This window comes from Pseudomonas sp. HP_12 (assembly GCF_055283955.1).
This window is the reverse complement of the sequence record NZ_JBTOQG010000034.1, coordinates 115,343-171,016: the sequence shown is the minus strand read 5'-3', so window position 1 is coordinate 171,016 and position 55,674 is coordinate 115,343. Positions and strand designations below refer to the sequence as shown.

Annotated in this window: 59 protein-coding genes and 1 tRNA gene (2 of these 60 only partly in view); 14 read left to right on the top strand and 46 right to left on the bottom strand. The window is 59.9% G+C overall.

Annotation, left to right across the window (positions count from 1 at the left end; all coding sequences use genetic code 11):
- Positions 1-428: the 5' portion of a sugar ABC transporter ATPase gene (locus ACYASU_RS19390; protein WP_172610854.1), read on the bottom strand. The gene continues 121 nt to the left of window position 1, outside the view; the window shows 428 of its 549 coding nt (coding positions 1-428); it begins with the start codon at positions 426-428; its stop codon lies off the left edge, out of view.
- A 135-nt stretch (positions 429-563) separates the two neighbouring features.
- Between ACYASU_RS19390 and xseA the strand changes: the two genes are divergently transcribed.
- Both xseA and ACYASU_RS19380 read left to right on the top strand, forming a co-directional pair.
- Entirely contained in the window at positions 564-1,943 is a 1,380-nt protein-coding gene (gene xseA, locus ACYASU_RS19385) for an exodeoxyribonuclease VII large subunit (RefSeq protein ID WP_463583736.1), read from the top strand.
- Between the two features lie 48 nt (positions 1,944-1,991).
- Positions 1,992-2,789 carry a peptidoglycan DD-metalloendopeptidase family protein gene (locus ACYASU_RS19380; protein WP_463583817.1) on the top strand — a complete coding sequence of 266 codons (798 nt, stop codon included), beginning with the start codon at positions 1,992-1,994 and terminating at the stop codon, positions 2,787-2,789.
- 83 nt (positions 2,790-2,872) lie between these two features.
- On the opposite strand, the gene ACYASU_RS19375 is transcribed toward ACYASU_RS19380, so the two are convergent.
- Positions 2,873-3,193, bottom strand: coding sequence for a peptide ABC transporter substrate-binding protein (locus ACYASU_RS19375; protein ID WP_192170750.1), 321 nt, complete (start codon positions 3,191-3,193; stop codon positions 2,873-2,875).
- A 382-nt stretch (positions 3,194-3,575) separates the two neighbouring features.
- On the opposite strand from ACYASU_RS19375, the gene leuA reads away from it, so the two are divergent.
- Positions 3,576-5,258 carry a 2-isopropylmalate synthase gene (leuA, locus tag ACYASU_RS19370; RefSeq protein ID WP_282370285.1) on the top strand — a complete coding sequence of 561 codons (1,683 nt, stop codon included), beginning with the start codon at positions 3,576-3,578 and terminating at the stop codon, positions 5,256-5,258.
- Between the two features lie 81 nt (positions 5,259-5,339).
- Here the strand turns inward: leuA and ACYASU_RS19365 are convergent, their stop codons facing one another.
- The 23 genes from ACYASU_RS19365 to trmJ form a co-directional block, all read right to left on the bottom strand.
- The gene (locus ACYASU_RS19365) at positions 5,340-5,747 is read right to left on the bottom strand and encodes a hypothetical protein (RefSeq protein WP_463583735.1); all 408 of its coding nucleotides are present in this window, start codon (positions 5,745-5,747) and stop codon (positions 5,340-5,342) included.
- A gap of 126 nt (positions 5,748-5,873) precedes the next feature.
- Positions 5,874-6,314 carry a hypothetical protein gene (locus ACYASU_RS19360; RefSeq protein ID WP_463583734.1) on the bottom strand — a complete coding sequence of 147 codons (441 nt, stop codon included), beginning with the start codon at positions 6,312-6,314 and terminating at the stop codon, positions 5,874-5,876.
- 58 nt (positions 6,315-6,372) lie between these two features.
- The gene (locus tag ACYASU_RS19355) at positions 6,373-7,164 is read right to left on the bottom strand and encodes an amidohydrolase (protein ID WP_463583733.1); all 792 of its coding nucleotides are present in this window, start codon (positions 7,162-7,164) and stop codon (positions 6,373-6,375) included.
- On the bottom strand, positions 7,152-8,300 hold the full coding sequence (locus tag ACYASU_RS19350; protein ID WP_463583732.1) for a pyridoxal phosphate-dependent aminotransferase: 1,149 nt from the start codon (positions 8,298-8,300) through the stop codon (positions 7,152-7,154). Before ACYASU_RS19350 ends, ACYASU_RS19355 begins: the two co-directional genes overlap by 13 nt.
- Before the next feature lie 119 nt (positions 8,301-8,419).
- Positions 8,420-9,892, bottom strand: a complete 1,473-nt coding sequence (gene der / locus ACYASU_RS19345) for a ribosome biogenesis GTPase Der (protein ID WP_065990003.1) — start codon at positions 9,890-9,892, stop codon at positions 8,420-8,422.
- Between the two features lie 149 nt (positions 9,893-10,041).
- Positions 10,042-11,193, bottom strand: a complete 1,152-nt coding sequence (gene bamB / locus ACYASU_RS19340; RefSeq protein WP_065990004.1) for an outer membrane protein assembly factor BamB — start codon at positions 11,191-11,193, stop codon at positions 10,042-10,044.
- Positions 11,186-11,827 (bottom strand): tetratricopeptide repeat protein, encoded by a 642-nt coding sequence (locus ACYASU_RS19335; RefSeq protein ID WP_463583731.1) that lies wholly within the window; start codon positions 11,825-11,827, stop codon positions 11,186-11,188. The genes bamB and ACYASU_RS19335 overlap by 8 nt, the downstream gene beginning before the upstream one ends.
- A gap of 38 nt (positions 11,828-11,865) precedes the next feature.
- Positions 11,866-13,155: a histidine--tRNA ligase gene (gene hisS, locus ACYASU_RS19330; RefSeq protein ID WP_463583730.1), complete on the bottom strand. Its 1,290-nt coding sequence runs from the start codon at positions 13,153-13,155 to the stop codon at positions 11,866-11,868.
- A 21-nt stretch (positions 13,156-13,176) separates the two neighbouring features.
- On the bottom strand, positions 13,177-14,286 hold the full coding sequence (gene ispG, locus ACYASU_RS19325; protein WP_065990008.1) for a flavodoxin-dependent (E)-4-hydroxy-3-methylbut-2-enyl-diphosphate synthase: 1,110 nt from the start codon (positions 14,284-14,286) through the stop codon (positions 13,177-13,179).
- A gap of 3 nt (positions 14,287-14,289) precedes the next feature.
- Positions 14,290-15,324: a RodZ domain-containing protein gene (locus tag ACYASU_RS19320; protein ID WP_423571733.1), complete on the bottom strand. Its 1,035-nt coding sequence runs from the start codon at positions 15,322-15,324 to the stop codon at positions 14,290-14,292.
- Positions 15,324-16,082: a type IV pilus biogenesis/stability protein PilW gene (pilW, locus tag ACYASU_RS19315; RefSeq protein WP_192170741.1), complete on the bottom strand. Its 759-nt coding sequence runs from the start codon at positions 16,080-16,082 to the stop codon at positions 15,324-15,326. The genes ACYASU_RS19320 and pilW overlap by 1 nt, the downstream gene beginning before the upstream one ends.
- A gap of 26 nt (positions 16,083-16,108) precedes the next feature.
- The gene (gene rlmN, locus ACYASU_RS19310; protein WP_463583729.1) at positions 16,109-17,257 is read right to left on the bottom strand and encodes a dual-specificity RNA methyltransferase RlmN; all 1,149 of its coding nucleotides are present in this window, start codon (positions 17,255-17,257) and stop codon (positions 16,109-16,111) included.
- Between the two features lie 27 nt (positions 17,258-17,284).
- A complete protein-coding gene (gene ndk, locus ACYASU_RS19305; RefSeq protein ID WP_007916882.1) occupies positions 17,285-17,710 on the bottom strand; it encodes a nucleoside-diphosphate kinase in 426 nt (141 codons plus the stop codon).
- Positions 17,711-17,800: 90 nt separating this feature from the next.
- Entirely contained in the window at positions 17,801-18,001 is a 201-nt protein-coding gene (gene iscX / locus ACYASU_RS19300; protein ID WP_074886338.1) for a Fe-S cluster assembly protein IscX, read from the bottom strand.
- A 13-nt stretch (positions 18,002-18,014) separates the two neighbouring features.
- Positions 18,015-18,356, bottom strand: a complete 342-nt coding sequence (gene fdx / locus ACYASU_RS19295; RefSeq protein ID WP_192170739.1) for an ISC system 2Fe-2S type ferredoxin — start codon at positions 18,354-18,356, stop codon at positions 18,015-18,017.
- A gap of 3 nt (positions 18,357-18,359) precedes the next feature.
- Positions 18,360-20,222, bottom strand: coding sequence for a Fe-S protein assembly chaperone HscA (hscA, locus tag ACYASU_RS19290; protein WP_463583728.1), 1,863 nt, complete (start codon positions 20,220-20,222; stop codon positions 18,360-18,362).
- Positions 20,223-20,270: 48 nt separating this feature from the next.
- On the bottom strand, positions 20,271-20,789 hold the full coding sequence (hscB, locus tag ACYASU_RS19285; protein WP_463583727.1) for a co-chaperone HscB: 519 nt from the start codon (positions 20,787-20,789) through the stop codon (positions 20,271-20,273).
- A gap of 8 nt (positions 20,790-20,797) precedes the next feature.
- Positions 20,798-21,121, bottom strand: a complete 324-nt coding sequence (gene iscA / locus ACYASU_RS19280; RefSeq protein ID WP_065990022.1) for an iron-sulfur cluster assembly protein IscA — start codon at positions 21,119-21,121, stop codon at positions 20,798-20,800.
- A 51-nt stretch (positions 21,122-21,172) separates the two neighbouring features.
- The gene (iscU, locus tag ACYASU_RS19275; protein ID WP_062383507.1) at positions 21,173-21,559 is read right to left on the bottom strand and encodes a Fe-S cluster assembly scaffold IscU; all 387 of its coding nucleotides are present in this window, start codon (positions 21,557-21,559) and stop codon (positions 21,173-21,175) included.
- Positions 21,560-21,648: 89 nt separating this feature from the next.
- Positions 21,649-22,863 carry an IscS subfamily cysteine desulfurase gene (locus ACYASU_RS19270; RefSeq protein ID WP_463583726.1) on the bottom strand — a complete coding sequence of 405 codons (1,215 nt, stop codon included), beginning with the start codon at positions 22,861-22,863 and terminating at the stop codon, positions 21,649-21,651.
- 44 nt (positions 22,864-22,907) lie between these two features.
- Positions 22,908-23,399 carry a Fe-S cluster assembly transcriptional regulator IscR gene (gene iscR, locus ACYASU_RS19265; RefSeq protein WP_172610826.1) on the bottom strand — a complete coding sequence of 164 codons (492 nt, stop codon included), beginning with the start codon at positions 23,397-23,399 and terminating at the stop codon, positions 22,908-22,910.
- Between the two features lie 168 nt (positions 23,400-23,567).
- Positions 23,568-24,350, bottom strand: a complete 783-nt coding sequence (gene cysE / locus ACYASU_RS19260) for a serine O-acetyltransferase (RefSeq protein ID WP_463583725.1) — start codon at positions 24,348-24,350, stop codon at positions 23,568-23,570.
- Entirely contained in the window at positions 24,350-25,123 is a 774-nt protein-coding gene (trmJ, locus tag ACYASU_RS19255; protein WP_122623401.1) for a tRNA (cytosine(32)/uridine(32)-2'-O)-methyltransferase TrmJ, read from the bottom strand. The genes cysE and trmJ overlap by 1 nt, the downstream gene beginning before the upstream one ends.
- Before the next feature lie 235 nt (positions 25,124-25,358).
- Between trmJ and suhB the strand changes: the two genes are divergently transcribed.
- Positions 25,359-26,174 (top strand): type III secretion system regulator SuhB, encoded by an 816-nt coding sequence (gene suhB, locus ACYASU_RS19250; protein WP_074886357.1) that lies wholly within the window; start codon positions 25,359-25,361, stop codon positions 26,172-26,174.
- A gap of 117 nt (positions 26,175-26,291) precedes the next feature.
- On the opposite strand, the gene ACYASU_RS19245 is transcribed toward suhB, so the two are convergent.
- From ACYASU_RS19245 to queA, 6 genes are all read right to left on the bottom strand, one after another.
- Positions 26,292-26,837 (bottom strand): glycine zipper 2TM domain-containing protein, encoded by a 546-nt coding sequence (locus ACYASU_RS19245; protein WP_133776208.1) that lies wholly within the window; start codon positions 26,835-26,837, stop codon positions 26,292-26,294.
- A gap of 118 nt (positions 26,838-26,955) precedes the next feature.
- The gene (secF, locus tag ACYASU_RS19240; protein ID WP_346630033.1) at positions 26,956-27,867 is read right to left on the bottom strand and encodes a protein translocase subunit SecF; all 912 of its coding nucleotides are present in this window, start codon (positions 27,865-27,867) and stop codon (positions 26,956-26,958) included.
- A 9-nt stretch (positions 27,868-27,876) separates the two neighbouring features.
- A complete protein-coding gene (gene secD, locus ACYASU_RS19235; protein ID WP_463583724.1) occupies positions 27,877-29,745 on the bottom strand; it encodes a protein translocase subunit SecD in 1,869 nt (622 codons plus the stop codon).
- Between the two features lie 62 nt (positions 29,746-29,807).
- Complete coding sequence (gene yajC, locus ACYASU_RS19230) at positions 29,808-30,146, bottom strand: preprotein translocase subunit YajC (protein ID WP_037012510.1); 339 nt, start codon at positions 30,144-30,146, stop codon at positions 29,808-29,810.
- A gap of 53 nt (positions 30,147-30,199) precedes the next feature.
- On the bottom strand, positions 30,200-31,315 hold the full coding sequence (tgt, locus tag ACYASU_RS19225) for a tRNA guanosine(34) transglycosylase Tgt (RefSeq protein ID WP_192171046.1): 1,116 nt from the start codon (positions 31,313-31,315) through the stop codon (positions 30,200-30,202).
- 14 nt (positions 31,316-31,329) lie between these two features.
- Positions 31,330-32,409 carry a tRNA preQ1(34) S-adenosylmethionine ribosyltransferase-isomerase QueA gene (gene queA, locus ACYASU_RS19220; RefSeq protein ID WP_463583723.1) on the bottom strand — a complete coding sequence of 360 codons (1,080 nt, stop codon included), beginning with the start codon at positions 32,407-32,409 and terminating at the stop codon, positions 31,330-31,332.
- Positions 32,410-32,517: 108 nt separating this feature from the next.
- Here queA and ACYASU_RS19215 point away from each other — a divergent pair.
- Positions 32,518-32,602 (top strand) — tRNA-Leu (locus tag ACYASU_RS19215).
- A gap of 287 nt (positions 32,603-32,889) precedes the next feature.
- Here ACYASU_RS19215 and ACYASU_RS19210 read toward each other — a convergent pair.
- On the bottom strand, positions 32,890-33,633 hold the full coding sequence (locus tag ACYASU_RS19210) for an SDR family oxidoreductase (RefSeq protein WP_463583722.1): 744 nt from the start codon (positions 33,631-33,633) through the stop codon (positions 32,890-32,892).
- Positions 33,634-33,769: 136 nt separating this feature from the next.
- On the opposite strand from ACYASU_RS19210, the gene ACYASU_RS19205 reads away from it, so the two are divergent.
- From ACYASU_RS19205 to ACYASU_RS19190, 4 genes are all read left to right on the top strand, one after another.
- Positions 33,770-34,657 (top strand): LysR family transcriptional regulator, encoded by an 888-nt coding sequence (locus ACYASU_RS19205; protein ID WP_282370381.1) that lies wholly within the window; start codon positions 33,770-33,772, stop codon positions 34,655-34,657.
- Between the two features lie 144 nt (positions 34,658-34,801).
- Positions 34,802-35,425, top strand: coding sequence for a DedA family protein (locus ACYASU_RS19200; RefSeq protein ID WP_463583721.1), 624 nt, complete (start codon positions 34,802-34,804; stop codon positions 35,423-35,425).
- Between the two features lie 58 nt (positions 35,426-35,483).
- Complete coding sequence (locus tag ACYASU_RS19195) at positions 35,484-36,278, top strand: transporter substrate-binding domain-containing protein (RefSeq protein ID WP_463583816.1); 795 nt, start codon at positions 35,484-35,486, stop codon at positions 36,276-36,278.
- Positions 36,279-36,327: 49 nt separating this feature from the next.
- Positions 36,328-37,314, top strand: coding sequence for an ATPase (locus ACYASU_RS19190; RefSeq protein WP_463583720.1), 987 nt, complete (start codon positions 36,328-36,330; stop codon positions 37,312-37,314).
- A 79-nt stretch (positions 37,315-37,393) separates the two neighbouring features.
- Here the strand turns inward: ACYASU_RS19190 and cyoE are convergent, their stop codons facing one another.
- From cyoE to hmpA, 7 genes are all read right to left on the bottom strand, one after another.
- Positions 37,394-38,284, bottom strand: a complete 891-nt coding sequence (cyoE, locus tag ACYASU_RS19185; RefSeq protein WP_074886382.1) for a heme o synthase — start codon at positions 38,282-38,284, stop codon at positions 37,394-37,396.
- Between the two features lie 10 nt (positions 38,285-38,294).
- Positions 38,295-38,642 carry a cytochrome o ubiquinol oxidase subunit IV gene (cyoD, locus tag ACYASU_RS19180; RefSeq protein ID WP_192170724.1) on the bottom strand — a complete coding sequence of 116 codons (348 nt, stop codon included), beginning with the start codon at positions 38,640-38,642 and terminating at the stop codon, positions 38,295-38,297.
- Positions 38,643-39,275 carry a cytochrome o ubiquinol oxidase subunit III gene (locus ACYASU_RS19175; RefSeq protein ID WP_074886388.1) on the bottom strand — a complete coding sequence of 211 codons (633 nt, stop codon included), beginning with the start codon at positions 39,273-39,275 and terminating at the stop codon, positions 38,643-38,645.
- A 3-nt stretch (positions 39,276-39,278) separates the two neighbouring features.
- The gene (gene cyoB, locus ACYASU_RS19170; protein WP_192170723.1) at positions 39,279-41,297 is read right to left on the bottom strand and encodes a cytochrome o ubiquinol oxidase subunit I; all 2,019 of its coding nucleotides are present in this window, start codon (positions 41,295-41,297) and stop codon (positions 39,279-39,281) included.
- Positions 41,298-41,300: 3 nt separating this feature from the next.
- Positions 41,301-42,236 carry a ubiquinol oxidase subunit II gene (cyoA, locus tag ACYASU_RS19165; protein WP_192170722.1) on the bottom strand — a complete coding sequence of 312 codons (936 nt, stop codon included), beginning with the start codon at positions 42,234-42,236 and terminating at the stop codon, positions 41,301-41,303.
- A gap of 469 nt (positions 42,237-42,705) precedes the next feature.
- Positions 42,706-43,215: a disulfide bond formation protein B gene (locus ACYASU_RS19160; RefSeq protein WP_192170721.1), complete on the bottom strand. Its 510-nt coding sequence runs from the start codon at positions 43,213-43,215 to the stop codon at positions 42,706-42,708.
- 334 nt (positions 43,216-43,549) lie between these two features.
- Positions 43,550-44,731, bottom strand: a complete 1,182-nt coding sequence (gene hmpA / locus ACYASU_RS19155; RefSeq protein ID WP_463583719.1) for an NO-inducible flavohemoprotein — start codon at positions 44,729-44,731, stop codon at positions 43,550-43,552.
- Between the two features lie 288 nt (positions 44,732-45,019).
- On the opposite strand from hmpA, the gene ACYASU_RS19150 reads away from it, so the two are divergent.
- Genes ACYASU_RS19150 through ACYASU_RS19135 form a run of 4 tightly spaced genes read left to right on the top strand, consistent with a single transcriptional unit; the run spans position 45,020 to position 47,759 of the window.
- Positions 45,020-45,916, top strand: a complete 897-nt coding sequence (locus ACYASU_RS19150; RefSeq protein ID WP_192170719.1) for a chemotaxis protein CheV — start codon at positions 45,020-45,022, stop codon at positions 45,914-45,916.
- Between the two features lie 41 nt (positions 45,917-45,957).
- A complete protein-coding gene (locus ACYASU_RS19145) occupies positions 45,958-46,419 on the top strand; it encodes a GNAT family N-acetyltransferase (RefSeq protein ID WP_463583718.1) in 462 nt (153 codons plus the stop codon).
- 49 nt (positions 46,420-46,468) lie between these two features.
- A complete protein-coding gene (locus tag ACYASU_RS19140; RefSeq protein ID WP_163023052.1) occupies positions 46,469-46,795 on the top strand; it encodes a hypothetical protein in 327 nt (108 codons plus the stop codon).
- Between the two features lies 1 nt (position 46,796).
- Positions 46,797-47,759 carry a GlxA family transcriptional regulator gene (locus ACYASU_RS19135; protein ID WP_346625604.1) on the top strand — a complete coding sequence of 321 codons (963 nt, stop codon included), beginning with the start codon at positions 46,797-46,799 and terminating at the stop codon, positions 47,757-47,759.
- A 52-nt stretch (positions 47,760-47,811) separates the two neighbouring features.
- Here the strand turns inward: ACYASU_RS19135 and ACYASU_RS19130 are convergent, their stop codons facing one another.
- The 7 genes from ACYASU_RS19130 to ACYASU_RS19100 form a co-directional block, all read right to left on the bottom strand.
- Positions 47,812-48,054, bottom strand: a complete 243-nt coding sequence (locus ACYASU_RS19130) for a hypothetical protein (protein ID WP_192170716.1) — start codon at positions 48,052-48,054, stop codon at positions 47,812-47,814.
- A 110-nt stretch (positions 48,055-48,164) separates the two neighbouring features.
- A complete protein-coding gene (locus ACYASU_RS19125) occupies positions 48,165-49,157 on the bottom strand; it encodes a fimbrial protein (protein WP_192170715.1) in 993 nt (330 codons plus the stop codon).
- 1 nt (position 49,158) lies between these two features.
- Positions 49,159-49,947, bottom strand: coding sequence for a fimbrial biogenesis chaperone (locus tag ACYASU_RS19120; RefSeq protein WP_463583717.1), 789 nt, complete (start codon positions 49,945-49,947; stop codon positions 49,159-49,161).
- On the bottom strand, positions 49,944-52,364 hold the full coding sequence (locus ACYASU_RS19115) for a fimbria/pilus outer membrane usher protein (RefSeq protein WP_463583716.1): 2,421 nt from the start codon (positions 52,362-52,364) through the stop codon (positions 49,944-49,946). The genes ACYASU_RS19120 and ACYASU_RS19115 overlap by 4 nt, the downstream gene beginning before the upstream one ends.
- A gap of 286 nt (positions 52,365-52,650) precedes the next feature.
- Positions 52,651-53,394: a fimbrial biogenesis chaperone gene (locus ACYASU_RS19110; RefSeq protein ID WP_463583715.1), complete on the bottom strand. Its 744-nt coding sequence runs from the start codon at positions 53,392-53,394 to the stop codon at positions 52,651-52,653.
- Between the two features lie 73 nt (positions 53,395-53,467).
- Positions 53,468-54,052 (bottom strand): fimbrial protein, encoded by a 585-nt coding sequence (locus ACYASU_RS19105; RefSeq protein WP_282370418.1) that lies wholly within the window; start codon positions 54,050-54,052, stop codon positions 53,468-53,470.
- A 342-nt stretch (positions 54,053-54,394) separates the two neighbouring features.
- Complete coding sequence (locus ACYASU_RS19100) at positions 54,395-54,724, bottom strand: hypothetical protein (RefSeq protein ID WP_463583714.1); 330 nt, start codon at positions 54,722-54,724, stop codon at positions 54,395-54,397.
- Between the two features lie 296 nt (positions 54,725-55,020).
- On the opposite strand from ACYASU_RS19100, the gene ACYASU_RS19095 reads away from it, so the two are divergent.
- A protein-coding gene (locus tag ACYASU_RS19095; RefSeq protein WP_463583713.1) for an efflux RND transporter periplasmic adaptor subunit crosses the window boundary here: on the top strand, positions 55,021-55,674 show its 5' portion. The gene runs 507 nt beyond the window's last position; the window shows 654 of its 1,161 coding nt (coding positions 1-654); its start codon is at positions 55,021-55,023; the stop codon falls past the right edge of the window.

Here is a 55,674-nt window from a genome sequence, read left to right as displayed (position 1 = left end):
CCGCACGGCTCCAGAAACAGGAATCCGTTGATGTCATCTTCATGACGGCATTCGGGGCACATGAAGTTGTCGGTGTGGCCCGGCATCCAGTCTTCCAGGCTGTCGAACAGGGCTTCGCCGATCTCGCGCCGGCATTCAGGGCAACCGGCCTCCTCCTTGAAGCCCTGCTGCGGCGTATAGATGCAGCGCTTGAGGACGATTTCCAGACCGTTGACCGGCTGACCGAACGGCAAGGCGTCAGGGTTTTCAACGAAGCGTCGCGCGCCGGGCGCAATCGCGTAAGCCATGCGATTGAAGCTGCGGCCGCAGGTGGTCAGTGATTCTTCGACGACGTTCAGCTTCACCAGCCAGCGCAGGATCGCCCGCGCCTTCGCTTCGTGCGCAGGAAAGCTGGAGATTTGCGGGACGATGATGCTTTGGGTGTCCATGAAGGGCCTGTCTGACGAGTAATCGGGGGCGGCAGCTTAATCGCGCTGTCGGTGACGTCAAGTACGGCCGTCGGGTCGCACGCCGTCGGCGATCTCATCTGGTGACCCGTGCCCCAATGCCTTTATGATGCCGCCATGATCAAAGACCCCTTCGCAAGACTCGGCCTTGACCGGGACGTCCTCACTGTCAGCCAGCTCAACGGCCGCGCACGCGTGCTGCTGGAGGATGTGTTCTCCAGCATCTGGGTCGAGGGCGAGATTTCCAACCTCTCGCGTCCCGCCTTAGGGCACGTTTACTTCACGCTGAAGGACTCCGGCGCCCAGGTGCGTTGCGCGTTGTTTCGCAGCAACGCGGCGCGGGTACGTCAGGCGTTGAAGGACGGCCTGGCGGTCAAGGTACGCGGCAAGGTCTCGCTGTTTGAAGGTCGCGGCGACTATCAGCTGATTCTCGACACCGTCGAGCCTGCTGGCGACGGCGCGCTGCGTCTGGCCTTCGATGCGTTGAAGGAAAAGCTCAGCGCCGAAGGCATGTTCAGCGCCGAGCGCAAGGTCGCCCTGCCGCTGCACCCCAAGCGGATCGGCATCATCAGTTCCCCGACCGGCGCGGTGATTCGCGACATCATCAGCGTGTTTCGTCGTCGCGCGCCCCAGGTTGAACTCACCCTGATCCCCACTGCCGTGCAGGGCCGCGAAGCCATTGGCCAGATTGTCCGCGCGTTGAAGCTCGCCGACGGCCGAGGCTTCGATGCGTTGATCCTCGCCCGGGGCGGCGGTTCGCTGGAGGACCTCTGGTGCTTCAACGAGGAAGCCGTCGCCCGCGCCATCGATGCGTGCGTGACGCCGATCGTCAGCGCCGTCGGCCACGAAACCGACGTGTCGATCAGTGACTTCGTCGCCGACGTGCGCGCGCCGACGCCCTCCGCCGCCGCTGAATTGCTGGCGCCGGATTCAAGCGATCTGCACCGTCGGGTCGACAGCCTGGAGCGCCGACTGATCAGCCGCATGCAGGACCGGTTGATGCGCGAGCAATTGCGACTGGACGGGATTTCCCGCCGCTTGCGTCACCCCGGTGAACGGTTACGCCAGCGCGCCCAGCGCCTCGACGATCTGGACATGCGCATGCGCCGGGCCTTCGAGCAGCAGATGCACAAGCGCCAAGTGCGCATGAGCCATCTGGAAAGTCGCCTGGCCGCGCAACATCCGGGACGCACGCTGATGTTTCTGCGGCAGCGCCTGGCGGTATTGGCCGAGCGGCTGCCCCGTGCGATCAAGGAGAACCTCAAGAGCCGTCGCTTGCAGCTGCAAAGTCAGGTGCAGACGCTCAACGTGGTCAGCCCGCTGGCGACCCTTGGCCGTGGTTACAGTATTTTGCTGGATGAACGCGGCAGGGCCGTTCGCGCTGCCGAGCAAACGCATCAGGGTCAGCGCCTGACGGCAAAACTGGCAGACGGCGAGCTGCAAGTGCGTGTTGAAGACAATCATCTAACGCCTGTCACCCTTTCACTTCTGGATTGATCAATGCCTTCTTTTCTAACCCGTTCGTTGGCAACTGCTGCATTGGTCATGTGTGCTGCCCTGCCCGCCTACGCTGACAGCTACATTTCCCGCCTGCTCAACAAGCCCGTGCCCGGCGGCGTGGCGGTGGTCGATCTGGGCCCTGCGGCACAAGCGCCCAAAGCAACCTGGCAGGGCAAACCCGTGCTGGTGGTCAAGGATCAGGACGCGCGCTGGCTGGCCATCGTCGGCATTCCGCTGAGCGTCAAGCCAGGCACTGCGCAGCAGGTCAGCAGCGGCGGCCGCAACCTGCCTTTCGTGGTGGGCAACAAGAAGTACCCGGAGCAGCGCATCACGCTGAAGAATCAGCGTCAGGTTAATCCGAACCCGGACGACCTCAAGCGCATCGAGCAGGAACTCGACGTGCAGATTCGCGCTTACCGCACGTTCAGTCCCGTGACACCGAGCAACCTGTTGCTGGACAAGCCGGTGGACGGGCCGCTCTCCAGCAAATTCGGCGTGCGGCGCTTCTTCAACGGCGAGGAGCGTAACCCTCACGCCGGACTGGACTTCGCGGTCCCTGCGGGCACGCCTATCAAATCGCCAGCGGCCGGCAAAGTGATTCTGATCGGCAACTACTTCTTTAACGGCAACACAGTGTTCGTCGATCACGGTCAGGGCTTTATCAGCATGTTCTGCCATATGTCGAAGATCGACGTGAAGGTTGGCGATGCCGTTCCGCGCGGTGGGGTGGTCGGGCGCGTCGGTTCGACCGGTCGCGCAACGGGGCCGCACATGCACTGGAACGTCAGCCTGAATGACGCGCGGGTAGATCCGGCGATTTTCATTAATGCGTTTCAGCCGTAACACCTTTCGACTGGACTCTTAGCGGCGTGCCATCAAGCACGCAAACCGAACCGCATGCGAACAGGGATGAGGTCAGCTCTGCCTCACCCCTCGCGCCACAGTTTTAGCCGATCCTGGACTTCATCGCTGAACTGCCGCAGCTCCTCATCAGTAATCAGATCCTCCGCGACCAGCGCATAGAGGTGAAAACTGAAATTACTTCTTGAAAAGTTGGTGGAATCGAACACCTTAGCCACAAGTTTATCGCCCTTGTTAGCCACATCCCTGACACCTTGGACGCGATCTCGAGCATCTTTGTCCGTTAGCGCTGTTTTTTTCAGAATGTCCTGCCAGATACGCTCGTAAAGGCGCTCCACGGCTAGAGGTCTTAGTCGGCTGAGAATTTTCCAGTCTGCTTCTTTCATGGGATGGTCCTCTACACGGGTTGTTGTGGTGATCGAGTGTGGGAGTGCAATTGGGAGCTACGCGTTGCGTGGAGTCAACGGCACGAGCAACGGACCAGCGACAAACTGGAGAAAATCGCGACTAAAACCCGGCTAATGCAGTTATGCGAGATTATTCATCAATTTTCCGCAACCGCTTGCCACCTTTCACCTCATTGGTTACGTTTGGCGACATGAAAACCTCTCACACCCTCATTCTGATGCGTCAACATCGCTGCCTCTGCCTCGTCAGTGCACGACTGCAAAGCTGAACTCGGTGCCTCGACGCTCACCCGCAGTGCTACTCTCGCATCAACCGGCTGGCCGCCTTCTTTCGGCCCTGAGTACAACAAGGATTATTCACATGACCATGCTCAAAGATCCCTCGACCAAGTACCGCGCCTTTCCTGTCATCGACCTGCCTGACCGCACTTGGCCTTCCAAGACCATCACTGCGGCACCGATCTGGTGCAGTTCCGACTTGCGTGACGGTAACCAGTCGCTGATCGAGCCCATGGATGCGGTCAAAAAGCTGCGTTTCTGGAAGACCCTCGTTCAAGTCGGCGTGAAGGAAATCGAAGCCTCCTTCCCTTCCGCCTCGCAAACCGATTTCGACTTCGTGCGCACGCTGATCGAAGACGGCCATATCCCGGACGACACCACCATTCAGGTGCTGACTCAGGCCCGCGAAGACCTGATCGCGCGGACGTTCGAGTCCCTGCGCGGGGCGAAAAAAGCCATCGTCCATCTTTACAACGCCACCTGCCCGTCCTTCCGCCGCATCGTCTTCAACCAAGACAAAGCGGGCGTGAAAGCCATCGCCGTGAATGCTGCTCAGCTGTTCGTCAAATACGCCGCCCAGCAGCCAGAAACCCAATGGCAGTTTGAGTACTCGCCTGAGACGTTCAGCGCCACCGAGCTGGAGTTCGCCAAGGAAGTCTGCGACGCCGTCATCGAAGTGTGGAACGCGACGCCGCAGAACAAGGTGATCCTCAATCTGCCAGCCACCGTCGAAGTCGCCACCCCGAACATTTACGCCGACCAGATCGAATGGTTCTGCCGCAACATTTCCCGTCGTGACAGCGTGATCATCAGCCTGCACACCCACAACGACCGAGGCACCGGCGTCGCGGCGACCGAGCTGGGCCTGATGGCGGGCGCGGATCGGGTTGAAGGCTGCCTGTTCGGCAACGGCGAGCGCACCGGCAACGTCGACCTCGTGACCGTCGCGCTGAACATGTACACCCAGGGCCTGAATCCGCAACTGGATTTTTCGGACATCGACGGCGTGCGCAAGGTGGTTGAGGAGTGCAACCAGATTCCGGTGCACCCGCGTCACCCGTACGTCGGCGACCTGGTACACACCGCGTTTTCCGGCTCTCACCAGGACGCGATCCGCAAGGGCTTCACTCAGCAGAAGGAAGGCACGCTGTGGGAAGTGCCGTACCTGCCAATCGACCCGGCCGACATCGGCCGCAGCTACGAGGCGGTTATCCGCGTCAACAGCCAGTCCGGCAAAGGCGGGATTACCTACCTGCTGGAACAGGAATACGGCATCTCCCTGCCGCGTCGCATGCAGATCGAGTTCAGCCAGGTGGTTCAGGGCGAGACCGATCGTCTTGGCCTGGAGATGACCGCGCAGCAGATCTACTCGCTGTTCAAGCGTGAATACCTGCAGGCCAACAAGCCGTATGCACTGGTCAGCCATCGCTTGCAGGAAGAGAACGGCAACAGCGCTGTTGAAGTAGTCGTGACCGGCATGGGCGACAGCGAGAGCAATCTGCGCTGGAAAGGCACCGGCAACGGCGCACTGGAAGCGTTGGTGGCCGGCCTCCCGGTGTCGGCCGAGATCATGGACTACAACGAACACGCCATCGGCGCGGGCACCACGGCCAAAGCCGCTGCCTACATCGAGCTGCGTGTGGATGGCGATCGCGCGGTACACGGCGTTGGCATCGACGAGAACATCACCACGGCCAGCTTCAAGGCACTGTTCAGCGCCCTCAATCGTGGCCTGCTCCAGGCTGATGCGACGAAAGCGGCTTAACGCTTCGGGATAGAAAGCTGCGCCCGATAAAAAATGCCCTGAAGTGCAAACTTCAGGGCCTTTTGTTTGAGCGCTGGATAATCAGGCCGTGGTGTCGACTTTGACTTTCATCAAGTTCAACAGGGACGCCTGCAGTGCGCCCAACTGAGCCATGGTCCCGGAAATCTGCTGCTGAATCGCCATGACCTGCGTGGCCTTCAACTCATCGGGCGTCTTGCTGCCCTGGACAGCGGCTAACTGAGCTTGCTGCTGCTGGAGCATTTTCTGGGTTTGCTCAATCTGCTCCTGCAACTGCTTGATCATCTCCTCCTTCATGCTCGGCGCGTCGCCTGACTCACTGGCGCCTGCCGCTTTGGAGTCGCCATACACATTGCCACGCAGCTCGACGCTGGCGGTCTTGGCATCGCTCTTGGTGGAGTCGTCGGTTTTGACGGCAGCCGTGAACACGCTGGAGTAAGCACCCAACGAACTGGTGTTGATGGTGGTCATGATGAACTCCTTATGAGGTGCACTTTGTATCGGCCAGCGTACAAACATCTGAAGTCCAATTTATTGCAGACGCAAAAACGCCCCACGACCGGGGTCATGGAGCGGTTTTGTCTCTGAATCAGTGAATCAGGCGGTGGTGTTAATGCTGCCGGACTTCTGCAGTTGCAAGAGTGCCGCCTGTTCCGTCGACAGGCTGGCGGTCGTCGACGAGATCTGTCCCTGAATGGCCATCACCCGCGCCGACTTCTCCTCGTCGGTGCCAGAGCTGGCCTGGGCGGCAGCGAGTTGCTGTTGCTGTTCCTGCAAGCGCTTCTGGGTTTCCTTGATCTGCTCTTCCAGCTTCGCGATGGCCTGCTCGCTAGTGCTGGAAGAATCAGATGCCCCACCCGCACCGCCAGCACCGCCAGCGCCACCTGCCGCTGTGGCTGTGGTCGATGCAGACGCCGACGTGGCATCTGTGGTGGTGGAGGCGTCGCTGTCAGCCGCCGTTGTTGTGGGGTCTTTTTTGACCGCAACGGTGAAACTGGTGGAATACGAACTCAATGAGGATGTGCTGATGGTGGTCATACCGATCTCCTGTCTGGGTACAACCGCTATCGACCACCCGTCCGTTAACTCTATGACGTTACTGTATCTCGAATGTATCAGCGTCGAGACAGGCCGGGAATTTCTCGCGGTACGCCGCCAGACTCTGCGCTGACAGGCTGACCTGGAACACGCCATCCGCCTCGCCGATGTTGAGCAGGCTCTCGCCCTGGAAATCCAGCACCTGACTGTCGCCGGTGTAGGCAAAGCCCTTGCCATCGATTCCCACGCGATTCACCGCAGCGACGTAACACAAGTTCTCGATCGCCCGCGCCGGCAGCAGGCGGTTCCAATGCAGACGTCGCGCGCCCGGCCAGTTGGCGGTATAGAGCAACAGATCGGTGTTGTGCGCATCACGGCTCCACACCGGAAAACGCAGGTCGTAGCAGATCAGCGGACGAATTCGCCAGCCGTTGAGTTCGAACTGCACCTGACGCTCGCCCGGGCTGTAGTGCTCGTGCTCGCCGGCCATTCTGAACAGATGGCGCTTGTCGTAATGCAGCAGCTCGCCGTCCGGCCGCGCCCACAGCAGGCGGTTGCGATGGCTGCCGTCCGCGGCGCGAATGATCACGCTGCCGGTCACCACCGCATTCAGTTGCCTGGCCTGGGCCAGTATCCACTGAGCGGTCGGGCCGTCTTCGGGCTCGGCCAGCGTCTCGGATTCCATGGAAAACCCGGTGGTGAACATCTCCGGCAGGATCACCAGATCTGCGCCCCCGGCCTGGGCCAGCAGTTCTTCAAAATGCGCATGGTTCGCCGGGGCGTCGTGCCAGACCAGCGTGGTCTGAACCAGCGCGAGATTCAAATTGGGCAGCGTGGTCAGATCGCGCATAGTTTTTCCGCTGCCAGACGCAGCGTCTCCTCGCGCTTGGGAAAACACAGCCGGATCAGGCGCTGGCCTTCAGGCGGATTCTGATAGAAAACCGAAATGGGAATGCTCGCCACGCCGTGCTCGCGGGTCATCCACAGCGACATGTCCACATCGTTGAGGTCCGGACGGATCTGCGAATAATCAACGAGCTGAAAGTACGTGCCGCTGGCGCGCGTGAAGGTGAAGCGCGAGGCTTCCAGGCGATCGCAGAAATAGTCGCGTTTGGCCTGATAGAACGCCGGCAGTTCGTCGACGTGTTCGGGGTGCGCCGCCATGAAATCGGCCAACGCCCATTGCAACGGCGTGACGCCGCAGAACGCGACAAACTGATGGATCTTGCGTGCTTCGGCGGTCAGCGCAGGCGGCGCAACGAGGTAGCCGGTTTTCCAGCCGGTGACGTGGTAGGTCTTGCCGAACGAACTGACCACAAACGCGCGCTGATAGAGTTCGTCATGGGCCAGTACGCTTGCGTGTTGCAGGCCGTCGAACACCAAGTGTTCATAGACCTCGTCGCTGAGCACATAAATGTCCCGGTCACGGATCAACGCCGCAAGGCGATCCAGCTCATCGCGGGTGATGAGCGCGCCGCTGGGATTGTGCGGCGTGTTGATGACGATCATCCGGGTGCGAGGGCTCAACGCTGCGCCGAGCTTTTCCCAGTCGATGGCGAAGTCGCCGTCTTTGAGCTGCACATGCACGGTGCGCCCGCCGGCCAGTTCCACCGACGGCGCATAACTGTCGTAGCACGGGTCGAAGACGATCACTTCATCGCCGGCGCTCACAACGGTCTGGATCGCGCAGAAGATGGCGTGGGTGGCGCCGGGCGTGATGGTGATTTCGCTGTCGACGCCGACCTGACGGCCGTAGCACCGGTCAATCTTGGCGGCCACTTGCTCGCGCAATGCCGGCAGGCCGGCCATCGGCGCGTATTGGTTGTTGCCGTCCATGACTCGGCGGCAGAGGGCTTCACGCAGTGCGTCAGGCCCATCGAAATCGGGAAAACCCTGAGACAGATTGATCGCCCCGGTTTCGGCGGCAAGCTGAGACATCACAGTAAAAATGGTGGTGCCAACGTTCGGCAGTTTGCTGGTGATCATGGGGGTTTTCCTGCTCCACTCCCGACACCTGAAGGGCTCGGGGACTCGCAGGATAGCCCAGATGTCGCGCACAAAAAAAGGCGCCGCTGGCGCCTTTTCCGAGAAAGACCGTTACACGATCAGCGCTTGTCGCGGCGCTTCTTGTCGGCTTTCTTGTGGTGCGACATCATCCGACGCTTCTTGTTGACCTGGCGGTCGGTCAGCGTGTTCTTGTTGCCTTCGTACGGGTTCTCGCCGCCCTTGAACTCGATGCGGATCGGCGTACCGACCAGCTTGAGCACACGGCGATAGGTGTTCTCAAGGTACCGGACGTACGACTTCGGCACTTTCTCGACCTGGTTACCGTGGATCACGATCAACGGCGGGTTCGCGCCACCCAGGTGGGCATAACGCAGCTTGATGCGGCGGCTGCCGACCATCGGCGGTGCGTGCTCGCTGACCGCGTCTTCCAGAATCTGGGTCAGGCGGCTTGTTGGCCAACGGGTTACAGCGGATTTGAACGAGTTCTGCACCGACTGATACAGGTTACCCACGCCCGTGCCATGCAGCGCCGAGATGAAGTGGATGTCGGCGAAGTCGACGAAGAACAACCGACGCTCCAGCTCGACCTTCACGTAGTCGCGCTCGCTCGGCACCATGCCGTCCCACTTGTTCAGCGCGATGACCAGTGCCCGACCGGACTCAAGGGCAAAGCCCAGCAGGTTGAGGTCGTGGTCGACAACGCCTTCGCGGGCGTCCATCACGAAGATCACCACGTTGGCGTCTTTGATCGCCTGCAGGGTTTTGACCACGGAGAACTTTTCGACTTCTTCGTGGATCTTGCCGCGCTTGCGCACACCGGCGGTGTCGATCAGCGTGTACTTTTCCTCGTTGCGTTCGAACGGGATGTAAATGCTGTCGCGGGTGGTGCCGGGCTCGTCGTAGACGATAACGCGGTCTTCACCGAGCATGCGGTTGACCAGCGTCGACTTGCCGACGTTGGGACGACCGATGATGGCGATCTTGATGCCGTCCTTCTCGCTCGGTCCAGGAATGCGCTTGGCTTCCTGACCTTCGGCGACGACTTCCTCTTCTTCTCCTTCTTCGACTTCGTCAGCGTCTTTCGGGAAATCGCGCAGGGCGATTTCGAGCATCTGCGTGATGCCGCGACCGTGAGCGCCGGCAACCGGAATCGCGTCACCCATACCCAGCGGTGCAAACTCCGCGCGGGCCATGTCAGGGTCGATGTTGTCGACCTTGTTGGCAACGACGTAAGAGGTCTTGTTGCGCTTGCGCAGGTGCTCGCCAATCATCTGGTCGGCGGCAGTAAAGCCTGCTTTGGCGTCAACGAGGAACAAAACGACATCGGCTTCTTCGATGGCCAGCAGCGACTGCTCGGCCATCTTTTCGTCCATGCCGTGTTCATCACCGGAGATACCGCCGGTGTCGATCAGGATGTAGGAGCGCCCTTGCCACTTGGCCTCACCGTATTGGCGATCACGGGTCAGACCGGACAAGTCGCCGACGATGGCGTCGCGAGTCCTGGTCAGGCGGTTGAACAAGGTGGACTTGCCGACGTTCGGTCGACCCACCAGGGCGATTACGGGAACCATGCGGCTCTCCACTTCGTTATTTCAGAAAATACAAAAGCCGCTGCAAGGCAGCGGCCGGAGTTCGGAGCGACACCGAAGCGTCGCAGGCCCCATTAAACCGGGGCCGCCTGGGGAAGCCGAAAAACGACCTCCTCAAGCATAGGCAGCCACTACTTGATCGTCAGGGCTTCCAGCTTGCCGCTGTTGCCAAAGACGTAAATGGTGCTGCCGGAGACCAGCGGGCGTGCACGCAAGCCATCGCTGTCAATCTTTTCACGGGCGACGAAATGGCCATCGACCTGGCTCAGCAGGTGCAGATAACCTTCCATGTCACCGACCGCGACGTAGCTGGAGAACACTTCCGGCGCGCCGAGTTGACGACGGGCCAGCGAGTCGTTGCTCCACAGACCGGTGGAAGAGCGCTCATCGATGCCTTCCACGGTGCCGTTGGCCAGCGAGACGTAAACGCTGCCGAAGCCTTGCGCCACACCCGAATAGCTCGAGGCATCACGCTGCCACAGCACGCGGCCGCTCTGCAGTTCCAGACCGGCTACACGACCCTGGTAGGTTGCGACGTACAGGGTGTTGCCGGACAGCAGCAAGCCACCGTCGATGTCGACCACGCGATCCAGCTCGGAACGACCTGTCGGAACGGCAACGCGCTGCTCCCAGGCCGGGACGCCGTTGTTGATGTCCAGCGCCACAACCTTGCCGGTGGACAAGCCTGCGATGGCCAGCGACGAGGTCGCGATCGGCGCACCGGTGCCACGCAGCGTCAGAACAGCCGGGCTGCTTTCGTAGATCCAGCGCTGATCGCCAGTGATGGCGTCATAACCGATAACCCGGTCATCCTGAGTCTGGGCAACCACGACACTGCCGTTGGTTGCCGGAGCGGACAGCACTTCGCTGGTCGCCTTGGCTTTCCACTTCTGCTCGCCGGTGGCTTCGTCGAGGACGATAACTTCGCCGCGCAACGTGCCGAGCATGACCAGACCGAAACCTACGCCGACGGCGCCGGAGACCGGTTGCTCAAGCTCTTTTTTCCAGACCACGTCGCCGTTGCTGCGATTGATCGCCATGACCAGACCGTTCGCATCGGCAGCGTAGATGTTCTCGCCGTCGATGGCCGGAACCAGCATGTTGTAGATGTCGCCCTGACCGTCACCGACGGAACGGCTCCACAACTTCTGCAGGGTGACTTCCTGTTTGAAGTCGACGAGCTCTGCCGGAGGCAGCTCTTTTTTGCTGTTGCTGCTGCAACCCGCGGCCAGAATGGCCAGAGCCAGCAATGCTGCATGTTTCCAACGAATCACGTCACGCATCCCCTTTCGCCAGATCGTCGAGCTTCATTTGCAGACCGCCAACAGCCGCTTCTTCGGAAAGCGCCGCCTTGGCCTTCTTGTATGCAGCGTAGGCATCATCGGTGCGACCCAGCTGAACCAGCAGGTCACCGCGCAGCTCTTCTCGGCTGGCCGCGAACGACGTGTCGGCCTGACCGTCGAGCAGCTTCAGCGCGTCTTCGGCCTTGTTCTGTGCAGCGAGCACACGAGCCAGACGCTGACGGGCGATTTCACCCAGGGTCGCGTTGGCCGGCTTGTCGGTCAAGGATTTGAGCTCGTTCGCAGCGTCATCCAGCTTGCCGGTGTCCACAGCCACTTTCGCCACGAACAGGCTGCCGTACTGCGCATACGCGGTGCCGCCGAAATCGCTCTTCAGCTTGCCGGCGATCTCGGCCACACGGCCTGCGTCAGCCTGGCCGCTTGGCGTCAGTGCGGTTTCCAGTAATTGCTGATACAGCGCCGAAGCACCTTGCGCCTGGTTGTTCTGATAGCGCTGCCAGCCTTGCCAGCCCAACACCACGATCACCGCCAGCAGGCCGCCGGTCACCAGAGGCTTGCCGTTACGCTGCCACCAGTCCTTTACGGCAACCAGCTCATCATCATCGGTACTCGACACCCCAATACTCCTATTCGCTAAATCGGCTTTTATCTGCTTCAACCCTGCGAAATGCAGGTGGCCAGGTGCTCCGACAGAGCATCCCAGGCAATATTTTGTTGCTCGCCCTGGCCACGCAGCGGCTTGACGCCCACTTCCTTGCGCGCCAGCTCTTCGTCACCAAGGATCAGCGCGTACAACGCGCCGCTCTTGTCGGCCTTCTTGAACTGGCTCTTGAAACTGCCAGCTCCGGCATTGACTTGCAGATGCAGGTTAGGCGCCAGATCACGCAAGTGCTCGGACAGCGTCAGCGCTGCCAGCTCGGCGGCCTCGCCAAAGGCGCAGACGTAAACGTCGACCGTACGGGCGATCTCTTCGGGAATCTGCTCAAGGGTTTCCAGCAGCAGCACCAGACGTTCGATGCCCATGGCAAAGCCCACGCCCGACGTCGGTTTGCCGCCCATCTGCTCAACCAGTCCGTCGTAACGGCCGCCCGCGCAGACAGTGCCCTGAGCGCCGAGCTGGTCAGTGACCCACTCGAATACGGTTTTACTGTAGTAATCCAGGCCGCGAACCAGCTTCGGGTTGATCACGTACGGAATGCCCGCCGCGTCGAGACGCGCCTTCAGGCCTTCGAAGTGAACCCGGGATTCGTCGTCCAAGTAATCTGCCAGCTTCGGTGCATCGACCAGCACAGCCTGGGTTTCAGGGTGTTTGGTATCGAGCACCCGCAGCGGGTTGGTCTTCAGGCGACGCTGGCTGTCTTCGTCCAGTTGCTCGTGACGCGCCGAGAGATACTCGACCAGCGCTTCACGATAACGGCCGCGGGCTTCACTGGTGCCCAGGCTGTTGAGTTCCAGTTTGACGGCATTGCGGATACCCAGCAGGCCCCACAGGCGCCAGGTCAGGACGATCAGCTCGGCGTCGATGTCCGGACCATCAAGGTTGAACACCTCGACACCGATCTGGTGAAACTGACGATAACGGCCTTTCTGCGGACGCTCGTGGCGGAACATCGGGCCGATGTACCAAAGCTTCTGCACCTGACCGCCGCCGGTGATGCCGTGTTCGAGGACCGCACGCACGCAGGCCGCCGTGCCTTCAGGGCGCAGGGTTAAGGAATCGCCATTGCGGTCGGCGAAGGTGTACATCTCTTTTTCGACGATGTCGGTGACTTCGCCGATAGAGCGTTTGAACAGGTCGGTGAACTCGACGATCGGCATGCGGATCTGGCGATAACCGTAGTTATCCAGCAAACGCGATACGGTGCCTTCGAAGTAGCGCCACAGCGGCGTTTGATCCGGCAGGATGTCGTTCATGCCACGAATGGCTTGCAGAGACTTACTCACAAATATTCCTTGGAAACTGGGTTAGCCGCGCGCGATCAGCGCTGCGTCGGCCTCGACCTTTTCGGCCGCTCTCTGGCGGATCAAGCGTTCAAGCTGTTCCACCAGATTGTCATTTGTCAGCTTTTGCGCCGGCTTGCCATCGATGTAGATCAGGTTCGGCGTGCCTCCGGTCAGACCGACGTGGGCTTCTTTCGCCTCGCCGGGACCGTTCACCACGCAACCGATCACCGCAACATCCAGCGGGACCAGCAAATCTTCAAGGCGCCCTTCCAGCTCGTTCATGGTCTTGACCACATCGAAGTTCTGCCGCGAGCAGCTCGGGCAGGCGATGAAGTTGATGCCACGGGAACGCAGACGCAGCGACTTGAGGATGTCGTAACCGACCTTCACTTCTTCAACCGGATCGGCAGCCAGCGAAATCCGAATGGTATCGCCGATCCCTTCGGCCAGCAGCATACCTAGGCCGACGGCCGATTTCACTGTGCCTGAGCGCAAACCGCCCGCTTCAGTGATACCCAGGTGCAACGGCTGGATGATTTGTTTGGCAAGGAGGCGATAAGCCTCGACCGCCATAAACACATCGGAGGCCTTGACGCTGACCTTGAAGTCCTGGAAATCCAGACGGTCCAGATGCTCGACGTGCCGCAGCGCGGACTCGACCAAAGCCGCCGGCGTTGGCTCGCCGTACTTCTTCTGCAGGTCTTTTTCCAGCGAACCGGCGTTGACGCCGATGCGGATCGGAATGCCGCGATCACGGGCCGCTTCAACCACCGCGCGGACGCGGTCTTCGCGGCCGATGTTGCCCGGGTTGATGCGCAGGCAATCGACGCCCAGCTCGGCAACGCGCAGGGCGATTCGATAATCGAAGTGGATGTCCGCGACCAGCGGGACCTTGACCAACTGCTTGATGCGGCCAAAGGCCTCGGCAGCGTCCATGTCCGGCACCGAGACGCGGACGATGTCCACGCCGGCGGCCTCCAGACGGTTGATCTGCGCCACCGTGGCCGCGACGTCATTGGTGTCGCTGTTGGTCATGCTCTGCACTGCGATCGGGGCATCGCCACCGACCGGCACCGAGCCGACCCAGATTTTACGAGATTCGCGACGTTTGATCGGAGATTCGCCGTGCATGACTTATTGCCCTAGCTTCAGGCGAGCAGTTTCGCCACTGGTGAAAGGTGCCACATCAACCGGCTGACCGTTGTAGCTCACTTGCGCGCCGCGAGCGAAGCCCAGGCGCAGGGTCAGCGGCGGCTTGCCATTGACGTCAAGGCTGTCGCCTTTTTTCTTGAGACCGCTCATCAGCACCTTGCCATTGCCGTCGGTGACCTGGGTCCAGCAATCATTCACAAACTGAACCTGCACGCGGCCGGCACCTGCCGGTACTGTCGCGGCGTCAGCGGTTGCGCTCGGGGCGCTGTTGACGGGCGCGGTTGTCGCAGGCGTTGGCGCTACGGTTGTGACCGGCGCGGTTGGCGTCGACGCGGTATGCGCAGGCGTTACCGGAGCGGTGGTAGATGTGCTGTGGGGAACAACAGCGCCTGCAACGGTGCCCGTGCTGCTGGACGCGCTGCTGGATGAAGCAGGCGCTTCAGGCGCGGACGCAGGCTCGGCGTTATTCAACGGCAGCGCGGTCTGACCTTGAGCCACAGCTTGATCTTCCGGCTCGTCGAGCGGATGGATCTGGGTGGTGCCGTCGGCGCTTTCGACCTCGACGTGCTCCATGCCCAGATTGGTCGGCTCCTTGCCGCGCAGGGTGGCTTGATCCTGCCACCACACGAAGCCGCCGCCGATCAACGCGATGAGCAGCAAGAGGCTGACGATGCGCAGGATATTGTGGGACAGGCGCACCGGCTCTTCGATTCGGCCCAGCGCATGAACGCTGCTGCCCTTGCCGTCGGTGCCGGTGTACTGATCAAACGCACTGACCAATGCAGCTTGATCAAGGTCCAGCAGCTTGGCGTAGGCACGGACATAGCCGCGGGCGAAGGTATGACCGGGGAGCTTGTCGAAATCGCCTGCTTCCAGATGAGTCAGGGAAGTCACGGTGAGGTTGAGCCTCAACGCCACATCTGGCAGCGACCAGTTCTTGCTCTCGCGGGCCTGTCGCAATGTTTCGCCTGGGTTCGTGCGAGTGGCTGCTACAACTTCGGGATGCGCCGCTTTCATCATTGCTCCGACAGGTATTGCTGATATTCCGGCGTACCGGGATAGAGTCTTTTTAGAAGCAAGCCGTAACTGGCTGCCTTGTTGCGATCATCAAACACCTTCGCCAGCCGCGTGCCGAGCAAGAGGCTTCGCGCATTCTGCTCGCTCAACTGGCTGAAACGCTCGTAGTAATCGCGCGCCGGCACATAATGCCTGTCTTCGTACGACAACTCAGCCATTTCCAGCAACGCGCGTGGCTGCTGACGATCCAGGCGCAGCGCTTTGTCGAAATGCTCACGGGCGGCGTCGCGATTGCCGAGCATCACAGCCGTCATGCCGAGGTTTTCGAACACCCGGGCGCGCTCGGCGTAGAGGTTATCTTCAGCGGCCTGCTCGAAGCGCTCGTAAGCTTCCTTGTAACGCTTTTGCTGGTAGAGAAAACTGCCGTAATTGTTGAGGATTCGCGCGTCTTTGGAACGTGCCGACAACGCTTTTTCGTAATACTGGTTCGCCAGTTCCGGTTCCATCTCGGCCTGAAACACCAGAGCCAGCGCGGCATTGGCGTCCGCATCGGAGCCGTTTAGCTCGAGCGCCTTTTTCAGAGGCGCCTTGGCTCGTTCCATCTGGCCTTGCTGAAGATAGCCCAACCCCAACTGCACATAAGCTTGACGAGCCTCGTCGCGTCCCTTGCTGGTACTCAGCGGATCGACGTTGCCGGTGGACACACAACCGACCAGCAGCGTGGCAAAACAGAGCAGCAGCGCAACGCGCAGGGACATAGAGATCCTCTCAGTCAAATTCGCATTCAATTGCGAGCGGAAGCGACCTGCACCACGTCGGCATCGGCACTGAGCTCCCGCACGGCAATGTAGCGCTCGCTGCGACGGGTGCGGTCCATGACCTGCCCGACCAACTGGCCGCAGGCAGCATCGATGTCTTCACCGCGCGTAGTACGCACAGTGACGTTGAAGCTGGCTTGATGCAGCAGATCCTGGAAACGACGGATCGCGTTGTTGCTGGGGCGTTCATAGCCCGAATGCGGAAACGGATTGAACGGGATCAGATTGACCTTGCAGGGCGTGTCCTTGAGCAGCTCGATCATCTCGATGGCGTGCTCAGGTTTGTCGTTGATGTCCTTGAGCAGCGTGTACTCGATGGTCAGCACACGCTTTTCGCCCAACGCAGACATGTAGTTGCGGCAGGACTCGAGGAGCATTTTCAGGGGGTACTTTTTATTGATCGGCACCAACTGGTTGCGCAGCGCATCATTGGGCGCGTGCAGCGAAAGGGCCAGCGAGACGTCGATGTGCTTGGACAGCTCATCGATCATCGGCACCACGCCGGAGGTGGACAGCGTCACCCGGCGCTTGGAAATGCCATACCCCAGGTCATCCATCATCAGATGCATGGCGGCAACGACATTGTCGAAGTTCAGCAATGGCTCGCCCATCCCCATCATCACCACGTTGGTGATGGCACGGTCGACGGTAGCCGGGACACTGCCGAAAGATTTGTTGGCAATCCACACCTGACCGATGACTTCGGCGGCGGTGAGGTTGCTGTTGAAGCCTTGTTTGCCGGTAGAGCAGAAACTGCAATCCAGCGCACAACCCGCCTGGGACGAGACACACAGGGTGCCGCGCTTGCCTTGCGGAATGTAAACGGTCTCGACGCAGCTGCCGGACTCGACACGGACGACCCATTTGCGGGTGCCGTCGGTGGAGATGTCCTCGCTGACGACTTCAGGACCGCGAATTTCGGCACGGCTCTGCAGCTTTTCGCGCAGGGCCTTGCCGACGTTTGTCATGGCGTCGAAGTTATCGACGCCAAAGTGGTGAATCCACTTCATGACCTGACCGGCGCGGAAGCGTTTCTCCCCGATAGACTCGAAGAATTTTTCCATTTCCAGCCGGGTCAGACCCAACAGGTTGATTTTGCCAGTTGATTCAGTCATGGATTCACCCTCACTCGCAGCAATAGCTTAGCGAGTGGTTACCTCGGTAGCAGCGAAGAAGTACGAGATTTCACGAGCAGCAGCGGCTTCGGAGTCGGAGCCGTGAACAGCGTTGGCGTCGATGGAATCAGCGAAGTCAGCACGGATGGTGCCGGCAGCGGCTTCTTTAGGGTTGGTAGCGCCCATCAGTTCGCGGTTCAGAGCGATAGCGTTTTCGCCTTCCAGAACCTGCACGACAACCGGGCCGGAGATCATGAATGCAACCAGATCACCGAAGAAACCACGAGCGCTGTGCTCAGCGTAGAAACCTTCTGCTTCGGCTTTGGACAGTTGCTTCAGTTTCGAAGCGACAACGCGCAGACCGGCTTTTTCGAAACGGGTGGTGATCTCGCCGATGACGTTTTTGGCAACAGCATCAGGCTTGATGATCGAGAAAGTACGTTGAACAGCCATGGTGTAACTCCAGAAGCAGTGATTATTGCGAAAAATTAAACCCGCGAATTATACGCGGGCTTGATGTTATTGCCTAACGTGCAAATCTGATCAGTCGATTTCGTCGGCCCAGAGCGTCTGAACCGCCTCGAGCACTTTCTCGCCGACGCGGCCAGAGGTGTCGTCGAAATCCGGCAGTTGCTTGATCATCAGTTGCAGCTTGGTAAACCCTACTGAATACGGGTCAACGCCGGGATGAGCCTCGGCGAGTTCTTCAGCGATGCGTTGTACGTCATTCCAACCGTAACTCATGACAGCTTCTCGATCAGTGCGGCGCTTCGGCAGCGTGGTTAAGCGAATATTTCGGGATCTCGACAGTCAGGTCTTCCGTACCGACCTTGGCCTGGCACGCCAGGCGAGACTGCGCTTCCAGACCCCACGCACGATCAAGATAGTCCTCTTCCAGCTCGTCCGCTTCCTCGAGGGAGTTGAACCCCACACGAATGATGCAGTGACAGGTGGTGCAGGCGCAGACGCCGCCGCACGCGCTTTCGATCTCGATGTGGTGATCGTGGGCGAGTTCCAGAATCGACTTGCCGACTTCAGCCTCGACAACCATCCCGTCCGGGCAATGCTCGGCGTGTGGCAGAAATGTAACCTGCGGCATCAGTTATTCCTCAATCTCATTCAGGTTGCGCCCTGACAGCGCGGCTTTCACCGTCGAGTCCAGGCGGCGGGCGGCGAACGCATCAGTCACCTGCGACAGACGCTTGGTCTGCAGCTCGATGGCCGGGCCGTCATCGCCCTTCATCAATTCACGAAGTTCTTCCATCTGCAGGTCGATGACCATGCGCTCTTCGGCACCGAGCAAGCGCTCGCCATCAGCCTGCAACGCGCCTTCGACCGCCTCAAGCAAACGCTGAGCGTCGACCTGCTGTTCACGCAGCGCGCGAGCCACCATGTCATCGCTGGCGTACTGGAACGAATCCTTGAGCATGCGGGTGATTTCGCCATCAGTCAGGCCATACGAAGGCTTGACCTGAATGCTCGATTCCACGCCCGAAGCCAGCTCGCGGGCGGACACACTGAGCAGGCCATCGGCGTCGACCTGGAAGGTCACGCGGATTTTCGCAGCGCCAGCGACCATCGCGGGAATACCACGCAGGTCGAAGCGTGCCAGAGAACGGCAGTCGCTGATCAGCTCACGCTCGCCTTGCAGCACGTGGATCATCATGGCCGACTGGCCGTCTTTGTAAGTGGTGAATTCCTGGGCGCGGGCCACCGGGATCGTGGTGTTGCGCGGAATGACCTTCTCCATCAGGCCGCCCATGGTCTCCAGCCCCAGGGACAACGGGATCACGTCGAGCAGCAGCAACTCGCCGCCATCACGCTTGTTGCCTGCCAGCGTATCGGCCTGGATTGCAGCGCCGATGGCGACTACCTGATCCGGGTCGATCTCGGTCAACGGCTGACGGCCGAACAGCTCGGCAACGGCTTCGCGAACACGCGGGACACGGGTGGAACCGCCCACCATGACCACGGCTTCGACTTCATCCAGCTCGATGCCGCAATCGCGAACGGCACGACGGCACGCTTTGAGACTGCGGGCAATCATCGGCTCGATAAGGGCATCGAATGCGGCGCGGGTCAGTACGCCCTGCCAGTCGCCATGGACGACTTCGACCGAATCGGCGTCAGTCAGGGATTCTTTCGCCGCGCACGCCGTCTGCATCAAACGGCGCTGGGCAGCCGGATCGAGGTCATCGGACAGACCGGCTTCAGCAATGATCCAGGTCGCGATGGCGTGGTCGAAATCATCACCGCCCAGCGCGCTGTCGCCGCCGGTGGCCATGACTTCAAACACGCCCCCAGTCAGGCGCAGGATCGAGATGTCGAATGTGCCGCCGCCCAGATCGTAAATGGCGACCACGCCTTCGGCGTTCTGATCCAGGCCATACGCCACCGCAGCTGCAGTGGGTTCGTTGAGCAGGCGCAGGACGGTCAGACCCGCCAACTTCGCGGCGTCTTTGGTGGCCTGACGCTGAGCGTCATCGAAATAAGCGGGAACGGTGATGACCGCGCCGACCAGCTCGCCACCCAGTGTTTCTTCAGCGCGCTGACGCAGCACCTTGAGGATGTCAGCCGACACTTCAACCGGGCTCTTCGGGCCCTGCACCGTCTCAATGAACGGCATATGCGACTCGCCACCGGTGAAACGGTAGGGCAACTGCCCACCCAAATGCTTCACATCGGAGATCCCGCGACCCATGAGGCGTTTGACGGAAATGATGGTGTTCAGCGGATCGGTCGTCGCAGCGTCCTTCGCCGACTGGCCCACTTCGACGCGCTCGGCGTGATAGCGAACGGCAGACGGCAGGATGACCTGACCGTTTGCGTCGGGAAGCGGCTCACTGATGCCGCTGCGCAGGGCAGCCACCAGCGAATTGGTGGTGCCGAGGTCAATCCCGACAGCCAGGCGACGCTGATGAGGTTTTGGAGCTTGGCCGGGTTCGGCGATCTGCAGTAGAGCCATTGCTTTTCTGATATCACTGGCGTGCCGCCCCAGAAGGACGGCGCGGGGTTAATCGTCGAGGCGCTCTTCGAGCTGGCGCACTTCGTAGGAGAGCTTGTCGAGGAACTGCATGCGACGCATCAGCCGTTCGGCCTGCTCTCGCTGTGCAGCATCGTCCCAACAAGCCGCGAAGCTTTCGTTCAGTTCTTCCTGGGCAACCTTGAGCCGGCGCTTGAATACCGCGACACCCGCCAGATCCGCGTCGTCCTGAAGATCTTCGAGCTCTTCGCGCCACTGCATCTGCTGCATCAGAAACTCGGGATCCTGGACGGTGACCTCCAGCGGAACTTCGCCCTTCAGCGCCAGCAGGTAACGCGCCCTTTTAGGCGCATTCTTCAGCGTTTGGTAGGCGTCGTTCAGACTGGCAGAGCGCTCCAGCGCAGCCCGTTGCTCAGCCTCGGGGGCGTCGGCAAAACGGTCGGGGTGCACGCTCCGGGCAAGCTCACGGTAACGCGTCGCCAGCAGGTCGAGATCCAGATTGAAGCCCGGCTGCAGGTCGAATAAAGCAAAGTGACAAGGAGTACCCACAATAAGCCTCAGACGTTGAAGCTTTCGCCGCAGCCACATTCACCGCGCGAGTTGGGATTGTTGAACTTGAAGCCTTCGTTCAACCCTTCCTTGACGAAATCGAGCTCGGTGCCGTCAAGATAGACCAGGCTCTTGGGATCGATGATCACCTTGACGCCGTGGTACTCGAACACCGTGTCTTCGCTTTCCGGCTCATCGACGAACTCGAGCACGTATGCAAGGCCTGAACAACCGGTCGTGCGAACGCCCAGACGAATGCCGTCACCCTTGCCGCGCCCATCGAGGGAGCGGCGTACATGGTTGGCGGCCGCTTCGGTCATGCTGATAGCCATCGGAACTCCTTACCTCACGCAAGTTACTTAACGCAGCGGAACAGACTCTGCTTAGAGCAGGCCTTTCTTCTGCTTGTAGTCGCGAACGGCCGCCTTGATGGCGTCTTCAGCGAGCACGGAGCAGTGGATCTTCACCGGCGGCAGAGCCAGTTCTTCAGCCAGCTGAGTGTTCTTGATGGTCTCTGCTTCATCCAGAGTCTTGCCCTTCATCCATTCGGTGGCCAGAGAGCTCGACGCGATGGCAGAGCCGCAGCCGTAGGTCTTGAACTTGGCGTCTTCGATGATGCCTTGCTCGTTGACCTTGATCTGCAGACGCATGACGTCGCCGCATGCCGGCGCGCCGACCATGCCGGTGCCGACATCAGGGTCCTCCGCATTCATCTTGCCGACGTTGCGGGGATTTTCGTAGTGGTCGATGACCTTTTCGCTGTAAGCCATGGTGCAATCCTCATCAGATACAACACGTCGCTCTCACGACACTTGGAAAACCCGGTTTTCAAAGTGCCGCATGAAATGGCGACTTTGAATTAGTGCGCCGCCCACTCGATCTTAGAGATGTCGACGCCGTCTTTGAACATGTCCCACAGCGGCGACAAGGCGCGCAGCTTGGTGACAGCCTCGCAGACTTTCTGCGCGGCGTAGTCGATCTCATCTTCAGTGGTGAAGCGACCGAAAGTGAAACGGATCGAGCTGTGTGCCAGCTCATCGTTACGACCCAGGGCGCGCAGCACGTAGGAAGGTTCGAGCGAAGCCGAGGTGCATGCGGAGCCGGACGATACCGCCAGATCCTTGAGCGCCATGATCAGCGACTCGCCTTCCACATAGTTGAAGCTCAGGTTGAGATTGTGCGGCACACGGGCAGTCATGCTGCCGTTGACATACAACTCTTCCAGATGCGCAACCTGCTGATAGAAGCGATCACTCAAGGCTTTGATGCGAACGTTCTCGGCAGCCATGTCTTCCTTGGCAACGCGGAACGCTTCGCCCATGCCAACGATCTGGTGGGTCGCCAGCGTACCGGAACGCATGCCACGCTCGTGACCGCCACCGTGCATTTCGGCTTCGATGCGGACACGTGGCTTGCGGCTGACCCACAGTGCGCCGATGCCTTTAGGACCGTAGGTCTTGTGGGCCGAGAACGACATCAGATCAACCTTGAGGTTGGCGAGGTCGATTTCAACCTTGCCGGTGGCCTGCGCTGCGTCGACGTGAAAGAGCACACCGCGGGAACGGGTCATCTCGCCAATCGCTGCGATGTCGTTGACCGTACCGATCTCGTTGTTGACGTGCATGATCGAGACCAGAACGGTGTCGTCGCGCAGGACAGCTTCGATCATGGCCGGAGTGATCAGGCCATCTTCGGTCGGTTCGAGGTAGGTGACTTCAAAGCCTTCACGCTCAAGCTGACGCATGGTGTCGAGCACGGCTTTGTGTTCGATTTTACTGGTGATCAGGTGCTTGCCTTTGGAGGCATAGAAATGCGCAGCACCCTTGATCGCGAGGTTGTTGGACTCGGTGGCACCGGAAGTCCAGACGATTTCGCGCGGGTCGGCATTGACCAGATCAGCGACCTGACGACGCGCGTTCTCTACCGCCTCTTCAGCCTTCCAGCCAAAGACGTGGGAGCGCGACGCCGGGTTACCGAAGTTGCCATCCACCAGCAAGCAGTCGCTCATTTTCTGCGCAACACGCGGATCGACCGGGGTGGTTGCGGAATAATCGAGGTAAATCGGCAATCTCATTGAATATCTCCTATCGGGCAGGCGCGCCGCGCGTTCATCTGCGTTCACTCAACGGCGGATGTTTCAATCTTGTCCAGTGGCTGCGTCTTGCTACCGCAACGGCGCAGATCCTGACGTTGGGCGACTTCTTGCACTTCACGGCGAGTGACGAGGTCGGCCAGGCTGATACCGCTTAGAAATTCGTGAATCTGCTGACTGAGGTCGCACCACAAGTGGTGGGTCAGACAGGTGTCGCCAGCATGGCAATCACCGAGCCCCTGGCAGCGCGTCGCATCAACCGATTCGTTGACCGCGTCGATCACCTGCGCCACCTGAATGCCCTGCATGTCGCGGGACAACTGATAACCGCCGCCGGGACCGCGTACGCTGGAAACAAGGTTGCCGCGGCGCAGCTTGGCGAACAGTTGCTCGAGGTAGGAAAGGGAAATCCCTTGCCGCTCGGAGATATCGGCCAGGGACACTGGCCCATGCTGCGCATGCAATGCCAGATCGAGCATGGCAGTGACAGCGTATCGGCCTTTTGTAGTCAGTCGCATGGCGTGTACCGCGGAGGTTCGGAATGAGGGCGAGTATGCTATTCCCGAGTATTTAAGTCAACTATAAGACCTAGTGGAACAGTCGGGATTACCCGCAAAATCGCGGCCGTATCATAGCAAAACGCGGCGGGGATTAGCACATGTGCCGCCTGCAACCGCGCCGCTGCTTCATTTCCGGGGAGCATCAGCCTGGCAAGGCCCTTTCATGCAGTCGAAGACTTCCTGACGCAACTCCGGCAATTCCTTCTCGCGATACTCACCGCCCAGGCTCTTCAATGCCTTGCCCATGTCTTCCACACGAACGTCCATCGCTTGCAGGTGATCGAGCAACTGCCCGATCGCGCGCGCCACTGGATCAGGCATGTCCTCGCTGACGCCATACGCATCGAAGCCGAGCTTTTCGGCGATCGCCTTGCGCTTGGCTTCGGCCTCGTCGTCAGACTTGACGATGATTCGTCCGGGAATGCCCACCACCGTTGCACCCGCCGGCACGGGCTTGGTCACCACCGCGTTGGAACCGACCTTCGCCCCGGCACCCACTGTGAATGGCCCGAGTACCTTCGCACCCGCGCCCACCACAACACTGGACTCCAGAGTCGGATGGCGTTTGCCTTTGTTCCAGCTGGTGCCGCCCAGCGTTACGCCCTGATAAAGGGTCACGTCATCGCCGATCTCGGCGGTCTCGCCGATGACGATGCCCATACCGTGATCGATGAAAAAACGCCGGCCGACTTTAGCGCCGGGATGGATTTCGATGCCGGTCAGCCAGCGACCGAAATTGGAAACCATGCGCGCTGGCCACTTCAGATCGTTGCGCCACAGCCAGCCGGACAGCCGATGCAGCCAGATCGCGTGCATGCCGGGATAGCAGGTGAGCACTTCAAAGGTATTTCGTGCCGCCGGGTCACGATGGAACACGCTTTGGATGTCTTCCCGCAGACGCTCGAACATCACTGATCCTTCCGCTTGTAGGGTTCGCCGTTGGCCGCTTTCTGGGTCTCGGTGAGGATGCCGCGCAAGATGCTCATCTCGGATCGATTGACCGCAGAGCGCCCGTACAAACGACGCAGCCGGGCCATCAGATGGCGCGGCTTCTCGGGATCAAGGAAGCCGATGGTGACCAGCGTGGACTGAAGATGCTCATAGAATTTCTCCATCTCATCCATGGTCGCCAGCTCGGTACTGCGCACCGAGTTGACCTCGAACTTCTCCACCTTGCTTGCCTGCCCGTCCGCCGCGAGCCAGGCCATGCGGGTTTCGTAACTCAACACCTGCACGGCGGCAGCCAGATTCAACGAACTGAATTCCGGGTCCGAAGGAATGTGCACGTGGTAATGGCAGCGCTGCAGCTCTTCATTGGTGAGGCCGGCGTATTCACGGCCGAACACCAGTGCGATCTCTTCGCCCAGCGCGGCGTGCTCCACGGTTTTGACGCCCGCTTCGCGAGGGTCGAGCAGCGGCCAGGGAATGCGGCGATCTCGGGCGCTGGTGCCCAATACCAGGTTGCAACCTACCAACGCATCTTCCAGCGTCGCCACGACCTGCGCGCCTTCCAGGATGTCGCCCGCGCCAGACGCCCTTGCATCGGCTTCATGGTGGGGAAACATGGCGGGATCAACCAGCACCAGACGGGAAAGGCCCATGTTTTTCATGGCACGCGCGGCGCCACCGATATTTCCGGGATGACTGGTACCGACCAGGACGACACGAATATTTTGCAGCACTGGTGAAGTCTCGCTAGCAGGTGAAAAGGGGGACGAATGTTACAGAAGCGCTTCCATCGGCGCCACGAACCTTGCGCCTCACGCACGGGATGCGCCACTAAAAGGTGGCAGGGCACCGCTGACCTGCGCACGCCAAGCCGACCGGACGCGCGGCAAAGTCTGCACTCGCGCTGGAAATCATCCAAGAGAACCAATAGAATGGCCGGCTCTCTTTAACGACCTAGGTGATCCATCCATGCAGCCCATGCTGAATATCGCGCTGCGCGCCGCCCGCAGCGCCAGCGAATTGATTTTCCGCTCCATCGAGCGCCTGGATACCATCAAGGTCGACGAAAAAGACGCGAAAGATTACGTAACCGAAATCGATCGCGCCGCCGAGCAGAGCATCATCACTGCATTGCGCAAGGCGTATCCAACCCACGGCATCCTTGGCGAAGAAAGCGGCCTGCATGAAGGCAGCGGCGAAGGCACCGACTACCTCTGGATCATCGATCCGCTCGACGGCACAACCAACTTCGTGCGTGGCGTTCCTCACTTTGCCGTTAGCATCGCGTGCAAATACCGCGGCCGCCTTGAACACGCTGTTGTTCTGGATCCGGTCCGTCAGGAAGAGTTCACCGCCAGCCGCGGTCGTGGCGCCGCCCTGAACGGCCGTCGTCTGCGTGTCAGCCCGCGCAAGAGCCTTGAAGGCGCACTGCTCGGCACTGGTTTCCCGTTCCGCGAGAACCAGCTCGATAACCTCGACAACTATATGAACATGTTCCGTTCGCTGGTGGGCCAGACTGCCGGTATCCGTCGCGCCGGCGCTGCGAGCCTGGATCTGGCCTACGTGGCTGCAGGCCGTTTCGATGCGTTCTGGGAATCGGGTCTGTCGGAGTGGGACATGGCCGCAGGCGCCCTGCTCATTCAGGAAGCAGGCGGTCTGGTCAGCGATTTCAACGGCGGTCACGACTTCCTTGAAAAAGGCCACATCGTTGCCGGCAACACCAAATGCTTCAAAGCGGTCCTCACCTCGATCGCTCCGTTCGTGCCGGCTTCGCTGAAGCGCTAAGCCGAGCACGCTGTACAAAAAACCGGCCATGTGCCGGTTTTTTTGTGCCCGAACGCCTGTACTCTGGGCAACAAAAAAGCACCCGAAGGTGCTTTTTTTAATTAGCTCTACAGGCTATTACTGGCCCGCTTGACTCAACTCCAGCTGACCGTCCTTGTTGACGGGGATCTGGCTACCTGGATCACGGTCCATACGAACCTGCCCAACTTTGTCGTTGAGCTTGTACTTCACGTTGTAGCCAACCACCTTGTCGCTGATGTCGTTGACGGTGTTGCAGCGCGACTCGGTCGTTGTGTAGGTATCGCGGTTCTGCATGCCTTCCTGAACCTTGTTACCGGCGTAACCACCACCGACCGCACCGGCGACCGTGGCGATCTTCTTGCCAGTACCGCCGCCGACCTGGTTGCCGAGCAGGCCACCCGCTACGGCACCGATGACACTCCCCACGATCTGATGCTCGTCCTTCACCGGCGCGCGGTGAGTGACGGCAACGTCTTTGCAGACCTGTCGCGGGGTTTTGATTTGTTCTTTCACAGGCTCGACGGCAAGTACGTCTGCGTACTCTGGGCCGCTTTGTTTTACGAGGCTATAGGTGGCCAAAGCACCACCGGCGGTTACACCGACAGCACCCAATACTGCACCAATAAGCAACGACTTGTTCACGTGAACCTCCTGACGATATTCAGCGCGATTGCTCGCGCTACTCCCAGCCTTGGAGCATAAAAAAAGGCGCGAGTTCATACTCGCGCCTTTTTAAGTGATGGCCGGTTACCAGTATCGGTTACGGACGGTCATCCACCTTGTCGACGGTGACCGGTGGCAGCAAGTCTTCGCTACGCAGGTTCAGCCATATCAGGACCACGTTGGCGATGTAGATAGACGAGTAAGTACCCGCCAGAACACCAATGAACAGCGCCACCGAGAACCCGTGCAGGCTATCGCCGCCGAAGATCCACAGCGCGACGATCGCCAGCAAGGTGGAGATCGAGGTGGCCATGGTCCGCAGCAACGTCTGCGTGGTGGAGATGTTGATGTTCTCGATCAGCGACGCCTTGCGCAGCAGACGGAAGTTCTCGCGAACCCGGTCGAATACCACGATGGTGTCGTTGAGCGAGTAACCGATGATCGCCAGCACTGCAGCCAGTACAGTCAGATCGAAGGTCACCTGGAAGAACGACAGGATACCCATCGTCACCACCACGTCGTGAATCAGCGAGACGATGGCACCCACTGCGAACTTCCACTGGAAGCGGAAGGCGAGGTAGATGAGCACGCCGCCCAGCGCCAGCAGCATGCCGAGGCCGCCCTGGTCGCGAAGCTCTTCACCCACTTGCGGACCGACGAATTCGACGCGCTTGACGGTCACCGGGTTATCGGCGCCTGTCTTGCGCAGCGCTTCGGCAACCTGAGTGCCCAGCTGCGGGTCTTCACCCGGCATACGAACAAGCAGATCGGTGGTCGCACCGAAGCTTTGCACGACGGCTTCGGTGTAACCCGAAGCAACCAGCTCTTCGCGCACTTTGTGCAGATCAGCTGGACGCTCGTAGGTCAGCTCGATCAGCGTGCCGCCAGTGAAATCCAGACCGAAGTTCAGCCCTTTATAGAACCAGCTGAACAACGCCAGAACGGTAAGGAGCATGGTAATGGCGAACGCAATGTTGCGAACGCCCATGAAGTTGATCGTACGTTTCATGGCAGCCCCTTAAATCCACAACTTCTTGAAGTCACGACCGCCAAAGATCAGGTTGACCATTGCGCGGGTCACCATGATGGCTGTGAACATCGAGGTAAAGATCCCGAGGGACATGGTGACCGCAAACCCCTTCACCGGGCCTGTGCCCATCGCGAAGAGGATGCCGCCGACCAGCAGCGTCGTCAGGTTGGCGTCGAGGATCGCAGTATACGCGCGGTCGAAGCCCTCATTGATTGCACGCTGGACCGTCATGCCGTTGGCAATCTCTTCACGAATCCGCGAGAAGATCAGCACGTTCGCATCGACCGCCATACCCATCGTCAAGACGATACCGGCGATGCCCGGCAGGGTCAGCGTTGCACCCAGCAGCGACATCAGTGCCAGCAGCATGACCATGTTGAAGGCCAGCGCCACCGTCGCGATCAGACCGAAGAAACGGTAGATGGCGAGGATGAACAGCGAGACGAACAGCATGCCCCACAAGGATGCATCGATACCCTTGGTGATGTTGTCTGCACCCAGGCTCGGGCCAATGGTGCGCTCTTCAGCGAAGTACATCGGAGCAGCCAGACCACCGGCACGCAGCAGCAGCGCCAGCTCGGAAGACTCACCCGCGCCGTTCAGGCCGGTGATGCGGAATTGAGCACCCAGCGGCGACTGAATGGTCGCCAGGCTGATGATCTTCTTCTCTTCCTTGAACGTCTGGACCGGCACATCTTTTTCGACGCCGTTGACCACTTGCTTAGTGTAGGTGGTGGTCGGCTTCTGCTCGATGAAGATCACCGCCATGCTGCGACCGACATTCGCGCGGGTGGCGCGGCTCATCAGATCACCACCATGGCCGTCCAGCTTGATGTTCACCTGAGGACGGCCGTGCTCGTCAAAGCCGGCCTTGGCGTCAGTCACCTGGTCACCGGTGATGATGAGACCACGCTCGACCGGCGCCGCAGGACGACCGCCTTCGCGGAACTCGAACATCTCGGTAGTGGCTTTGTTGTCGTCGGGACCTGCGCCCAGACGGAACTCAAGGTTGGCGGTCTTGCCGAGAATACGCTTGGCTTCGGCGGTGTCTTGAACACCTGGCAGCTCAACCACGATGCGGTTGGCGCCCTGACGCTGAACCAGCGGTTCGGCGACGCCCAGCTCGTTGACCCGGTTACGCACGGTGGTCAGGTTTTGCTTGATCGAGTATTCGCGGATTTCAGCGATCTTGGCTGGGGTCATGGCCAGGCGCAAGATCGGCATCTCGCCGCGATCGCTCGTGGTGATATCGAAATCTGTGTAGTCCTTGCGGATCAGCGCACGGGCCTGTTCGCGGGTATCAGCATCGCTGAAGCCCAGCTGGATGGCGCCGTTATCTTGCGGAAGGCTGCGATAACGCACTTTTTCCTTGCGCAGCAGGCTCTTCACTTCGCCTTCGTAGACATTCAGGCGCGCACTGAGCGCCTTGTCCATGTCGACTTCGAGCAGGAAGTGCACGCCACCGGACAGGTCGAGACCCAGCTTCATCGGCGTAGCGCCAATGCTGCGAAGCCATTTCGGCGTGGTCTGAGCCAGGTTGAGCGCAACAACGTAGTCATCGCCCAGCGCCTTGCGTGCGACATCTTTGGCTGGCAGCTGGTCTTCCTGTTTGGTCAGACGCAACAAACCGCCCTTGCCATTCTCGGCCAGAGACGCGCCCTTGACCGCGATGCCAGCATCGGTAAGCGCCTTGCTTACGCGATCCAGATCAGCCTGGCTGACCTGCAGCGCAGTGCTTGCGCCACTGACTTGGATAGCCGGGTCATCAGGGTAGAGATTGGGTGCGGAATAAATAAAACCGATCACCAGCACTGCCAGGATCAGGATGTATTTCCACAGAGGGTATTTGTTCAACATCACGCCGCCTGCTTATAACGCGGGGCGCCTTGCGCGCCCCGTCGATTGGTAAAAGACTGGAATCAGATGGCTTTCAGAGTGCCCTTGGGCAGGGTGGCAGCGATTGCGCCCTTCTGGATCTTCAGCTCTACGGTGTCGGACACTTCGATAACAACGAAGTCATCAGTCACTTTATTGATCTTGCCCGCGATACCGCCGGTAGTGACGACTTCATCACCCTTCTGCAAGTTACCCAGCAAGTTCTTTTGCTCTTTGGCGCGCTTGGCCTGTGGACGCCAGATCATCAGATAGAAGATGACCAGGAAGCCGACCAGGAAAATCCACTCGAAGCCGCCGCCCATAGGGCCTGCAGCAGCAGGGGCAGCCGCATCCGCGAAAGCGGAAGAGATGAAAAAGCTCATTTAACACTCCAGTTGCATATTTTAATAATAGGAAGCGAAAGACCGGATGTCGCTCAGTCCAGTAACGGCGTCACAAGCCCGCGTTTGGCATAGAACGTGTCGACAAAGGCGGCCAATGTACCTTGTTGAATAGCCTCGCGCAAACCAGCCATAAGCAGCTGGTAATGGCGCAAATTGTGGATCGTATTGAGCATGCTACCCAGCATTTCGCCGCACTTGTCCAGGTGATGCAGATAGGCGCGGGAGAAGTTTTTGCAGGTGTAGCAGTCGCAGGTCGGATCCAGCGGCGACTCATCGTAACGATGAAACGCATTACGGATTTTCAGCACACCGGTGTCGATGAACAGATGACCGTTGCGCGCATTGCGCGTAGGCATCACGCAGTCGAACATGTCGACGCCGCGGCGGACACCTTCAACCAGGTCCTCGGGCTTGCCTACACCCATAAGGTAACGAGGTTTGTCAGCCGGCATGCGGCCCGGCAGATAGTCCAGCACCTTGATCATCTCGTCCTTGGGCTCGCCGACCGACAGGCCGCCAATCGCCAGGCCGTCAAAGTCGAGTTCGTTCAGGCCTTCGAGGGAGCGCATGCGCAGGTTCTCGTGCATGCCGCCCTGAACGATGCCGAACAGCGCCGCGGTGTTCTCGCCGTGAGCGATCTTGGAGCGCTTGGCCCAGCGCAGCGACAACTCCATGGAGGTGCGCGCAACCTCTTCGTCCGCAGGATACGGCGTGCATTCGTCAAAGATCATCACGACGTCGGAACCGAGGTCGCGCTGAACCTGCATTGATTCTTCAGGCCCCATGAACACTTTTGCGCCGTCGACCGGAGAGGCGAAGGTCACGCCTTCCTCCTTGATCTTGCGCATCGCGCCCAGGCTGAACACCTGGAAACCGCCGGAGTCGGTCAGAATCGGGCCTTTCCACTGCATGAAATCGTGAAGGTCGCCGTGGCCCTTGATGACTTCAGTGCCCGGACGCAGCCACAGGTGAAAGGTGTTGCCGAGGATCATCTGAGCGCCAGTGGCCTCGATGTCCCGAGGCAGCATGCCCTTGACCGTGCCGTAGGTGCCGACCGGCATGAACGCAGGCGTTTCGACAACGCCGCGAGGAAAGGTCAGACGACCGCGACGTGCTTTGCCATCGGTGGCCAGCAGCTCGAAAGACATACGACAAGTGCGACTCATGCTTGATCCTCTGGGGCCGAGTCCGTCGGGGTGGATTCCCCGGGAGCGGTCGGCGCGGGATTGCGGGTGATGAACATGGCATCCCCGTAACTGAAGAAGCGGTAACCGTGTTCCACCGCAGCCGCATAGGCCGCCATGGTTTCGGGATAACCGGCGAATGCCGAGACCAGCATCAACAGCGTCGATTCCGGCAAATGGAAGTTGGTGACCAGCGCGTCGACCACATGAAAAGGTCGGCCCGGGTAGATAAAGATATCGGTGTCACCGCTGAAGGGCTTGAGCACGCCATCGCGTGCGGCACTTTCCAGCGAACGCACGCTGGTCGTGCCCACGGCGATGACCCGACCGCCGCGTGCGCGACACGCCGCCACGGCGTCGACTACTTCTTGAGTAACTTCAAGCCACTCGTTGTGCATGTGGTGGTCTTCGATGCGCTCGACACGCACCGGCTGGAAGGTGCCCGCGCCGACGTGCAGCGTCACGAATGCGGTCTCGACGCCCTTCTCGGCAATCGCGTCCATCATGGTCTGATCGAAATGCAGACCTGCCGTCGGTGCTGCTACCGCACCGGCGCGCTGGGCGTACACGGTCTGATAGCGCTCGCGATCGGCATCTTCATCCGGGCGGTCTATATAAGGAGGCAACGGCATGTGCCCGACGCGCTCAAGCAACGGCAGCACCGGCTCGGCAAAACGCAGTTCGAACAACGCATCATGGCGCGCGACCATTTCGGCCTCGCCACCCCCATCGATGAGGATCGTCGAGCCCGGCTTGGGCGACTTGCTGGAGCGCACATGGGCCAGCACACGGTGCTGATCGAGAACGCGCTCGACCAGGATTTCCAGCTTGCCGCCCGAGGCTTTCTGCCCGAACAGCCGCGCCGGAATCACCCGGGTATTGTTGAAGACCATCAGATCGCCAGGGCGCAAATGCTCCAGCAAATCAGTGAATTGGCGGTGTGCCAGCGCGCCGCTTGGCCCGTCGAGGGTCAGCAAACGGCTGCTGCGTCGCTCCGCCAAAGGATGGCGAGCGATCAATGAATCCGGGAGCTCGAAGGTAAAGTCAGCGACACGCATGATGGGGTTCGTCTAGCAGGGCCGGGAAGTTTAGCCGAATAAGTGAAAATTGACCATGAAACATGATTGACCAACGGTAGGCTCATCTCTATACTTCGCCGCCATTGAGCCCTGATGGCGGAATTGGTAGACGCGGCGGATTCAAAATCCGTTTTCGAAAGAAGTGGGAGTTCGATTCTCCCTCGGGGCACCAAACAGCAACACCTTCAAGTGGTTACATGACTTGAAGCACAAAAAAACCGGCCATATTTGAGCCGGTTTTTTTGTGGGCGGGATTTGGTGAGGGCCGAAAGTCACGGGCCAATCAACTATGCCCTTTACTCATCACTGGCGCCGCAGAAAGCGGTATGCGTACGCTGCAAATCTGATGGCGCTCAAACCGGCCCCTTCCCGGCTGAAGCCGGTCCTACTATGCGTACATTCAGTCGGACTGGCTTTAGCCGGGAATGCGCCGGCGGTCACGCCGCAATACCCGCCCCCTTAAAAATCCTGCGAAGTCGGCCGCAGCACGATTTCGTTGATGTCCACATCACTCGGCTGTTCGATCGCGTAGGCAATGGCGCGGGCGACGGATTCGGCCGGGATCGCTTGTTTGTAGAACTCCTTGACCACATCCGCGCTCGGCTGATGGCCGCTGCCCAATTTCAACTCGGAATCCACGGCACCGGGTTCGATGGTGGTGGTGCGGATCTTGCCGCCGACTTCGTGGCGCAGGCCGTCGGAGATCGCGCGGACGGCATACTTGGTGCCGCTGTAGACGGAGCCGCCCGGGCTGAAGACTTTGATGCCGGCCACTGATGAAATGTTGATGAAGTGGCCGGAGCCTTGGGCTTCAAACTTCGGCAGTGCGGCGGCGATGCCGTAGAGGACGCCTTTGATGTTGATGTCGATCATGCGGTCCCATTCGTCGACGCGCAGTTCGGCGATCGGCGCGATGGCCATGAGGCCGGCGTTGTTGATCATGACGTCGATGCGGCCGAAGTCGCGAATAGCATTTTCGACGAGTGCCGACAGGTCGTCTCGGCGAGTGACGTCAACGGTGTAGGCCGATGCCTCGCCGCCGGTAGCCTTGATGTCGCGGACGATGACGTCCATACGCTCCTGACGGCGTGCGCCGAGGACGACCTTGGCGCCCAGTTTTGCCAGGTGCCGCGCGGTGGCTTCGCCGAGTCCGCTGCTGGCGCCAGTAATGACGACGACTTTGCCTTGGATGCCATTGCTCATTGCAGTTCTCCTGAAGCGTTGGGAAGTTGATGGGGCCAGTTTGCGATGGATATTCCTGTCAGAAAATGGAAGAGTTCGGTTTTGAGAATTCCACTTTTTGGAACACGAGCACCCGCCCATGCTGAACCGAATGGAAATGCTGCGTATCTTTTTGGTGGCTGTGGACGCACCCACGTTTCGGGAAGCCGCGACTCGCCTCGGCACTTCGCCACAAAAGGTCACCCGCGCAATAAAGGAACTAGAGCGAACCTTCGCCGAGCCGTTGTTTCATCGCAGCACGCGACAGGCTCATGTCACGGCGTACGGTGCAGACGTGGCGCGACAGGCGCGTGAGACCCTCGACCAGTTCGATCGCCTGTTCGCGGCCCACACGAAAAATCCCGCGGCGGATGTGGTGGGCCGCGTAGGCATCACCGCGCCTCACTCGATCGGCAAGCTGTATCTGGCCGGTTTCCTCCAGCCATTGATGCAGCAACATCCCGGCCTGCGGATCGAGTTGAGCCTGGATGACCAACTTACCGATGCCGTCGGTTCGAGGATCGATATCGGCATTCGCATTGGCACGGTCCGGGACCGGCGCTACATCGCGCGAGTGGTGGCGCAAGTGCCGTTGAAGATCGTCGCGTCGCCGGACTTGATCGCGGCAGTGGGCATGCCATCCGCGCTGGAAGACCTTAAACAGCTGCCGCTGTCGACGCTGATTGATCGCAACAATGGACGACCCTGGCCGTGGTTTCTGTCCGGAGGCCAAAGCTACTCGCCACCCTCCCCCGCATTCAGTTGTGATGACCCGGAGACCGAACTGGAATTCGTACTGGCGGGCGTCACGTTTGCGCAGATGCCCCATTACCTGGCCGAGGCTTACCTGCGCAACGGGCGTCTGATCGAGGTGTTGCCGAATGCCGCGCCGCCGCCCATGGACCTTTCCGTGTACCGGACGCAGTCAGGGCCGGTGCCGAGCAGGGTACGTCTTGTCTACGATCACCTGATCCACTGCCTGAGCGATCTACAGACCTTCCCCTGACGGCATGGCGCAGGAAGATTCGACCTAAAGCGACCGAACCGATGACGACCGGCTTCGGTCGAACGCCGTGCGATACGCCTCCTGGGCGCGCACGCTGCCAGATGTTTAAGCAGCCACCCATTCACCGAAAACCACCGGCCTTCCATGTTCGAACACATCGACTTCAACTATCTGCTTTCAAACTACGGGTACTGGGCCGTGTTCATCGGCTGCCTGCTCGAGGGGGAGACCATCCTGATCCTCGGCGGGCTGGCGGCGCACCAGCACGTCCTGCAATGGCAGCAAGTGCTCATCTACGCCACGTTGGGCGGGATGCTCGGCGATCAGATTCTGTTCTGGACCGGGCGCTACTTCGGGCCACGCCTGCTGCCGCGCCTGCGCCGCCAGCAAGCGACCATCGACCGCGTGTCCGACCTGATCAAGCGCTACCCCACGGCGTCCATTTTCTCGGTGCGCTTTCTCTACGGCATGCGTCTGATCGGGCCTCTGGTTATCGGCGCGAGTCGCTTGTCGCCCATTCGTTTTGCAATCATCAACCTGCTTGGCGCCGCAGTCTGGGCAAGTCTGTTTCTCGCGGCCGGCTACTGGGCGGGGGGCTTTCTTGAGACTATGTTCGGCAACTTGAAGCCTTATCGGCTGCCGATCTTCCTGGGCGTGGTCGTGGTGGGCGCGGCCGTCGCGCTGTATCGGCATCGTCGCGCAAAAACACGGCCTGCCAGGGAGGCGGCCAAGCGGGCAAAGGACGTCCCGCCCTCCTCTGCGGGATAACGCTTCCCATCTGCGCCGACCGCCTCTATAACGGCAGACAGGCATTTGAAGCAGAGGGATCGACTCGATGAACACACGCATCACCGCCGGTTTGCTGTTGAGCATGGTCAGCAGCATCCAGGCTCAGGCCGCTGAAGCACCGTCCCATTTGGACACTGTCATGCAAAAGGGCCAACTGGCCGTTTGCACGACCGGCGATTACAAGCCGTACACATTTCTCAAGCCCGACGGCCAATACGAAGGCATCGACATCGAGCTGGCCCAGTCTCTGGCGCAGAGCCTGGGCGTGAAGATCGAGTGGGTCCCGACCACGTGGAAAACCCTGATGCCCGACTTCACGGCCGGCAAATGCGACATCGCCGTCGGTGGCATCTCGGTCACCTTGTACCGGCAGAAGAAGGCGGCGTTCAGCAGCACACTGGACATCGACGGCAAGGTCCCTCTGGTGCGCTGCGAAGACGAGTCGAAGTACCAGACCCTCGAGCAGATCAATCAGCCCGGCGTTCGATTGATCGAACCACAAGGCGGCACCAACGAAGCCTTCGCCCACGCTTATCTGCCCAATGCCAGCCTGGCCTTCCACGACAACAAAACCATTTTCCAACAGCTGCTCGACAAGCAAGCCGACGTGATGATCACCGACGCGTCCGAAGCGCTGTATCAGCAGAAACGCATGCCCGGCTTGTGCACGGTCAATCCGTCGCACTACATGCAGTACGGCGAAAAGGCCTATCTGCTGCCCCGGGATGACGTGGCCTGGAAGGCCTATGTCGATCAGTGGCTGCACCTCTCCAAAGCCACCGGGACTTACAAGAAAGTGGTCGGCGAATGGCTGGCGATGCCAACGGAATGACAGTGCGCAGCACATCCGGAAGACTTCGGCACAGGACCCCGCCGTATCCATGAAAACCAACAGAACCATTACCCGCGCGTTCTGCGTCGAGCTGCAGCAAGAGCTTTCCATTGTGGCGGCGCGACGTGAGTATTTCTCTCAAGAGCTACCCCGGACGCGCTTCAGCTTTCTGTGTTCGTCCGAGTCGTGCCGCGCTCTGGGTGTCAAAATCACTGGGGTTCGCTATGACGTGAAGCCTCAGGAGCATCCGACCTTCGTCGCCGCGCACTACCGGGCCAACCCGAAATACGAACATCACGCCGATTGCGAATGGGTGGATGAATCCGTCGAAACTCCCGCTGGTCAGGAAGCCGAAACCGAGGCCGATAGCGAGCTGCGCAGGGTCAAGCGCAAGCTGGATGATTACATTGACGTCTTTGATCCCACCCCGAAGGAGCGGGCTAAGCCGGCATCGCCGACAGACAAGCCTGACGCCGAGCCGACCGATAAGCCCGAAGACGCCTTGCTCCCAGCTGACGCATTGAAGGCCAAACAGGACAAGCAGAATCGAACCAGCGATCTGGAGCGGCTGGTCGACAGCTTCCGTCAGGCCCAGGCCTCGTTGACCAAGGAAGAACTCGCGCTGTTGACCCTTCGCGTTCCGGGTCAGGGCGAGGTGTCCTTGCGCGCCTATTTCCGCCATATCAAGTTTGCTCAGCTGAATGACGAGCGTCGGGTGCTGTATGGCGGCGGTCTCGTCGAACGCTACGGGACGGGCTTCAAATTCAAATTCTTCGATCGCCTGCAAGGCAAGCTGGTGACCTTGTATGTATCCCCCGCGCAGATGCAGGCCTACCGCTCCAGCCGCTACCTCAGTGAGCTGCTGAGTCACGCTGATGAGGTGCGATTCTTCACGGTCTTTGCCCTGGGCACGCTGATCGCCAGCCCTTCAGGGAAAAGCGTCAGCGTGCAGATCGAAGACTTGCGCCATCTGGCCATTGTGCTCGGGCCGGCAAAGGATGCCGAAGAGGCCTCTGCCAAAGGGTCAACCCGCTAAGCCAAAGACTTTATTCAGTTCGAAAAAAAACCCGGTTTCTCTCGCGAGCAACCGGGTTTTTTGCGTTTCCTTCAGGCGACTAAGGCGCTGCGTATGTCACCAACAGTTCCTTAGTTACCTGAAAATCCAGCGACATCGCCACGCTCAAGGCTGTGATCGTGAAGATGGAGAACACGAACAGCTTGCGTGCCCAAACAGTGTCGTCTTTGGCTTTGTAGCCGGTCCAGGCCATGTACAACCAGTACATGCCCATCGCCGCTGCGACGGCCAGATAATTGAGCCCGGCGTAGCCGCCGAAGGTCAGCATCAAGGTCGCCAGCAGGAAAGCCAGGATGTAGATCAGGATGTGCCGCTTGGCGACCCGGATACCGCGCTTGACCGGCAGGACCGGAATCGAAGCAGCCCGATAGTCGTTGAAGCGGAAAATCGCGATAGCGTACGAGTGAGGCATCTGCCAAAGGCTGAACATCACCAGCAAGGTCAGCGCCGCGAGGTCGAAGGTGTTGCTGACCGCGACGTAACCAATGACCGGAGGCATCGCGCCCGACAGGCTGCCGACCAACGTGCCATGAACCGACCTGCGCTTCAGGTACAGGCTGTAAAAGCCGACGTAGATCACGAAGCCGATTACGGCGAACAGTGCCGCCAGTGCGTTGGCCTTTGTGTACAGCAGACCGACGCCGACAACACCCAGCACAGTGGCGTAGATCAGTGCCAGTTTCACTGACACCAACCCTTGCACCAGCACCCGATTCTTGGTGCGCTCCATCTTCACATCGATATCGCGATCGATGCAGTTGTTGAACACGCAGCCAGAAGCTACTACCAGTGAAGTCCCGATCACGGCTGCCAGGAACAAGCCGATATCGACATGCCCCTTGGAAGCCAGAAAAAAGCCACCTGCCACCGAAAGCACGTTACCGAAAATGATCCCCGGTTTGGTGATTTGGATAAAGTGCTTCAGTGACATCAGGTTTTCCTCACTTCGCCATCATGGCGGTGTGAATGCTGAACATGATCCAGGTGCTCAAACCAACCAGCAGCACGATCACAAGGCCAGCGAAGGCAAACGCGATGACGTTGTTGCGCTGTGCCGCCGAGCGGTCAAGGTGCAGGAAGTACACCAGGTGAACCAGAACCTGCACGACTGCGAAGATCAGAACGACCCACAGCGTGGCCACTTTCGAGATCGTCGGGAACATCACCAGACCGAAAGGAACCGCGGTCAGGATGATCGACAGTACGAAACCGACCATGTACGACTTGAAGCTGCCGTGGGCGGCAGGTTCATGGCTGGCGGCGTCATGGGAGTGATGTGAATTCGCCATTTAAATGGTCCCCATCAGATAGACAACGGTGAACACGCAGATCCAGACAACGTCCAGGAAGTGCCAGAACAGGCTGAGCATGCTCAGGCGAGTCTGGTTGGTCCCGGTCAGGCCGTGCTTGGAGACCTGATACATCATGATCGCCATCCAGATCAGGCCGCTGGTCACGTGCAGACCGTGGGTGCCGACCAGCGTGAAGAACGCCGACAGGAAGCCGCTGCGGTTAGGGCCGTAACCTTCGGAGATCAGCAGGTGGAACTCGTTGATCTCCATGCCGATGAAGCCCAGGCCGAACAGGAAGGTCACGAACAACCAACCCAGAACGCCCGACTTGTTGCCCTTGTGCATCGCCAGCATGGCGAAGCCGTAGGTGATCGAGCTGAGCAACAGGCAGGCGGTTTCGCCGAGCACGTAAGGCAGTTCGAAGATGTCGTGGCCCGCAGGGCCACCCGCTACGTTGTTAACCAGTACCGCGTAAATGGCGAAGATCGACGCAAACAGAATGCAGTCGGTCATCAGGTAGATCCAGAAACCGTAGATCTTCATCTCGCCGGCGTCATGGTGACCATGGTCGTGCTCGTGGTCATGACCGTGGTCGTGACCCTTCGCACCATCAAATACTAAGTTCGACATTGTTTATGCCTGCTCCAGCTTGTTGACAGGAGTGTTTGTCTGACCATTGCGAACACGAGCCAGGATCGCGTGTTGCTCGCCTTCAATGCGTGCCACTTCGGATGCAGGAACCATGTAGCCCTGATCGTCACGTGCAGCGTGAATCACGAAGTAAACGATCGTGCCAATCAGGCTCACGCCCGCCAGCCAGAAGATGTGCCAGATCATCGCGAAACCGAAGACGGTCAGCAGGAGGCCCATCACCATGCCCGTTGCCGTGTTGTTCGGCATGTGGATGTCGGAGTACTTGGCCGGAACCTTGTAGGCCTCGCCATCACGCTTGGCGGCATACCACGGGTCGATCTCGTTGGCTTTCGGCATTTCTGCAAAGTTGTAGAAAGGCGGTGGCGACGAAGTGGACCATTCCAGGGTGTGGCCATTCCATGGGTCACCGGTCAGATCGCGGTTCTGCTCGCGGTCACGGATACTCACGAAGATCTGGATCAGCTGGCAGGCGATACCGACAGCGATCAGCAACGCACCGACGAACGCGACGTGCAGGTATGGCGTCCAGTCCGGGTTGTCAGTGGTGTTCAGACGACGGGTCATGCCCATGAAGCCCAGTGCGTAGAGCGGCATGAAGGCAACGTAGAAACCCGAGATCCAGAACCAGAACGCTGCCTTGCCCCACTTCTCGTTCAGCTTGAAGCCGAACGCTTTAGGGAACCAGAACGCGAAGCCGGCGATGTAACCGAACACAGCACCACCGATGATCACGTTATGGAAGTGCGCGATCACAAACAGGCTGTTGTGCAGAACGAAGTCGGCACCCGGGATAGCCAGCAGTACGCCGGTCATACCACCGATGGAGAAGGTGACCATGAAGCCCAGGGTCCACAAGACTGGCGCGGTGAAGCGCAGACGTCCCTGGTAGATCGTGAACAGCCAGTTGAACAGCTTCACACCCGTCGGGATGGAAATCAGCATCGTCGCCAGACCGAAGAAGGCGTTGACGCTTGCACCCGAACCCATGGTAAAGAAGTGGTGCAGCCAGACCATGAAGCCCAGGATCGAGATCGCACCGGAGGCGTAGATCATCGAGTGGTGGCCGAACAGACGCTTGCCGGTGAACGTCGAGATGACTTCGGAGAAGACCCCGAACGCCGGCAGAATCAGGATGTAAACCTCGGGGTGACCCCACGCCCAGAACAGGTTCACGTACATCATCGGGTTACCACCCAACTCGTTCGTGAAGATGTGGAAGTCCAGATAACGGTCGAGGGTCAGGAACGCCAGGGTACCGGTCAGGATCGGGAACGAAGCCACGATCAGGACGTTGGCCCAGGTGCAGGTCCAGGTGAAGATCGGCATGTCCATCAGTTTCATGCCAGGGGTACGCATCTTCAGCACGGTAACCAGGAAGTTGACCCCGGTTAACGTTGTCCCCAGTCCTGACAGCTGCAGTGCCCAGATGTAGTAATCCACACCCACGCCCGGGCTATAGCCCAGTTCCGACAGCGGTGGATAGGCCACCCAACCGGTACGTGCGAACTCGCCGACGCCCAGAGACACGTTGACCAGAATCACGCCGGAGATCAGCAGATAGAGGCTCAAGGAGTTCAGGAACGGGAAGGCAACGTCGCGAGCGCCAATCTGCAGAGGCACGACGATGTTCATCAGGCCGGTGAAGAAAGGCATCGCCATGAAGATGATCATGATCACACCGTGAGCGGTGAAGATCTGGTCATAGTGCTCAGGCGGCAGGTAACCGGGTGAGCCTTCAGTGGCCATGGCCAATTGCGAACGCATCAGTACGGCGTCGGCAAAGCCGCGCAGCAGCATGACCATTGCAATGATGATGTACATGACACCGATTTTCTTGTGGTCGACAGACGTCAGCCACTCGGTGTAGAGGTAAGTCCACTTCTTGAAGTACGTGATCAGACCCAGCAATGCCGCACCACCGATCGCGATCATGGCGACCGTGATCATGACTATCGGCTCGTGGAACGGAATCGCGTCCAGACTTAATTTACCAAACATCGTTTACTCCTCTGCCTGCGCAGCTGAATGCTTACCCATGTCCATCCCTTCCGTACCTGCTACTTCTTTCTTCTCATGGACAATCTTGCCCGGCTTCATACCTTCATACTTGTCGATGATGATCTGGAACAGGTTCGGAGTGACCGAGGAGTAGAGTTCAACGGGGTTACGTTCGCTAGGCTTGGCCAGCGCGGCGTATTCGGCCGTTGCCAGTGTTTTAGGTGAATTCTTGACGTCGGCAACCCAAGCGTCGAAATCAGCCTGTGAGGTGGCAGTCGCCTTGAATTTCATGCCGGTGAAACCTGCGCCGCTGTAGTTGGCGGAGATACCATCGAACTCGCCGTTTTCATTGGCGATCAGGTGCAGCTTGGTCTGCATGCCGGCCATCGCGTAGATCTGGCCGCCCAGTGCAGGGATGAAGAACGAGTTCATGACCGAATCGGAAGTGATGCGGAAATTGATCGGCGTGTTGGCCGGGAACACGATCTTGTTGACGGTGGCGATGCCCTGTTCCGGATAGATGAACAGCCATTTCCAGTCCAGTGCGACCACTTCAATGGTCAGCGGCTTGACGTCTGACTCGAGCGGACGGTAAGGGTCCAGCGCGTGGGTCGACTTGTAGGTCACATAGCCGAGCACGATGATGATGGCCAATGGAACCAGCCAGACCACCAGCTCAATCCGGGTCGAATGCGCCCAGTCAGGCGTGTACGTCGCGCTCTTGTTGGTAGCGCGATACTTCCAGGCGAAGATGATGGTCATGAAAATGACCGGCACCACCACCAGCAGCATCAGCAAGGTAGCAGTGATGATCAGGTCACGCTCTTGAACGCCCACATGGCCTTTGGGATCCAGCAGGGTGTAATCGCACCCGCTGAGCAGGAGCATGCTGAAAAGGGCCAAGAAGCCAAAAAACCTGGGGTACCTTTTTTTACTCATCTCACGACCTCTAAAAGCAGCTTTCGCATCGCAGTTGGGTTTCGACCGCCAACACTTCACCCTGCCAGGTGCTGGCAAATGCTTGGATTGAAAAGGGGCCTGTCAGGAAGCATGGGGCCTCACAACAAATCCGGGTTGAGCTTTGGTTTCTTATTCGAATGGTGGCACCCGCTAATGCGGACCCTATCCCTTGGCGCAGACATTCAGAACGTGACTCGGGAGGCCATTCGAACCGCGTCTACTAGAGCGAAAAGACGCTCCATAACCTCGATTTACACCGTCCCGCAAATGAGGGGGGGCGTGAATTGGGGGCGATTGTAGATACGTAAAGTTTTATTGACTATAAGTTTCTGCGCAACAGTTAATTTCACGTTCGGTAAAAATGCGGTGTTATGCCGCACCCTGAAACTGAGCAAAGCCCCGGTTCTGTTGAAGGATTTCCGGGGCTTTGTTACGCAACACTTTGTAATCAGCGTGCTTTCATCCGGTTACGAATAATTCCCGCAGGAACGAGCACAACAGTCAGTACAAACGCCACTAACGCCCATTGCGCCAAAGACAAACCGAGAACTGGCGGATATGGCGTCTCGCAGAAACCGCCTACCTGGAAGCCTAGCGGAAATAGAGACGCCAGGGGCAGACCGTCGACAATCGGCTGCAGCACATCGATGCCGCAGCTCTCGGTCGGGTGGGTCTGGATGTACACGTGACGCCCTGCGGTAACCAGCCCGCCCACGGCGCTCAACACCACCAGCGCTTCACAGATGGTCAGGCTCAGACGGCCCGGCATTGCCGCGCCGATGAACGCGAACACCGCGATGAACAACAGCGCATACCGCTGCAGGATGCACAGCGGGCAAGGCGCTTCGCCCAGCACCACCTGCATGTACAAGGCGCCGCCGATCAACGCCAGGCAGATGATGCCCAGCAACACCAGAAACTGCTTTTCACGCCGCAGGTACAACATCTCTTCAGTCATTCACATGCCCTTTGAATTGGAGTCATCCGGATCGACGGATGTGGAGCGTTGCGGCCCGGACGCCCCGCAAGGGCGGCGATTCTATCACCGTCACGACACCCCGTTCACGCAGTGCCATTCGCGACCGGACGTGACCGCCTCCCGGTCCACCGCCGTAACCCGCGCAATGGTGAACACGGCGGCATTAGCCGAGCGTTAACATTCCAATTCAAACGCTAGTGTGAGCTCTCCTGTTTCCTGCCTATATATAGAAGCGTGCGGCTTTTTGTCGCAGTGATGGGTCGCCGCACAGAATCCTTCTATATATGTAGGATGCGTCTAATTGTCGCAGCGATTATTCCAACGCTGACGCAGGACCGAAGAATTCATACCGCGCCTGTGCATCGGGCACGCCGGCCGCTTTCAGTTGACGCTTGATCGCCGCCATAAAGCCTTTAGGCCCCAGGAAGTACGCATCGACGTCGCGATTCTCCGGCAGCCATTGCTCCAGGCGCGCCTGATCGAGCAGACCCGTCGCATGGGCCGCCGGGCTGACGCCGTCATCTTCGGCGTAGCAATAGAAACGCTTGAGCTGAGGATGCTTGCTCGCCAGGCTTTCGATCCAGTCGCGAAACGCATGGACCGAGCCGTTGCGCGCGCAGTGGATGAAGTAAATCGGCCGCTGAGTCGGCAATGCCGCTTCGAGCATGGTCAGGGTTGGCGTGATGCCGACGCCACCGCTGATGAGCACCAGCGGTTTGTCGCTGTCGGTCAGGGTGAATTCTCCGGAGGGCGGGTACAGATTGATGCTGTCGCCGACCTGCAGCTGATCGTGCAGATAATTGGAAGCGACTCCATCAGGCTCGCGTTTCACGCTGATGCGGTACTGATTGTTCCCGGCCAGGGCCGATAACGAGTAATTGCGGCGGATCTCTTCGCCGTTCACGTGCAGTTGCATGCCGATGTACTGGCCGGCGGTGAATTGCAGGATCGGCTGGTCATCTGCCGGTGCAAAGTGGAACGAGGTGATTTCCGCGCTCTCCGGCGTTTTGGCGACCACTTTGAATTCACGCTCACCACGCCAGCCACCTGCTGCCTGGGCTTTCTCGTCGTAGATGGCTTTTTCCGCGCCGATCAAAATGTCGGCCAGTTGCCCGTAGGCGTTGCCCCACGCAGTGATGACCTCGCCAGTGGCGACTTCCTTCCCCAGCACTTCGCGAATAGACTCAAGCAGGCACTCGCCAACGAGCGGGTAGTGCTCGGGAAGGATCTGCAGCGCCACGTGTTTGTTGATGATCTTGGCGACCAGATCGCCCAGTTGATCAAGCTGATCGATGTGCCTCGCGTACATAAACACCCCGTTCGCCAGGGCGCGAGGCTGTTCACCACTGGCCTGATGCGCCTTGTTGAACAGTGGACGCACTTGCGGGTATCGATCGAGGAGCATTTGGTAGAAATGGGTAATCAGCGCCTCTCCGCCGCTTTCCAGCAGTGGCACTGTTGACTTGACGATGGCACGATCCGATACGGACAACATAAATAACTCCCGAGAGCTGATGAGTAAGCGTTACCTCGGTAGTTCAGGAATCGTGCCAGCGACCCCAAGGCCTGAAATCAAAGGCCTGGCCACGGCACAGTCAATATGACCTCGTCGAATCGCGCGTCAAAATGACCAGGCTACGGTCAAATTGACTGCAATACTGACAGGCCAGCCGGCTGGGTAAAATCGAAAGGGCTAAAGCCTGACTTCATCAGGTCGATAAACCGTCATCGAAAGCTGTTGGCCGAACCCACGCGGCCAGGCAACGCATCACAGAAGGTTTATATGTCCAAGAACGTCCGCGCAGATTCACTCTCGCTTCTGCTGTTCACGTTACGCAGCGGAAAGCTGATGGCGATCAACCTGCTCAAGGTCAGTGAAATCATCCCCTGCCCTCCCCTTACGCGTTTGCCGGAATCCCACCCACACGTCAAAGGGGTCGCGACCTTGCGTGGCAACCCGCTGTCGGTGATTGACCTGAGTCGTGCCATTGGCGAGCGCCCGTTGGTGGACCCCGATGGCGGCTGCCTGATCGTCACCGATGTCAGCCGGTCGAAGCAGGGGCTGCACGTGCAGGCCGTCAGCAAGATCGTTCACTGCCTGACCACCGACATTCGTCCGCCGCCCTTTGGCTCCGGCAACAAGTCGTTCATCACCGGCGTGACGCAGGTGGACGGGACGCTGGTTCAGGTGCTGGACATCGAGAAGGTCATTCACGGCATCGCGCCCGCACGGATCGTCGCCGAACGCGCCGAGCTCAGCGCCGATGACGCCAAAGTGCTGGCGAAGGCGCGCATCCTGGTGGTCGATGACAGTCAGGTGGCGCTGCAACAATCGGTGATTACCCTGCGCAATCTGGGCATCGAATGCCACACCGCCCGCAGTGCGCGGGAAGCCATTGATCAGTTACTCGATTTGCAAGGCACCGCACAGCAGATCAACGTGGTGGTGTCCGACATCGAGATGTCGGAGATGGACGGCTACGCGCTCACCCGCACGCTTCGGGAGACGCCGGACTTCCAGGAACTGTACGTGCTGCTGCACACTTCGCTGGACAGCGCGATGAATGCCGAAAAAGCCGATGCTGCCGGCGCCAACGCTGTTCTGACCAAGTTCTCCTCGCCCGAGCTGACACGATGCTTGATCGAAGCCGCCCGCACGGTCGAAGCTCAGGGAATCTGAGACCGGCCGCAGGCGATGCCTCCACCGCGCATTACTGGTTGATGCGCCGCGACCTCGGCCCGGCACTCCATGATCCCGGCTGGCCCGCCGCCGTGCGTCTGGTTGAATTCACCGGGCAGAACGCCCCGGCCGTTCACCAGTTGCTGGTGCTGGGTCGCGAGCACGGCGGCGGCCGTGTTGCAGACTATGCCACTTGGCTCGATGCCTTCGAGACTGATCCCGAGTTCGATCCGGCGCTGTGTTTCGTTCTTGAGGACGCTGAAGGTGTGGTGGCCGTTGCGCAATGCTGGACCAGCGCGTTCATCCGCAATCTGGTGGTCAACCCCCGCGCGCACCGTCAAGGCCTGGGTCTAACGCTGCTCAATCAGGTGTTCAAAGCTTTCCGCCAGCGCGGCGAAGGCCACGTCGATCTCAAGGTGATGGAAAGTAATCTTGGCGCACGCCGGCTGTATGAGAGCGCCGGTATGCAATATATTCAGCGCCACGAACTGGAACCGCGCTGAATCTGCGCCGAGCCTCGTTCACCCGCTCACGCCATGGAGATGCGTACCCGTGAAGATGCACACCGCGCTGTTGCTCGTTCTCACCGCTGCCGCTGCCGGCCAGGCCAATGCCTCCAGCCCGGACGCCTGGACCGCCTTCAACAAAACCCTGGTCGACAGTTGTGTCAGCGCCAGTTCCCTGAAAAACGCCAAGCCGGCCGGCGCCGATGCGGCCTTCGATGACAGCGTCGGCTTCAACGCACTGTTGATCAAAGGTCAGTACAAACAGGCGTTCATGAAGAACAAGACCGGCACCGAGCTGTGCCTCTACGACCGCAAGAACAAGAAAGCCCTGATTACCGAGTGGGATAACGTCACCACATTGCCAAAGAAGTAGGATGAAGCGCGTCGCGATTGTGCTGTTTCCCAACGTGCAGGCCCTGGACGTGGCCGGCCCGCTCGACGTCTTCGCCGAAGCCAACCGTTTCCTGCCCGACGGTGATGGCTACGAGATCATCACCCTCGGCGCGGCGCCCTACCCGATCATTGCGTCCAACGGCATGCCACTGGGTGCGCAGTATTCCCTGGCGGACGCGCCGAAGCAGTTCGACATCCTTCTGATTCCCGGCGGTCCGTCATTGCCAGACGGCGCGGAAATGCCCGCCATCACCCACTGGCTGCTGGAAGCCGTGCCCCAGGCGCAACGCTACGGCTCGATCTGCACAGGGGCGTTCATCCTCGGCCACGCCGGTTTGCTGGATGGCAAGCAGGCCGCTACCCATTGGAGCCACGCTGAGCAGCTCGCCGATCAGTTCCCCCACGCGAGGGTCGAGCCCGATCGCATCTATGTTCGCGACGGTGCGCTGATGACATCAGCCGGGGTCACGGCGGGCATCGACATGGCGCTGGCGTTGGTGGCGGAGGATCACGGCCCGGCGATATCCCTGGCGGTGGCCAAACGTCTGCTGGTGGTGGCCCAGCGTCAGGGCGGGCAGTCGCAATTCAGCCCGTACCTCACGGCGTCGGCAGATGACGACTCGCCCGTGGCCAAGGTGCAGCGCTATGTGATGGAGCACATCGGCGAGCCGTTTTCAGTGGAGCGACTGGCCGACGTGGTGGCGATGAGTCCCCGCACGTTCGCCCGGGTATTTGCCCGCGACGCCAAGGTCACTCCGGCGGAGTTCGTGCAGCGTGCGCGCATCGACGCCGCTCGCCATTTGCTGGAAGGCAGCGAAATGGCGATCAAGGCGGTGGCGTATCACTGCGGATTTGGCAGCGCCGCGCGCATGCGGCTGATCTTCAGTCAGCGTCTGGGGGTGACGCCGACTCAGTATCGGGACAGCTTTCGCAAAGAAGTGTGAGCATGGCGGGCGGGTGATTCCCCCGGCAGCGTCCTCGCCTGCGACGGTGTAATCAGCGCTTGCCCATCGACCGACGGGTGCCTGATGGCGCAACGCCCGGACGCTTGTCGTGGTTTGATTTACCCGAGCCTTTGTAGTGCTGCTGATCCTTCTTCGCCTGCAACAGCTCGCCCGGCTTGAACGGGAAGCTGAACGCCGGAATCGCAGGTTTTGTATCCGCCGGGGCAGCGTCGGCGTCGACCGGAGCGTGCGATTCACGAGCATCAGGAGCGGGCGTGTGTTCGGGGGTGGTCATGAAAGCTCCGGAATGGCAGACAGTCGAGGAATACGGGCGGCGCCCGAGAGCCGCGCAGCATACCTGAATCGCCGCCGGATCGCTGCTGCCAACAGACCGACTGCGCGCGCCTATTTGTAGAACAGATCCACCATGACTTCCGCTGAAAACGGGCCCGCGGTCGGCGTACTGGTTTGCCACAGCAACTGGGCGTTGAAGTCAGCCGTCTCGGAGTAATCACCCTCCAGCAGATCGGTCAGGTGAAAGGGCTCGTGGAACGGCACGGTCGAGTCATCGCGGGCACGGGTAATCCGAATGCCGATGCTGTCATTGTCGACCGGCACCAGTACATCACCCTTGAGTATCCCGGACACCGGTGTGATGCGCGCATTGAGGCTGAACGGCGATTCGCAGGTGCGGCTGGTAGCCAGCGCGAAGCGCTGAAAAGTGGCCGGCTCCCCTACTCGCACGTTGCGGATGGCCACGTCACCGAAATCCACGGTCTCGGGCATGACCCGCAATTCAGCGTCACAGGCGACGAACCGCAGGCCCTCAAGGTTGTTGATGACGTAGTTGAGCGTGGCGTCAGGCCCGGGATTTTGCCCGCTGCCGCCATCGAGCTGGAACATGCGATAGTCGTGCAAACCACTCGCGACGCCAGAAGGCGGGGTCGGGCCGTACTTCTGGATGAACACCGAAAACGGCAGGTTGAACGTGACGCTCGGACAGGACGAACCTGCGTCCGTGCAGGCCGGCGCTTGCTGTTGCGTGGGAACCCGCCCGCTGGTCTGCACGAAATCAATGCCACTCAACGTGAGTCCGGCGCGAATCCCCTGTCCGATCTGCAGGTTGTCCGGGTTCAGATACAAGAACACTTCTTCAGGGCCACCCGGTTCGTCCCTAGCGCACTCGACCGCAAGGTTCAGCCGCTCCGAACGCCAGACCGCACTGCCATCAGGCAGGTTAGCGGGAATGGCGACGGTGCTGCTCAGGTCCGCACGAACCACCGACTCGCCTGCGCCCTGGGTCTTGCAGGTCAGCGCCATGGCGAGACCGGGCATCAATAGCGTCATCAGCAACGTGATCGGCAGCGTCAGCCACCCGCGGATGATGGATCTTTTCATGTCAGCATTTCCCTATGAGTGAGTGTGAATCCGACGTGCGCAGCGGCACTGCGAACGGCTGCCCACCCTGAAACGGCGCGCAGTAATCGCGCTGTCCGCCGTAATCGGTCATGGCCTTGAAGCTCAGGGTTTCAGCCACTGATCCCTTCAAACCAATGACAGGCAGCGTCAGTGAGGCGTCCGAAAAAGGTGGCAGCAACCGGTGGTCTGCGACTTCGATGCCATTGATGCGCAGGTCCTGCAGCGAAACGTGATACGGCGTCGGGTTGCGCACGGAAAGCGTGGCATCGGTTGATGGAGCGCGTTGCCAGATCAGCGTTTGCGCCGCATCGGCCGGGTCGCCGGCCAGCGCTGCTGGCCGATAGAAGACGTTAATGCGTTGGCGGATGGCAATGCTCAACTGCTGAACCGCCGGGCTGCGCCGAGGAATTTCCAGCACGTACAGGTGCAGAATCGACTCCCGGTCCTGGGGCAGGCCGATGCCTTCATAGAGCAGGCGCAAGGTCTGCTTGCCCTTGGCTGGCAGGCGCGCCAGGGGCGGGGTCAACGCAAACGGCAGATCGGCTGCGCGCGCATTGCCGGGTTGATCACGGTCCGGTGGATCATCTGCGCGCGGTGCATCGAGCCAGGCTTGAATCAGGGCCTCGGAATCACCGCGGTTGCTGACCTCGATCGTCGCCTCGTTGTAACGGCCGTCGAAGATCAACCGGGTGCCTGACAGTGAAACGGCGCCTTGGGCCATACCGCTGATGACGGCCAGAAAAAGCCCTGACAGACAGGCGCGCCTCATTGGCACTGCACCTTCAGGCGATCGTAGCTGCGACGGGCTTCTTTCGGCGGTAGCGCGAAGGATGCACGGCATTGTTGATCGGTCCATTTGACGATGAGCTCGCCGCTGTCCCGCTCGCTCAGCACCAGCGCTCGCCCGCTGGGGTCGACAGTCGCCAGCGGCTTGCCCTGCTCGTCTTCCACCGCTGCGCCCATGGGCAAACGGCTGCCATCGGCTCGCACCAGTTCGAATTGCACACGCCGACCGATTGCCGTACGAAAGCTGACCAAGGGCGCCGCGCCGCGTCGGGGCACGACTTGATCCACGGCATTCTCCAGTTCGACATCGGCCCCCAACTGGCGGGTGTCGAGGTTGACCCAATTGGTTCGATACGGCTGTGCGTAAGGCAGGATGGCGTAACCGTTATTGGCGGTTTCGACGTTGCTGAAATTGCTCAGCCGCGCGCCGCTGACCCCTTTTACCTGCACCAGCGCAAAGGTCTCGCCCAAGGGCTGACCGAAATTCACCCCGCCCGCGTGGGCGACCACCGAACCCGACGCGCCCATGCTCAGCGCCTGATAATCCCTGCCCTGCCCGTAGCCCGCATCGAAACGCCCGTAGGCAGTGGTGGTGCTGAGTTTGCCGAAGCCTGATGAGCCCGACGCACTGTCGTGGCCGGCCTGCAGCGAGTAGAAGCTGTTGCGGTCGTCGAACAGTTGACCGTTCAAGCCGGACTGCAGGCTGGACGCGCCGGAGCTGTCACGAACGGCATTGGCAAACAGCCGCGACGAGCCGGAATCGCTTCCCAGCGGCAGGCTCAATGTCAGCGCAATGCGGTTGTCGGACTGGCTTTCTCCGCTGCGCGCGAAGGTCTGGTTACGCTCGACCGACACGTTGTAACTAAGGCTGCGCCACGCCGAGTTCCACGACAGATACAGCTGGCGCGTCTTACTGCCACGGTCCCAGTAGCGCTGCTCCGACCCGGTAAAGCTAAGCGACGCAGACTGCTCCGGCAGCGCCTGGGTCAGGCTGATTTCGATACGATCTTTGGCGCGCCCGCTGGCTGATCCGTCACGTGCTTGCAACGCATCCACGTGATCGTCGAACGTCAGGTATTGATCCGTTGAATAGCGATAACCGGCCACGGCGAGGGTGGTGTTGGTCAGGTCCAGCGTATTGGCGTAGCGCAGGCGCAGGCTTTGCCCACTGTAGCGTTGCTCGCGCTGGCGGCTGAGGGACTGGGTCAGATCCAGCGACACCGCGCCGAGCCCGGTGTTGACCCCCGCGCCGATGTTGCCGGCCTGGTAATCCTCGGCGATTTGCACGCCGCCCGCTGCCGTCACCCGTTCGGTCAGGCCATACACCAGCGTGCCGCTGGCGAACGAGGGTGAAAGGCCATCTTCCGTGTTGCTGTCGTATTGGCCGGCGGCGAGGCTGTAGCGCAACGCGCCTTTCGGCACCATGATCGGCAGTGACGCGTAGGCCTGGACGAAGACGCGCTTGCTGCCATCGGCTTCGACCACCGTCACTTCCAGATCGCCGTTCGACCCGCTGGGATAGATGTCGGTGATTTCGAACGGGCCCGGCGAGACGTTGCCGCTGTACAGCATGAAACCGTTCTGCCGCACTTCCACCAATGCATTGGTGTCGGCAATACCACGAATGACCGGCGCGAAAATCCGCTCGCTGTCAGGCAGCATGCCCTCATCGAACATCACCATGGCGCCGAGGAACCGAACGCTGTCGAACACCTGCGAATCGGTAAAAGTCTCGCCCAGGGTCAGCTGGCTCTTCAGCGAGGTGATGTCACGCTGGATGAACGTCCGGTTGCTGCGAAAGCGGTAGGGCTGGTCATTGCCGTAGGTCAGCGAAGACTCGTTGCGCAGTCGCCAGGCACCGAGGTTCACGCCGTTGCGAACACTCAGGTAATACTGATCCTGATCTTCAGCCTGGCCGCTGCGGGAGCGACGCGCGCCGCTGAAGTTGTAATTCACGAAACCGACCGTCTCGCCCTCGTCCCATAATTCCGGCGGCACGTAACCGCGAGCGCTGCGCGACATCATCGCCTGAGGGATGCTGATGTTCAGGCGCAGGCTCGCCGGCTGATAATCGACGCGGGCAAATTCGACCCGCGCCGGGAGATCGAAACAGGCTGTTGGCGAAGCGTCACCGGCCTGCACGGCGTCGGTGTTCATGCCGAACTGGCGGAGCATGTCCAGGGTGAGACAAGCTTCAACGGTGCCTTTCGCGGCGTTGGAGACGAAGTTGATGTCACGCCGCCCGCTCAGCACACGGTTGACGTAGACATCCACCCGATAGCTTCCGGGGACCACGCTGTTACCTTGCAAAAACGTCGCGAGATCGGCGGGCTGATCGGTGCCCTGAATGAACGAGGTATTGAATTTCACATGGGTCGCGGCGCTGTTTTGATCAGTCATTGCAGTCGCAGGCGAGGCCAGTGCCAGCCCTGCCGATGCAAGGATAATCCTCGCCACCGGGCTGATCCGAGACGGCTCATGCGCCGGATGCCTGCGGTCGAGGTGTGAAGAGCATGCTGCCATCCGTGCATATCCCTTTTGGTGATCTCGGGGTTCCATTGGCGGGTTTCACTCGTGTTCTCGATTCCGAGGGCGCTGGCAAACCACGTTTGGCAGGCGCAAGGCGCTGGGATCGCATGACGGCGACCGAAGAAAAACATGGGCGAAAGCCTTCCCGACTGAGTGGCTACTCGGCCCGGGTGATGACGTTGGCGACCTTGATGGCCTGAGTCGTCTGGCCACCGGAGACCTTCGCGCTGTACGGCTCCTGCGCGCCGAAATCGTTGATGCTGATGAACCGCAGCTCCACTGCGTGACCGCTGGCCAGTTTGGTAAGCGGCAATTGGACGGTCTGCTTTGGCGCCAGCATCCTGCTGTCCGCCTTGAACAGCGTCTTGCCCTGCTGCCGGGCGTCGATCTGGATCATCGACACGTGATAGGGCGTCGGATTACTGACTTCCAGCTGGCCGTCATGTACGCGCCACTGCAGGCTTTTTGCCGCATCGAGGGGATCGCCATTCAACCCGGCGGGCCGGTAGAAGAGCTTGATGCGCTGGCGGATCGCGATCTGCAGCTGGTTGTCCTTCGCCGATTGCGGGATCTCCTGGACGTTGAGCCAGAACACCGACTCGCGGTCGTTGGGCAAACCTTCGCCGGCGTAGATCACCCGAATCATTTGTCGGGCGCTGCCTGCCATCCGCGCCAGTGGCGGGGTGACGACGAAGGGCAGATTCTCGGTGTCGCTCTGCGCTTCAAGCCATGACTGGGCGAGGATGTCAGCCGTGCCGCTGTTGTTCACAACGAAACTGACCTCCTTGTCCGCGGCCTGGTAAATGACACGCGTGGTGTTGAGCACGATGCCCGCCTGCGCCGGGGCAGCCAGAAGCAACCCCAGCCAGAGGGCGGAGCCGCGAAGGAATTCAGGAAACATGGTGAGACCGTCTTGGGCTGTGAGGTGGGCAAGCCAGGAAGGCGAGCGAGCCATTGCCCGCTCGCCTGCTACATCACTCGTAATCCATCACGAACGGCAGGAAGCCGTCGGCATTACCCGGGTTGGTTGTCGCGCCGTTGAGGACATAAACGGCGCCGAAGTTGATCTCGGCGGTAGCGCCATCGGCGCCGTCCTTGACCAGCGGCGTGTCGATGGTTTCGTTGCCGCTCAGGTCCATCAACTGGTTGGACGCATTGAGCAGGCCGATGCCCACGCCGTCCGCCGCGCCGGTAGCCCGCAGCAGTTTCTGGTCGAGGTTATCCAGACCGCTGCCCTGACGGGCGACGAAGCGCATGTTCACGGTGTTGTATTGAGCGGCGCCGCCTGTGCAATTGACCAGCAGCTGGATGGGCGATGCAGTTTCAAGTTTGTTGTCGGCGAAGAGACCGATGTCGGAAAACGAGACGTTGCCCAGGTCGACATTGATCTCGCCGGGGTTGTTGCCAGGGGTGGCGCCAGTCCCGGCGCCGATGTCACACGTGATGTTGGTCAGGGTGCCGGTGAAAACAAGTTTGCCGTTGTTCGCAGCATTCGCGGTCCCGGAAATGCCAAGCCCCATTGCGGCCACGATAGCCAGGGTAAGAGAAAGCTTTTTCATATAACGACGTTCCTTGTGTCGATTCGTGTGTGCCCAAAAGGACGAGAGGAACTATAAGCAGCGCTTCCAGGATCGGCTGTCAGGCGTTCTACATCCTGTGGATTGAAAGGACAGTGGCGCGTGTCGGAACTTTCGGTAGGAGATGACGCTATTGTTTCAGAGGCCTCACCGGGCGGGGGTTTGCGGAGTAACCCTCGCGAAGAACCTTCACCAACCTTCGCGCCTGGCACCTAACCGCCGACCTGAAAAACGCGCCCATGTAAAAGTCTCACCCACGAAAAACCCCGGCTCAATGGAACCGGGGTCGTCAGTGGGGATCGCGAATCGAGGGGGTAGTAGTGCCTACTGGTAGGTCAGCGTGACAATTCCCGCGCGGGGGTTCTGCGGGTCGGAAACCAGTTCGGTGTAACGTGCCTGCACGGGCACAACGCCTTTGCCGCAGGCGTCGTTGTGGCGACTCAGGCCCACGGTGACGTCAGGTTCGGCCTGCAAGGTTGTCGGAAGTAATGCCGCCGACGGAGCGCTCAAGACCTGGGCGTCGCACGCGGCATTCACCACGCTGCCATGAAACATCAGGCCACCTTGGGCGGCCCACGCGGTGGACCCCGCTATGGCGTCAGCGCCGAGAACTGCGACCGAGAACAACAACGAAACAGCCATGAGGCTTTTCATGACACACACTCCGGAGTAGAGCCGCTTACCGACGTAAGTCAGAGCCCTGTGAACAAGCATTCAGAACTCACGAAGTTTATGTAAGAATTTTCCCCGTCACAGTAGAACTCGTTCATCGAAACTCGTGGCTTCTATTTGGGTATCGCCCTGCGGCCTTGTTTCTTTACCCACGTTCATCGTCTGCCCTTATTCACCTGACAATATTGACAGGCAGCAGTCATTTTGCTGACCGGGTCGAAGGGTTATAAAGGACGCTCCCGGTTACGCCCCTCATTCACTGGTTGGCCTGTCCCTGTATGCAGAAGAAGAACAAAATCGTGATGCTCGCGACCCTGTTGGTCGTGCTCGTAGTGACAGGCGTCTGGGCATTGACTCGCCCCGCAGCGAAAAAAGTCAGCGCCCCCGTTGCCGTACCGGTGCGCGTGATCACCGTGACTCAGGAAGACGTGCCGCGTTATGTCACCGGGATCGGCTCGGTGCTGTCGCTGCAAAGCGTGGTGATTCGCCCTCAGGTGGACGGCATTCTGACCAAAGTGCTGGTAAAGGAAGGGCAGCTGGTGAAGGCGGGTGATCTGCTGGCAACCATCGATGATCGTTCGATCCGCGCTGCCCTCGATCAGGCCAAAGCGCTGTTGACCCAGAGCCAGGCGCAGCTGAACGTGGCCAATGTCGACCTCAAGCGCTACAAGCTGCTGACCGTCGACAACAGCATCTCGAAACAGCAGTACGATCAGCAGCAAGCGCTGGTCGATCAACTCAAGGCCACGGCGCTGGGCAATCAGGCGTCGATCAATGCCTCGCAGGTGCAGCTTTCCTACACACAAATACGCTCGCCGGTGACGGGCCGGGTCGGCATCCGCAACGTTGATGAAGGCAACTTCCTGCGCGTCAGCGATGCGACCGGGCTTTTCTCGGTCACGCAGATCGACCCGGTGGCGGTCGAGTTTTCC

Excerpts from the sequence above, each read along its gene's own strand:
- xseA (WP_463583736.1), top strand. The coding sequence starts at position 564 with ATGATCAAAGACCCCTTCGCAAGACTCGGCCTTGACCGGGACGTCCTC.
- ACYASU_RS19380 (WP_463583817.1), top strand. The coding sequence starts at position 1,992 with ATGTGTGCTGCCCTGCCCGCCTACGCTGACAGCTACATTTCCCGCCTG.
- ACYASU_RS19375 (WP_192170750.1), bottom strand. The coding sequence starts at position 3,193 with ATGAAAGAAGCAGACTGGAAAATTCTCAGCCGACTAAGACCTCTAGCC.
- leuA (WP_282370285.1), top strand. The coding sequence starts at position 3,576 with ATGACCATGCTCAAAGATCCCTCGACCAAGTACCGCGCCTTTCCTGTC.
- ACYASU_RS19365 (WP_463583735.1), bottom strand. The coding sequence starts at position 5,747 with ATGACCACCATCAACACCAGTTCGTTGGGTGCTTACTCCAGCGTGTTC.
- ACYASU_RS19360 (WP_463583734.1), bottom strand. The coding sequence starts at position 6,314 with ATGACCACCATCAGCACATCCTCATTGAGTTCGTATTCCACCAGTTTC.
- ACYASU_RS19355 (WP_463583733.1), bottom strand. The coding sequence starts at position 7,164 with ATGCGCGATCTGACCACGCTGCCCAATTTGAATCTCGCGCTGGTTCAG.
- ACYASU_RS19350 (WP_463583732.1), bottom strand. The coding sequence starts at position 8,300 with ATGATCACCAGCAAACTGCCGAACGTTGGCACCACCATTTTTACTGTG.
- der (WP_065990003.1), bottom strand. The coding sequence starts at position 9,892 with ATGGTTCCCGTAATCGCCCTGGTGGGTCGACCGAACGTCGGCAAGTCC.
- bamB (WP_065990004.1), bottom strand. The coding sequence starts at position 11,193 with ATGCGTGACGTGATTCGTTGGAAACATGCAGCATTGCTGGCTCTGGCC.
- ispG (WP_065990008.1), bottom strand. The coding sequence starts at position 14,286 with ATGCACGGCGAATCTCCGATCAAACGTCGCGAATCTCGTAAAATCTGG.
- ACYASU_RS19320 (WP_423571733.1), bottom strand. The coding sequence starts at position 15,324 with ATGAAAGCGGCGCATCCCGAAGTTGTAGCAGCCACTCGCACGAACCCA.
- pilW (WP_192170741.1), bottom strand. The coding sequence starts at position 16,082 with ATGTCCCTGCGCGTTGCGCTGCTGCTCTGTTTTGCCACGCTGCTGGTC.
- rlmN (WP_463583729.1), bottom strand. The coding sequence starts at position 17,257 with ATGACTGAATCAACTGGCAAAATCAACCTGTTGGGTCTGACCCGGCTG.
- ndk (WP_007916882.1), bottom strand. The coding sequence starts at position 17,710 with ATGGCTGTTCAACGTACTTTCTCGATCATCAAGCCTGATGCTGTTGCC.
- iscX (WP_074886338.1), bottom strand. The coding sequence starts at position 18,001 with ATGAGTTACGGTTGGAATGACGTACAACGCATCGCTGAAGAACTCGCC.
- fdx (WP_192170739.1), bottom strand. The coding sequence starts at position 18,356 with ATGCCGCAGGTTACATTTCTGCCACACGCCGAGCATTGCCCGGACGGG.
- hscA (WP_463583728.1), bottom strand. The coding sequence starts at position 20,222 with ATGGCTCTACTGCAGATCGCCGAACCCGGCCAAGCTCCAAAACCTCAT.
- iscA (WP_065990022.1), bottom strand. The coding sequence starts at position 21,121 with ATGGCTATCAGCATGACCGAAGCGGCCGCCAACCATGTACGCCGCTCC.
- iscU (WP_062383507.1), bottom strand. The coding sequence starts at position 21,559 with ATGGCTTACAGCGAAAAGGTCATCGACCACTACGAAAATCCCCGCAAC.
- ACYASU_RS19270 (WP_463583726.1), bottom strand. The coding sequence starts at position 22,863 with ATGAGATTGCCGATTTACCTCGATTATTCCGCAACCACCCCGGTCGAT.
- iscR (WP_172610826.1), bottom strand. The coding sequence starts at position 23,399 with ATGCGACTGACTACAAAAGGCCGATACGCTGTCACTGCCATGCTCGAT.
- cysE (WP_463583725.1), bottom strand. The coding sequence starts at position 24,350 with ATGTTCGAGCGTCTGCGGGAAGACATCCAAAGCGTGTTCCATCGTGAC.
- suhB (WP_074886357.1), top strand. The coding sequence starts at position 25,359 with ATGCAGCCCATGCTGAATATCGCGCTGCGCGCCGCCCGCAGCGCCAGC.
- secF (WP_346630033.1), bottom strand. The coding sequence starts at position 27,867 with ATGAAACGTACGATCAACTTCATGGGCGTTCGCAACATTGCGTTCGCC.
- secD (WP_463583724.1), bottom strand. The coding sequence starts at position 29,745 with ATGTTGAACAAATACCCTCTGTGGAAATACATCCTGATCCTGGCAGTG.
- yajC (WP_037012510.1), bottom strand. The coding sequence starts at position 30,146 with ATGAGCTTTTTCATCTCTTCCGCTTTCGCGGATGCGGCTGCCCCTGCT.
- tgt (WP_192171046.1), bottom strand. The coding sequence starts at position 31,315 with ATGTCTTTCGAGCTGCTGGCCACCGATGGCAAAGCACGTCGCGGTCGT.
- queA (WP_463583723.1), bottom strand. The coding sequence starts at position 32,409 with ATGCGTGTCGCTGACTTTACCTTCGAGCTCCCGGATTCATTGATCGCT.
- ACYASU_RS19210 (WP_463583722.1), bottom strand. The coding sequence starts at position 33,633 with ATGAGCAATGGCATCCAAGGCAAAGTCGTCGTCATTACTGGCGCCAGC.
- ACYASU_RS19205 (WP_282370381.1), top strand. The coding sequence starts at position 33,770 with ATGCTGCGTATCTTTTTGGTGGCTGTGGACGCACCCACGTTTCGGGAA.
- ACYASU_RS19200 (WP_463583721.1), top strand. The coding sequence starts at position 34,802 with ATGTTCGAACACATCGACTTCAACTATCTGCTTTCAAACTACGGGTAC.
- ACYASU_RS19190 (WP_463583720.1), top strand. The coding sequence starts at position 36,328 with ATGAAAACCAACAGAACCATTACCCGCGCGTTCTGCGTCGAGCTGCAG.
- cyoE (WP_074886382.1), bottom strand. The coding sequence starts at position 38,284 with ATGTCACTGAAGCACTTTATCCAAATCACCAAACCGGGGATCATTTTC.
- cyoD (WP_192170724.1), bottom strand. The coding sequence starts at position 38,642 with ATGGCGAATTCACATCACTCCCATGACGCCGCCAGCCATGAACCTGCC.
- ACYASU_RS19175 (WP_074886388.1), bottom strand. The coding sequence starts at position 39,275 with ATGTCGAACTTAGTATTTGATGGTGCGAAGGGTCACGACCACGGTCAT.
- cyoB (WP_192170723.1), bottom strand. The coding sequence starts at position 41,297 with ATGTTTGGTAAATTAAGTCTGGACGCGATTCCGTTCCACGAGCCGATA.
- cyoA (WP_192170722.1), bottom strand. The coding sequence starts at position 42,236 with ATGAGTAAAAAAAGGTACCCCAGGTTTTTTGGCTTCTTGGCCCTTTTC.
- ACYASU_RS19160 (WP_192170721.1), bottom strand. The coding sequence starts at position 43,215 with ATGACTGAAGAGATGTTGTACCTGCGGCGTGAAAAGCAGTTTCTGGTG.
- hmpA (WP_463583719.1), bottom strand. The coding sequence starts at position 44,731 with ATGTTGTCCGTATCGGATCGTGCCATCGTCAAGTCAACAGTGCCACTG.
- ACYASU_RS19150 (WP_192170719.1), top strand. The coding sequence starts at position 45,020 with ATGTCCAAGAACGTCCGCGCAGATTCACTCTCGCTTCTGCTGTTCACG.
- ACYASU_RS19145 (WP_463583718.1), top strand. The coding sequence starts at position 45,958 with ATGCGCCGCGACCTCGGCCCGGCACTCCATGATCCCGGCTGGCCCGCC.
- ACYASU_RS19135 (WP_346625604.1), top strand. The coding sequence starts at position 46,797 with ATGAAGCGCGTCGCGATTGTGCTGTTTCCCAACGTGCAGGCCCTGGAC.
- ACYASU_RS19130 (WP_192170716.1), bottom strand. The coding sequence starts at position 48,054 with ATGACCACCCCCGAACACACGCCCGCTCCTGATGCTCGTGAATCGCAC.
- ACYASU_RS19125 (WP_192170715.1), bottom strand. The coding sequence starts at position 49,157 with ATGAAAAGATCCATCATCCGCGGGTGGCTGACGCTGCCGATCACGTTG.
- ACYASU_RS19120 (WP_463583717.1), bottom strand. The coding sequence starts at position 49,947 with ATGAGGCGCGCCTGTCTGTCAGGGCTTTTTCTGGCCGTCATCAGCGGT.
- ACYASU_RS19115 (WP_463583716.1), bottom strand. The coding sequence starts at position 52,364 with ATGACTGATCAAAACAGCGCCGCGACCCATGTGAAATTCAATACCTCG.
- ACYASU_RS19110 (WP_463583715.1), bottom strand. The coding sequence starts at position 53,394 with ATGTTTCCTGAATTCCTTCGCGGCTCCGCCCTCTGGCTGGGGTTGCTT.
- ACYASU_RS19105 (WP_282370418.1), bottom strand. The coding sequence starts at position 54,052 with ATGAAAAAGCTTTCTCTTACCCTGGCTATCGTGGCCGCAATGGGGCTT.
- ACYASU_RS19100 (WP_463583714.1), bottom strand. The coding sequence starts at position 54,724 with ATGAAAAGCCTCATGGCTGTTTCGTTGTTGTTCTCGGTCGCAGTTCTC.